Consider the following 55,418-nt stretch of genomic DNA (forward strand, 5'->3'; position numbering starts at 1 on the left):
CCGCGCCGTCGCAAGGGCCGACTGCCGGCACCAGCCGACGGTCGTGGCCGGGCGCAAACCCCAGGATCTTCCCGAATTCCAATGGATCAACACCGTGCTCGGCAACCTCAAGACCAGCCTCAGCGGGAGCTACCATGCATTTGCGTTCGCCAAGTACGCGGCCCGTTACCTCGCGGCATTCGCCTACCGCTTCAACCGACGCTTTGATCTGGCGACGTTGCCGGCGCGACTGCTGGTCGCCGCCGTGCACTGCCGGCCCGTGCCCGAGCGGGTTCTGCGACTGGCTGACTCTCGTTGCTAATCAGGAAATGTCATGCGGGGCCTTCCGGATCAGCTTTAATTCCTCAAATACACCGGCGAATCGTCTGCCAAGGTGCGGTGCCCTCTGTTCCTTGCGTACGCATCTTCCATGATTTCCGGTTTTCGGGCGCGCTGGTCATGGTTTGCCGTGGCTGTACCACCCCCTCCGAGGTCATTTGGCCTCGTCCTCTAATAACAAGGATGTATCTATGCGCGATTTTCTGTTCTTTGACACGATGCTTACCCCGAAGATCATCACCATCGTCTACTGGCTATTGCTGCTTGTGGTGGTGGTGAGTGGTCTGGGCGCGATGTTCTCCGGGAGCGGGCTTATGGGCCTCCTCATTGGGCTCGCGATTCTCGTGTTCGGAGCGATTGGTGCCCGGGTCTGGTCCGAGCTTCTGATCGTGATTTTCAAGATCAACGAGAACACAAAGAAGATGGCTGACAAGGCCTGATCAGGCTTCTTGCGACGGTAGTCCCGGACCCCTCGACCCGCATCGAAATCGTTGCGCTGGCCGAGGGATCCGGGAACCTTTGACCGGCGTCATCTGCTTAAAGCCGCTGGGCAGACTTGCCTATCCCGATCCTCGGTCACGCAGCTCTAACCTCTATGGACCGTCCGCGGTACATGCCCTCTCGCTAGAGATCCGTGCGTGTCTGGCGTCATCTACTCTGTCGGGTTGGCACTCGCATGGCCGGTCGGTGAGTGGTGACCTGCTTTGCGATCGGTTTCTCTACCGCATTCATCGGCCTATCGAGTGAAATTGGTGCGCGCCAGTACGCGGATGTGCGCAAGGCTTCCCAAGCCCAGCTCCAGCCCCAGACCAGGCGCAGTACGATCGAGACCGGACGAAATAGGGGTGTCTTCTCGTGCGGAATGGAATGATTCGTTACCCAACACCTGGGCATGCCAGTAGGAACGCCCCGATTGATTTCAAAAACGTGTATGTAATAAGCCGGTACCTGGCAGTTAGCATGGGAAAATGGAGTTTAAGGATGGAAGGATTTCTCTATTTGGGCTTTATGTTGGGATGTGTCGCTCTGGCGGTTTTTATGGCTATAGCTTCACCTGTCCCCGATCTTGCGGTTAAAAGCGGTGGAGAGGCGTTTTTATTTCTAGGTATGATAGGGTTTTTGGTTTCGGTCGGCGCGTATATCCCTGTTTTGATTTACGAGATGCACCACGATGTCGGCCATTGGGCCACGAGTGAAATGGGGTGGCTGGGCCGAATGTCTCAAGTGGTCTCGAGCATTGCGCTCGTGTACGCGTTCTTTCGTGGTTTGCCGCTGATCGGTGTATTCCTGATTTATGGAGTCATCATCGCGATTGTTGTGGCTATTGTGAGATATGTTTTCTCACTTTGATAAATGCAAGCAGAGGGTGTCTTTTGGATAATGGATGACTCTATACCGCATTCATCGGCCCATAGAGTGAAATTGACGCGCACCAGCACCAAGAGTGCGCACGGTTGCCCAGGCCCACCCGGAGGTGGCGCAATATGTTCGGGATCGAACGAACTGGGGCTGCGTATTCATGAAAAAACGGGGGGTGAGTTCAATTGATCGATGCAACAGGATCATGAAAATGGCAGCGGGCCTGGAGATGGACTCAGGGGCTGGGCCCCAATAGAACAAGCCGAAAGAACGGTTTGAAAATGGTGCATAGAGCACCAATTGACAAGGAGAGATGAGATGAACAAGAGCATGCTGAAGGTTGGTGGCGTATCCGCAATCGCGGTCGCCGTGTCGTTGGCGTTGTCCGCATGCGGAGGGGGCGGCGAGCGGTTCAGTAAGGTGGCGCACGACGGTTCGATTCTGAGCGCGGACGCTGAGGAATGGAGCTGCGTTCGGGACAGCGAAACGGGTCTTCTGTGGATGGTTCACAACGAGGAGGAAGGGAGCCTCTACTACAAGGGGAACACCCTGACTTGGTACGATCCGGATGCCGAGGGGTATGCAGGCGTTGAGGACGGAGGCCAGTGCTCGGGCAGCCGATGTGACACGGCTGGCTTCGTGGAAGCCGTTAACGAGGATGGTCTGTGCGGCAAACAGAACTGGCGCCTTCCGCATCGAGATGATCACTTCACGCTCAACGGGGCGATTTTCGGGGAAAGCCTGAGCAGCATGTCTGGAGAGTATCGTGATGCGTTGGAACTGTTCGGCCCCACGGAGTGGGGATGGAGTTCTGCGATGTCTGGGGGTGCGGGTAACTTTATGAGGATCCGCCTGCGACATCGGGTTTCTTCTCAGGCGCGACACGCTACTGATGAGTGGACGGGGGCGAGGCTCGTAGCCGACAATTAACGGACAAAGAGGGGTGGAGCCTACGCGTGGCGCCACCCCTTTTTTCTTCTGGGTCGATAAATACAGACCGTTGACCATTAGTATCCCTCGAGCTCCTCAAAAAGCTCGTCAATTGCGCCAGAGATCGCTGCGCCCATTTCGTTGAGGAACTCGTTTCGGGTTATTCCATCTGTGCCTTACCCCGCATCCAACCCGTCATCGCCCACAGAAACCCGAGAATCTCCACACCTGGACCTTCGGTTAGAGCGGCGGGCCGCTTCCCTGTGCTGAAAAAGAAACTCTCGCATTGTCGCGTTGACCAAGAATAAGCGATCGTTTAGCGTGTCCCTTTCAGAGGAAGCGATCGCTTATTTTTGAGGACCCATGAAACGCGTAACCGGCACCTTTGAGCGCAGCACCGTGGCTGGGGAGTCAGTCGAGGCCTTCATTCCCCATCCGCTGCCGCCCAAGGATCCCCCTCTTGACCTCGGCGGCGAGCTCAGTTCGCTGCTCGGCCTGGCGAACGAGAGTCTGCGGTTGCTCGAATTGGCGGGCGACCTGATCCCGTCGGTCGAGTGGTTCGTATACGCGTTCGTTCGTAAGGAAGCGGTGCTCTCGGCGCAGATCGAAGGGACGCAGGCAACGCTGATGGATCTGCTCGAGATCGAGGCCTCCGGGGAGGCGCCGGCCGACGCAGACGTTGAGGAGGTCTGCGGTTACGTCGATGCGCTCAACTTCACCTGGGACGAGGTCGGGCGAGCAGACGGCCTGCCCCTCTCGATGCGCCTCCTGTCGCAGGCGCACGCACGGCTGCTTAGTGGTGCGCGCGGCGCGCAAAAACAGTCGGGCGAAGTACGGCGCTCGCAGAACTGGATCGGCGGGACACGCCCGGGCAACGCTGCGTTCGTGCCTCCACCCCCGCATCGACTCGGCGCGCTGCTCAGCGAGTTCGAGCGGGCAATCCACGACGAGAGTGAGCTTCCGCCACTCATCCGGGTAGGACTCCTCCATGCGCAGCTCGAGACGCTGCATCCCTATCTCGACGGCAACGGCCGCATCGGACGCCTGCTCATCATGCTACTACTGCGGCACTGGGATCTACTCACCCGGCCTCTTCTCTATCTGAGCCTGTTCCTCAAAAGGCAGCGTCAGGAATATTACCGGCGGCTCAGAGCGATACGTGACGAGGGCGACTGGGAGGGGTGGCTGTCGTTCTTCCTGGAAGGCGTGGCGGAGGTCGCTGACGAGGCCGTCGCCACCGCGCGCCGGCTTCACGTCATCATTGGCGAGAACCGAAATCGCCTCCTCGCCCGCGACGACGCGACTGTGTTGAGCCTCCGTTTGTTCGAACTACTTCCAGACCACCCAATTCTCACGGTGAACCGGGCCATGGAGCTCCTCGACTGCTCGCGGCCTGCGGCGGCCAAGGCCATGCGCGTCCTTGAGGCGGCGGAAATCGTACACGCGCTCGACGAGCGCAAGAAAAATAGGGCCGTCCTGTTCGAGGACTACCTTGCGCACCTGCGGCAAGGAACCGATATCTAGCGACCATTACTCTGGCCGGCTGTGTTGCCTCATTAGGAAACGTTACCGACTTGTCCACTTCCCCCGATTAGGTCCACGCATCACTGGAGGTTTCCGGGTGTAGCGCCCAATCTTGGACCGGCATTCGAATCCTCGCAGTGATCTGTGTGCTTCCCGAATTCGGTGGGCGACTACATTGACCGAATGGACGGGAAAGAAGGCTTGCGTGTGGTCTTCCTGTCCGCAGATACGGCACTGTGTCGGGGTGACGATACGGATGGCTGACGGGTGGCTTCATGGCTCAGGACGATCCCTTCGCAGATACGGCGCGCACTGGTGATCTCTTCAGCGACTTCCCGGATCCGTCGCGAGAGGTGGAGGGCGTTTGGCCAACGCCGGATCGTTTCCCGCTCAATGTCGACGGGCGGACGGTGCGCGAGCGGGTGATTACGGACCTGGTGTCTGCGGACTCGCCGTTGGTGGTGACAGGCTACGGGGCGCTGGAAGAGCTCGTTCGTCTGGAGAGTGATCTGGGGGAGGTTCGTCCGCTTCGCATTCTCTTCGGTAACGAGCCGAGTGCGGGGGAGGGCGGTCACCGCAGTCTGAAAGCGTCGAGTTTTCCCGAAGAGGTCGAGCAGTACTGGCTGGATCGAGGGATCTCCCTGCGCCTGTCGGCCCGGCTGATTCATTTTCGGGAGCGACTCCGGGAGGGCGCCGTCGAGGCGCGGTACTGGCCCGACACGCAGCGGCCACTGCACGCCAAGATCTATCTCGGGGAGGGGGCTGTAACGCTCGGTTCGAGCAATTTCAGCAAGAATGGGCTGGAGCGTCAGCATGAGGCGAATGCGCGGTTCACTGCAACGGGTGAACCGAGGCGTTACCGCGAGGCGGCGGCGCTGGCCGAGCAGTTCTGGTCGCTTGGGCATGACTACACCGATGCGTTGCTCGCGCTGCTCGAGCGTCTGCTGCATGTCGTCGGGTGGCGCGATGCGCTGGCCCGCGCCTGCGGGGAGCTGCTGGAGGGTGACTGGGCGAAGGGTTTTCTGCAGCAGGTCGACCGCGAGGCTTTCCGTGCGCTGTGGCCGGCCCAGCGTCAGGGGATCGCACAGGCGCTGTATCTGCTGGATCGTCAGGGGGCGGTGCTGATTGCAGATGCGACGGGTTCCGGCAAGACGCGCATGGGTGCGCATCTCCTGCGGGCGCAGCAGGCGCGTATCCAGGGGGCAGGCGGGATGCCCCGCTCGGTCATGGTTGCACCCTCGACGGTCGTGGAGGAGTGGGAGCGGGAGGCCTCCCGGGCCGACACCGCGCTGGATGTCTTTTCGGTTGGCCTGCTCAGTCACGGCAGCCGCAAGGCATGGCAGCTGGATGATGCCCTGAGGCGGGCGCGCCTGCTCGCCGTGGACGAGTGCCACAACTTCCACAATCGCCGCTCGCGCCGGACACGCCGACTGTTTACCAACCATCTTGCCGATGACGTGCTGCTGTTTACCGCTACGCCGATCAACCGGAATGTCGATGACCTAGTCCGGATCGCGGATCTCCTCGGCGCCGACAACCTGCAGCCGAGCACGCTGAAGGCCCTGGAGCGGGTCAATCGTCCCGGTCGCTGGCACAACCTCGGCGAGGACGAGGCCGCCCGGCTGCGGGACGAGATCCGCACATTCACCATTCGCCGTACCAAGCGCATGTTCAATGCCCTGATTGATCGCGAGCCCGAAGCCTATCGGGATCACTCGGGACGGCCCTGCCGGTATCCGGAGCACCGCTCGTACAGCTATTCCCTGGGGGAACCGGCTGCCGACCGTGAACGCGCCAGCCGAATCCGGGGGCTCCTGGACGAACTCTACGGTGTGGTCCAGATTCCGGTGGTCCTGGAACTGAGCGCCGTACAAAGGCAGCAGGGGCTCACCGAGGACCAGTATCGCGACAACCTGCTGCTCGGGGCGCACAAGCTGGTCCGCTACCGGGTCATGGCGGCCCTGCGGTCTTCGCGTGCGGCATTGGTTGAGCACCTGTGCGGAACGGCGGTGGCTCGGGCCGTGTTCGGGTTGGAGCATTACGCCAAGTCCGCCGACACAGGAGATGTCTTGGGCAAGCTCAAGCAACCCGGGCGTGTGCCCGAGAACCGGCTGGGCGTGCCCTTGCCTGCGTGGCTTACCGATGCGGACGCCTGGGCATCAGCCCACACGCACGATCACCGGATCCTCTCGCAGGTCCTGGACGAGGTGCGCGCCATGAGTCCGGCGCGGGAGCACGCCAAGGTCGCCCATCTGGCTAGACTGGCGGCGCGCCACGAACGGGTGCTGGCTTTCGACAGCCGTCTGATTACCATCGCGGCCCTGAGCGCGCAGCTCGAAGAGCGGCTGCCGGGCGTCGAGATCTGGCAGGCCACGGGCAGCGACGAGCGAAGCCGCCAGGCGGTACTCCGCGCATTTCGGCCGGGCGACGGCGAGCAGGCCGGCGTGGCGCTGTGTTCGGACAGTCTGTCCGAGGGGGTGAACCTGCAGGCGGCCTCGGCGCTGGTCCATCTCGACATGCCCTCGGTGATACGCGTGGCCGAACAGCGAACCGGACGCGTCGATCGTCTCGACAGCCCCCATGCCGAGGTCGAGGTCTGGTGGCCTCGGGATGCCGAGGAGTTCGCTCTCAGCGCCGATGCTCGCTTCCTGGACCGGGCCGATGCGGTGACGGAGCTTCTCGGGACCAATCTCCCGTTGCCGGAAGACCTGCAGCAGCGGTCACGGGATAGCGTTGACGCTGACACCCTGATCCGCGAATACGAGCGTACCGCTCGCTCCATCGAGGAAGCCGAACCGCATGATGCCTTTGCCGCAGTGCGCGGACTGGTGGAAGGCGCGGGTGCGCTGGTCGAGCCCGACATTTATGAGTATTACCGTCAGCGCTCCGTGCGAGTGCTCTCAAGAGTCAGCGTGGTGGCCAGCGACACCGTCTGGGCCTTCTTCTGCCTGGCCGGCAGTGCGGACCGCGCGCCGCGCTGGTTTTTCTTCTCCGGCCCGGATGCCGAAGTCACGACTTCACTGGACAAGGTGGCCGCCGCCCTTCGCGAGCGACTGGCTTCGGATCCGCCCAACGGTGAAATCGACGAGCCGGCCGCGAGATGGCTGTCGCACTTTTCCGAGCGCCTCCCGGAGGCCGAGCGGGCGCAGTTGCCGCTGCGCAAGCAACGTGCCCTGCAGGAGATGGCCGAGGTCCTCAAGGGTTTTTCCGAGGAGGCGGCTCGCCAGAGGGAGCAGACACGACTCGACGCCTATCTCGATCTGCGCAATCTGCTGGCGCGAAAGTCGGAGGCGTTGACGGCCGGCGAGCCGGATTGGGAGGCAATCGCCAATCGCTGGCTGGAGCTTATCCGTCCCTACTGGTATCGCCGCCTGACCCAGCAGCGCAGGGGTTTTCTGCGCCTGCGGGACCTGCGCAAGGAGCTCATTGAGGCGGAGGCCGAACTGGGACCCGAGGTGCTGGAAGCGTTTGCCACCCTCCCGCTTCACAGCTCGGCGGAGGAGCGAGTAGTCGCGGCCATTCTCGGCATGCCCGTTCGTTGATCCGGCGCCGGCCAGGTCAGCCTGCTTCGTCGGAGAGATGGCTCATCGGCTCCATGCACGATCCACAGATAACCTCGGTTTCCGGTCGGGCCCAGACCCGCGCCTCGCAGGTCGGGCAGTTCATGCGCACACGGGGATCCGGGCGTGGCGCGGGCGGCGCGAACACCGCCGGTTTTTCGGTATCGTCGGGTATCGCGATCGTCTCGGCCGGTGCGGGGGCGCTGGCGACGGCCAGACCCTGTTCGGCCAGGGCCTCCTGCACCTGGGCAACCGATTCGGGATCGGTGGGGGCATGCCGGTCGAACCAGGGCAGTTCGAACCCGGTGGCCAGCAGGTCCGAGCAGGCCCGGGCGAACGGACCGTCGGGCTGGATGTAGTGCGTGACCCGGCGTCCGGTCTGTTTGCCCTCCGGCAGGCCGGTATCGCTCGGCACCAGACCGATTGCTTCCATCTTGCCGACCCACTCCCGGTTATGGTGGTTTGATCGGCTCGGCCGGCCGAAGCACTCCTGCCAGTGATGCACCATCTCGTGTACCAGCGTGGACAGCGCGACCTCCAGCGGATTCAGGGTGAAGTACCCCGGATGAACACCCAGCTCATGGACGATCGTGCCATCCGAGGAGATGAAGCGTTCGGCGTGGTGGTAACCTCGCTGCCGGCGGGAGCTGCGCAGCGTGATCAGACAGGGAGGCAATTCGTTGTCGAACAGCCGTTCGTTGAAATGATCGAAGGCCCGCTGCAGGGCGGAGTACATCGACAGGGTGGGGGAGTCGGTCATGGTGCGTTTCCGGCATCGAGTCTTGAGTCCCGAGATTGTATCGCCCCGTTTTTGTCACAAATCCGGTCACAAACCTGGCGAGCCGAGACCTGTCCCGTCCAGGATCGAGGTCGTCCATAGGATCGTTTCACTAAATGCTTGGAGAGAAATTGAAGGGTTATATATCAAACCCTTAATGAGGTAGTATCTTCTCAATAATCATTTCAATAGGCAGGTTCGGATGAGGAGCAAGCGAGAGGCAGCGCATCAGCGGCTCGGCCAGGCGCTTGCCAGGCTCGCCCCGGCGCGCGCAGCCGATCTTGCCCGCGAACTGGGGCTGTCGGTCCCCACCCTTCACCGACTTCTGCAGGAGACAACCGAGCCTGTCCTTGCGGCCGGGCGGGCTCGGCGCACTCGCTACGCTCTGCGCAGAGCGCTGCGAGGCGACTTCGCGCCCACTCCCATCCGTGTGATTGATGAAGCCGGCCAGCCGCACGAGTTCACGGAGCTCTCGCCCATCCAGCCGCAGGGCTGCCATGCCGACTTCGGTGGCTCGGATTGGCCTTTGGAGGATGACGACGAGAACCCCGAAGGATGGTGGGCCGGTCTGCCATACCCTTTGTACGATATGCGCCCCCAGGGCTACCTCGGGCGCCAGCTGGCGCATCGCTTGCAAGACACGCTCCAGGTGTCACCTAATCCAGAGGCCTGGAGTGACGACGATATTCTGTGGGTTCTGAGTCGTGTGGGCTTCGATCTCCCGGGCAACCTGGTCGTTGGTGATGCCGCATTCAAGGGCTGGCAGAAGGCCCGCCTGGATCCCCCTCCGATTCTCGGGGCGGATGAAATCGAAGGGATGTATGTGAAGGCGGCGGAGGAGGCCATCTCGCTGGGTCTTGCGGGCTCCAGTGCTGCGGGTGAGTTCCCGAAGTTCACCGCCCTTCGGGACCTGCAGGGCAGTCATAGTCCGCACGTCATCGTGAAGTTTTCGGGTGCGGACGAGTCCGCGACCGTGCAGCGCTGGTCCGATCTGCTGGTGGCGGAGCATCTGGCTCTGGAGGCGGTCGCGGCGCTGCCCGGCGTGCAGAGCCCGCCCAGCCGAATCCTCCAGCAACAGGGCCGCACGTTCCTGGAGGTCGAGCGCTTCGATCGCCACGGACTGTTCGGCCGCAGCGCGGTGGTGACGCTGGAGACCGTGAACGCGGCCTTGCTCGGTCATGCCCCTTCGGCATGGGACACCCTCGCCCAAGGACTGGCGGGCAAGCGTCTGCTGGCGCCGGAGGCGGTTGCAGCCATCCGCCACATCACCTGGTTCGGAAGACTGATTGCCAACAGCGACATGCACCCGGGCAACCTCGCCTTTCGACCGGAGGGCGGCCGGCTTGTCCTGTGCCCGGTCTACGACATGCTCCCGATGGCCTACGCGCCGCTCCCGGGTGGCGAGTTGCCGCGCGTGACGTTCGAGCCCGCCCTGCCATTGCCCCGTGAACATGGCGTGTGGGTCACTACTTGTCACACCGCAATTGGGTACTGGCAAACCGTGTCGGATGACACCCGCATCAGTGCCGCGTTTCGCAGGATTGCATCCGAAAACGCCGTCGAGCTTCAAAGGTGCATGGCACTCGTTGCGCCCTGACGGGGCGTTGCGCAGTGCCCATTGGATGCCCGGCGTCTGCCGGGAGGCACGCTGTTTGCGCGCGCAAACAGCGTGCCTCCTTGCGTACACTGTCCTTGAACATGCCGCATGACCTGCGGGCATCGCCGTGGAACATGAAAAGCGCCAAGGTGACGGTTCGCCTGCCCAAAGGGGATGCGAACGCGCATGTCATGACCGTGACCGAGATGCTCGGTCGTCTGTCGATGAGCGGCAGGGTCAGCCCGCGCCGAGACTGGTGCCGAACGCCACCACCGTCCGGGCCATGCGTGTGCTGGAATCCGGCCAGGGCAAGCGGGCCGACACCGTTGCAGGGTTGTTCCGGGCCTTGGGAATCTGATGCGCCTCCCGTTGCCCCGACCTGCAACAGGCAGCGGTTTGTGTGAACGGCGCTGGAGTTCATGGCCATGACCACACGAACCGGAGATACCCGTCAAACGACCGTGCGCCTGCCGAGCGAGACGTATCGACGCCTGATGGTGCCGGCCGACAAGATGGGCCGCACGATGACCGACTGCATCCGCGAGGCTGTTGAAGAACACTTGACCGACCTTGAGGGCATCGACCAGGCCGATCAGACGCTGGCGCGGATCCGGTGCGGCGAGGAGTCGGTGATCGGTTCCGAGGCGTTGTGGCGTGACCTGCACGGTTGAGTTCGCCCGCCCCGCTCAGTCGATATCCCCGCTGCACCAGGCGTGTGACAGGAGATGGCCGAATGCTCGGAGCTATTATTGGTGACATGGTGGGAGCTCCCTGGGAGTTTCGGCGCATCACCACGAAGGACTTCCCGCTGTTCAATGACCGCAACGGGATTACCGACGACAGCATCATGACGGTCGCGGTAGCCGACGCCCTGTTGCACGACAAGGATCCGGCCGAAACGATGCGGGAGTGGGCCCGGAAGGTTCGGCCGGCCCCTCACCTGGGTGGATATGGCAAGAAGTTCTTTAGCTGGCTCGCGGCGCCGACCGTCCAGGCCCCCTACGGAAGTTTCGGCAACGGAGGCGCGATGCGGGTGTCGCCTGTCGCATGGCTGACACATTCGCTTGATGAGTGCCTTGAGTCGGCCCGAAAGGTCACCGAGGTCAGTCACGATCATCCCGAAGGGCTCAAGGGTGCGCTGGCGACGGCGCATGCCGTGTGGCTTGCTCGGCAAGGCGTGGATGCGGCCGAGATTCGGGCGGCACTGGAATCTGCGTACGGCTACGATCTCAGCCCGAGCGTGGATGGGTTCCGTTCGGTTCACGAGCACAACGAGACCGCGCCCGGGACGGTTCCACCGGCCATCGTTTGCGCATTGGAATCCGAGGATTTTGAGGATGCCTTGCGCAATGCCGTGTCCATGGGCGGGGATGCAGACACGCTGGCAGCCATTGCGGGCAGCGTGGCGGAATCCCTGCACGGGATCCCCGATGTGATGATCGAGTCCGCCCTGCCGCACATTCCCGCAGTGATGCGGGAGGTGATCAGTGTTTTCGACTCGGGGCGCTAGGGCGCTAGGGCTAGCGTAAAGGCCCCCCTGCGAGTGGCGCGGAGGGGCCGATAGTGCTATCGAGCAGGGTCCAGGGTTATCCAGCCGGACGGCTCTTCGGGCATGCCGGTCTCGATCCAAAGGCCGTGGGCCGTGGCTTTTTTCTGGATGGCCTCGGATAGGCCTTTCCGGGCTCTATTGTGTCCATGCTGGATAAAGACCTTCTTGCTGGCCATCGTTTGGCGGCTTCCGCTGCCTTGGGGAAACTCGTGTACTACCCAATCGACCAATTCCGCCTGGTCCGCATGGGCAGAATATCCCGATAGAGTCGATATCGATGCCTTGATGTCGCGACGCGGCAGCGAAGGTCCGCCGGGTTGCTTCCAGGACAGATTGTCTCGGAGTTTGCGTCGTTCAGAGTTTGGGACGGGGGCGAGTTCCTGAAGCTTGTTGCCGATGGATCCGGGGGCACAATATCCCGTCAAGGCGACTTCATTGTCGGCCGATTTTAGGAGATCTGGAAGCCAGCGGATTGCCGGGCCAGCGTCGCACATCCCCGAGCTCATCACGGCGACCCGTGGGCCTGCTTGAGCAAGCTCGACGTCGTTTGCGCCTTTCTTGTCTACCCTAAAGAGTGAGCGCCACTGGGCCGAGATCGCATTGCCCGGCGGTTCATTGGGGATTGGCGTCGCAGGTGCAGCACAAAGTGCTTGTTTGCAAAGATTGTGGGCGTGATCAAAATGGTCAGGATCGTCCTTGTCGAGCCCAAGATCTCGGAACACCTGCTTGCCAAGCCAAAGAGGGCGGACCTTGCCCCTATTGCCTTGGGGCCCCACCTTGCTGAGAGCTTTCACAGTGATCTCGTTGATTTTTTCTGCGAGAGGTGAAGCTAGGATGAAGTCCATCCCTGCGTAACGCTCTGGATTGCTGGCGACCACAAAATGGATGTCGAAAAGGACATCTTGCGTGCGTGCGGTACTGAAAGCAGGGATTGCCAGTGTCCCGCCCGTCTTCATCGCTCGGTCCATTGCTTCCGCGAGGCGGCTTCTTCTATTGACGGGGTCCGTTTCCTCGGGAGGCCGGGCCCGGTCTCCGTAGGTAGATTCAACCACCGCAAAATCAGCGGGCGCTGGATGCATCAGGTGCCGTGAGAAGGGCGCAACTTCCTGGTCTTCCCTGCCCGGGCCGATGTCTCCTGAGAAGACGATGCTCGTTTGCTCTGATTTGGGATCACCCCAGAGTATTGTCGCGCTGACAGATCCCAGGATGTGCCCGCTTCGGAAGAATCGGATAAACAGGTCGTCTGCAACCGGGTGGTAATCGCCAAACTTGGTCGTGCCGCCGGGGGTGTGGAAGTGGATTCGTTCCACGTCTTTCAGCTCGAACGACGTGTCTTGTTGTTTCGCTGCGTCGCCCAATAGAAGTTCCGCAAGCTCCTTGGTTTCCTCCGTGCAGTAGACGGTTCCTTCGAAACCACGTTTGTAGAGCTCAGGGATCAATCCGCAATGGTCCACATGGGCATGGGTCAGTATTACGAATCGGATGGTTTTGGGGTCAAAGGGCCACTCGTCACCGGCATTCCACTGATCAGCGGTGGGTTCGCCCTGCTGCATGCCGCAGTCCACGAGGAAACTCCATCCGCGGGTTTCGTCCCGCATCCAGGTGCATGATCCGGTGACTTTTCCCAGAGGGCCGACGAATCGAATTTGCATGGTCATTGCGATCTCCTTGGTTTTTTCGTTTATCGCCCATGCAGATTGAAGTGTGGCTCGCCCGCGCAGCAATCAAAGTGCACCGGTATGCACCGATGCACTTTGGCGAGATCAACGTGGGCGCTTTATGCTGGCCCATTCCAAACGGCGAGTAGCGATCCATGACGAGCCTTGATGAGATGCGGCGGAAGGCCAACTACAGGTCAATGAAGCGCTTGGCCGAAGCGCTCTGCGAGGCTGTGCCCGAGGAGCCCAGGCAGTCCCGATCGGTCGGCGCAAAGCTGAGTGACCTGAACCACGGAAAGACGGGATGGTGGGAGCGGAACAGCCGGTTTGCAGAAAGGCTTGCGGCTCTGCTCGGGTGTAGCAAGAGCGATCTCGGGATCCATGCTGCAGCCGACCCACTGGCCACTTATCGCTTCGAAGGATTTCCGGAGATACGACCTCTGGATCTGCGTCGTGAGGAGGCCTGCCGTGTGGGGTATTTCAGCCACAAAGATCGTGACTGCAGCAGTGAGCTGGATCCCTGGTTGGGCGTGCGGCCGGGTGTCGCCGCCGGTCATGGTCTGCTCCGCGGCGTGTACTGGGTTTTTTTCCCACCGGGTACCGGTCTCGACCTTTTCTGGAAGCAACTTAACGTTTCAGGGCCGTTCGAATGCATCGCTGCGACATCCGTCCACGACGTGAACGAACGTCTCCTGGATCCGGCGCCGCTCTGTCTGAGGGTTTCAGACTCCAAAGGGTGGAAGGATAAGAAGGCATTGGAGCGGCGTGCTCCGCTTGGGTCCGTCCTGATTGCGGCTCCATTTCCCCTGCCAGAGGAATTTGTCAGTAGGTCGAGTTTGGGGCGGCTTCTGGAAGACCTCAGCGATAGCGGTTTGAAGGGGTACGAATTTATATTGATGCGCGACTGGCATCAACGGTTGATCGATTGGCTGGCTTCCCGGCTTCGCGCTCAAGGCGGACGGAAATGGGACAGTGATCGATTGCGGCAATGGGTAAGTGATCTGCCCGAGTCTGGGTTGGTACCAACTCCGCGAGCCCTGGTCGAGGTCGCTGGCCTGTCGTATCGCATCGGTTCGGGAAGACTGCCCAGCCCAGTTGGGGACGATGCCGCCGAGCAATGGCTTTCATTGGTGATTAGTGGGGATCCAAAGACTCAGCGGCTGTTCCGAGATTGCGTGAGGGCCTGGCTCTTTTCGGCTGACGTGCTATGGGGATCATGGATCGGGGCAGAAGATTGGAAGCGAGTGGTTGAGACTGCCGTTGAAGCCATTCAGCCGCACGATAGTCGGGAAGTGGCTCTCTCGTTGCTGCCTGAGCCGATTCCCCAAGACCCATCTTCTGCATCGATGCTCGATGAGGCAGTAGGAGCTGCAGATCGTCTCACCGAGGCGGGCTTGCTGGAAGAAGATGCGATGGGTGCGAGGAGAATGACCCCCCACGTGGCCGTCCACGCGATCGCCGTGGGAGATCTGCAGCAGGTTATCGCGAATGGGGACCTTGGTGATTGGGGTGCTTTGTCCTTTGATCCGGAGCGGTCTGCCCTCGTGGAGGATGCGCTGGCGGATCTTGGCGTAGATCAGATTCAGGTGTGCGCTGAGCGCAGCGTTCGCAATGCGGTGTTCGATGCAGCGAACATCGGCGCAGCCGAGGCGGTATTCCTGGCCGGTGGGCAAACCCTGAAGGAATCAGGGGGTGCCCCGCAGTCCATGATCCATCTTAGGGACCTTGTCCTGGATCGGCTGTTCCGGAATGAAGTTGCGGCCGGGCAATCCTTGTCGGCCACATCTACCAGGGCTTATGGGTGGCTAGCAGCGTGCTGGTCCTGGAGTCTTTACACGGAACGTCCGACATTCCAGCTCCCGGTCGGATGGCAACAATTATTCCCAGGGTGGGTGGATACGCCCAGTCTGGAGTTGCATGGGGATATCCAAATCCCTGATGCGAGCGTTGGCCTTTCAGGGCTTCCCCCGGCGCAGCAACGACTGATCGATCTTGCGGGCGAGATTGCGGACCGGATTCCGACGCCCCTAATTGATGCCCAGGCAGTCTTTCACCCTAGTTTGTTGTCGCGGGCCGTGCGGGATGGCTCCTTGGTGCTCTGGGCATGGTGGGAAACCGTTATGTCCGTGGAGTGGTCTCGGGATGTCTTGTCTAGGAAGTTGCATGGGTCGAAGGATTACACGCAGGCTTTGATCCGCGTTTTTCGGGCCCTTCCGCGAGGTGGCGCTGAACTTAAGCAGCTCCAGCTTTGGCTCTTGGGCGCTTCGGGCGTTAAAAAAGATCTGCTTGAGAAGGCCGAAGCTGGTGCATTCGTGGCCGGCCTGGATGGTGAACAGTTGGCAATCGTGGCTTCGGTGTTCCCCTTGATGCCCGTTACCATTCAAAGAGGCATTTTGGACCATTGTCGGGACCGGACGGATGCCTGGGATTGGTGGCAGCGTATTGAAGACGGGCTCACCCCCGAATTGAAGAACGAGGTGGTCGGTTGGGTAGAGAACTCCGGGCCGGAAAGTCGTGCAGCTGCGACATGGCTCTGGAGGGAACAACCCCAAGAAGCAATCAGGATGCTGGAGAAGCATTTGGGCAGGGAGACTGGTGGCAAGCTATTGGAGAGCTATGCCGGGCACCAAAAATCATTGGAGAGGGTTGTCTCGCTTTTGGAGTGCCGTAGCGGACCTTGTCCACGTGAGATTCGCTCCTTCGCAATGGCGCAGCTCGCGGAGTCAGGGCATCTCGCTCCGCGGCTGCTGGCATTGATGGCGTGATCTTCGGCCCTTTCTCTGTGTTAGAAAGGCGCTTGGGTTCTGTCTTCTACGGCTTCATGCGGCCATACCGCGTGCTCCAGCCGACAGGGCCAGGTGAGACAGTTGGGTGGCAAGGGCATGTGCGGAACGGTTGATTCGCTCTGCCGATAACACCTTGGGCTCTACGCACGGGTCGTTGTTGTGTCGCCCACCAACACCAGACAATCAGAAGCACTGATCACCCGTCGCACTCCGTCTACGCTTGGAAATGCGGAGAATGATCCGCATAATCTCCGCATAATATGCGGAGATTGGTGTGCGATATATCTGGGAACTGACCGGTTGGCCCCACTGGCAGTGGGACGCGGAACATATCGCGCCGATGCTGGCCGCGGCCGCGCGCGAGCAGGGCCGGCTGCTCGGGCGGATGCAGGGGTTGGGTTTCGCGCTACGTGAGGAAGCGTCGCTGCGGGTGCTGTCGGAGGATATCGTGGACTCCGGCGCCATCGAGGGCGAACGGCTACCCCTGGATCAGGTGCGCTCTTCCCTGGCACGTCGCCTCGGCCTGGAGGCCGGGGGACTGGTCGCTTCAGGGCGGGATGTCGACGGCATGGTCGACCTGATGCTGGATGCCACGAAGGCCTTTGACCGTGAGCTGACGGTGGATCGGCTGTTCGACTGGCATGCGGCCCTGTTTCTGACGGGGCGTAGCGGAATAACGCGGATTCCGGTCGCGCGCTGGCGGGATGACGAAGAAGGGCCGATGGAGGTGGTGTCGGGGCCCGTGGGCCGGAAGACGGTGCACTTCTCCGCGCCACCGGCCGAACGAATCCCGGGGGAGGTCGACGCTTTCTTCGCCTGGTTTAAGACACCCGGACCGCTGGATCCGCTATTGGTGGCGGGGCTGGCTCATCTCTGGTTCGTGACGATTCACCCGTTCGCGGATGGAAACGGGCGTATCGCGCGGGCGATCGCCGATATGGCGCTGGCACGAGCGGATGGGTCGGCGGAACGTTTCTACAGCATGTCCGGGCAGATCCTTCGGGAACGCAGTGACTATTACGCGATCCTGGAGCGGACCCAGAAACAGGAGGACCTGGACATCACCCTGTGGCTGGAATGGTTCCTCGGCTGCCTGCGGCGTTCGCTGGACAGCGCCCAAGATGCGCTCGAGCACGTGCTGTACAAGGCGCGATTCTGGGAGCGGTTCGCCACGGAGCCGCTCAATGCCCGACAGATCAAGGTGCTCAATCGTCTGCTGGATGGGTTCGAAGGCGGGATGACCTCTTCGCGCTGGGCCCGGATGGCCAAGTGTTCGCAGGACACGGCACAGCGTGACATTGCGGACCTGGTGGGCCGGGACGCGTTGAAGAAGAACCCGGGCGGTGGACGCAGCACGAGTTATTCCTTGCCGGACACGTTCCGATGACCCGGCGCTTGGCACCGGGTCGACAAGGAATGCTGCAGGGATCCAGCACTGTTCATGCGGGGTGCGCCCAGGAATCTGCGGGAACCTGGCTGTTACCTTCAGCGCATCTGAACCGCTTGGACCTGTACTGATGCAGCATCATTGCGCAGATGAGGTCGAAGTCTTCCCAGGTTGTATGACCAGTTCCCACTCACCCGGTCGCAACCCCGCTTGCAGCAGATTTCGTACATCGTCCGCATGCGCCTGGAAGTTCTCGATCAACGCGGACACATCAAGGGTCTCGCCCGTAGTGGAGACGAGCCAAAGTCGCCAGGGATACTTCTGATCCCGGTAGGCAAGGGCGCGGCGGCGCTCGCTTTCGGAAAGGAAGAAAGCCACGTCCGCATTGAGCGTTGGCACTCGCTTTGCCTCGACTAGCAAAGCGGTCTTGGCGTCCTCATCGGGTACCAGTACGTCAAAGCCGACATCGCCGAGGTACTCGCTTACGTGCAGAAAGGCGCGAAGACCCCCTTCCTCGTCGAGCCGCGCATACCGTTCGGCTCCGGGCTCACCCAGTAATGGAAGAGAGGCTTCGATCGCCTGGTGGAAGCCCCCCGGATCTCGCTCCTTCCACTCGTTGGCTTGTCGTATCGCGAGGTTGAGGATCGCATCTTCGGCCCGGCGCCCACCCGACATCTGGCGGTGGGCCTTTTCCATCCAGGCTTGATCTGAGATCGCGGCGCGAGGGGCGCCCATTCCGGGGGTTCCCCCGAATGGACGCAGCAGCGGCGGTGCGCCATCGGCCTTGGGCAACGAGGTGATCGGGATCTGTCCATGGGCAAAGTCCATGGCCGCTCGGGAGGGAGCGAGATCACCCTCAAGCGGCAGCCCGAACCGTAGGCGGAGTGCCTGATCGGCATCGAAACCCAGGCGCTGGAAGGCCGGTTCTTCCAGATCCGTGATGCCTTGTCCGAGGTGGTTCAACTCCTCCAGTAGTGCTTCCGTCCACGAGTTCCGGCCCCGCCGCTCGGCGGCTGCGGCGATGTACGGCGTGCGGTTAGTCGTCAGAAAGCGATCGCGATGGGTCGTATGGAAATCGACCAGTGGCACTAGGCGTTGAAACTCGGAGTCATCGTTGAGTGCATTTTCAAGGCGGCGCCGCAGCGTGTCCTCGTCGACATCACGGACACCCGGCTGGCCATCTGGTGAAGATCTCTCCCACAGGGCGGGCGTTACGGTCATGCCCGGTTGAACGACACCGTTCTTCACTTCTCCGTAGTCCCGGAGAACACCCAGAACTCGTTCCTCCCACAACGCCCTGCGTGGGCCGTCGAGGCGCGCCTCCTGCAACCGTCCTCGCCATTGCTGGATTTCCGCTTCACTGAGGTTGTAGTCGCGGCGAAAGCGTGCGAGCGAACTGCCGGGGTGCTGCTTCAGGCGGGTCTGGCTCCAGGCGTACAGGCCGTCCCGAAAGAAGGTGACGAAGGCCCGGCTCCCACACAGCAGCTCGCTGAGCGGGCCGGCGCATTCCATCAAGGGTGGTTCGTGACCGTCGAAGCAGATCGCCCTGCGTCCGTCGGGCAGGGGGAGGAGAAACACGTCGCCAAGATCATCCCGGCCCCGCTCGGCCGACTTTCCTGCAAACGTCCAGCGGACCCAAACACGTTCGTAGTGCTGGACTTCAAGGGCGGACTGGTTGCGGATCGCATCTTGTTCATCGAATTCTTCGCGGGCCGTCGATGCGGCGGCGAGTGCATCGGGAAGCGCTTCCCAGATGTGTTCCCGAAGGCGGGCTGCCAGCGTGCTGTTGGTCTCCCCTTCCCATTTGACCTCCGGGGGTCCCGGAGCGAAGTGCACCAGGCCCAGGGCCTCGGCCTTTGCCTTGGTGGCGCCGCGGAACGTCCAGATCCTTACATCGCGAAACGCCGACAACGCGGAGGAATCAGCGCCACCGGGGTCGTGCCAGATATTGTCTCCGGGTTGGCCCCATTCCAGGCTGCGGGTGGCTCCATCGCGGTCGACATAGCGGTACAGCAAGGGAATCTCTGGCGACGGCTCGACCCGGAAGGCGCCCTCCACAAGCCGTCGGTACAGGTCGCCTAGGCCGCGTTCGTCTTCCTTTGCACGTGAGGATGCCCGCAGGCGTCCCAGCGCACGGAGGATCCGTTCCTCGGATTGGGTTTGCGTCGGGTTTTCGATCCCCAGGTCGTTCAGCCAGTCCGGTATTCCATGGTCGCGCGCGACGGTCAGACGCGGGAGGAGCTGAGTGCGAAAGCCAGACTGTGTCTGCACCCAGAGATCGAGTGGTGCATACGGCGCACCTTCACCGACTCCGGCCTCCAGCTGGATCCGCGACCCCTCTGTCGTGCCGTCGTGGATCCAGCGTGTACCCCGGAGCTGCTCGCGTGCCGTGGACCCAAGGCTGGCCGCGAACACCGGATGCAGGTCTCGTGACCAATGCTGAATGATGGAACGCCCGAGCATTTCGGATGGCGCATCGGGCCAGTTCGGTATCCCTCCATTTCCGTCAATGGGCAGCACGCCGACACCGAATAATCGACAGGCGCGGTCCACGTCGAGCGAGGGTGGATTTTCGACGTGCGTGTCACTGGTGAGGTCGACAATGACCGACGCCAGTTCGGCTTCGTCGAGGCGAGGCCAGGGGCCTCCATCACTGCGGGTTACATGCGCAGCCGGTTCCCATCCGCCTCGCGTCGGGAGACACAGTGATCGAAGGTTCTGTGCGGCGCGGCGCAGCGTGGTTCCCGGCTCGAGCGAGAGCCGCCAGGCGGGACCGCCGGGTGTTGTAAGCGCCCTGGTGAGTACCGACTCGACACCACCCTGCGAGGGTTCTTCGGATGCCAGCTTCAATGCCGCGCGCAGAAGTTGCCGGTGTTCCCGTGCGTTCTCGCCAGGCTGCAGCTGCGCCAGTAGCTCGGGGCGACTGAATTCCATCAGCCCGAACTTGGTGTCATCACGTTGCATGCCGGGCGGCACGAATACGGTGACGTATGTCCCCTGGTTCTGCACCACGGGCGGCAAGGATTCCAGCGCTTGAGGGTCACCCCGTTCCCGACGCAAATAGATTCGGTCCGCCGTGCCGCGCCTCTGACCCGGCTTGCTGCGCACCATCGGTCGCGCCACCGGCACGGGAGCATCGACCGCCGACTCGCCAGTCTCCTGCACGATGGGCAGCACGGGTGCAGCTGATCGCTCGACGATCTCCAGCAAGGCCTCGTGCCAGCGATAAAGCGCCTGCTGACCTGCGCATGAAGGGTTCCGGTAGGCGTAGGAAGCCCAGCCCTCAAGGGCCGAGAAGAGGTCGGTGTATCGCTGCAGGCTCCAGTACTGATTCTCGGGGAAGCTTCGCCGGATCAAATCCCGAAGCGCTTCGTCGTCATTCAGCAGCAGGCGTCCGACCTCGAACGTCAGGTGCTCGCAGCGACAGCTTTCCGGAGGAAAAAACGCCCAGAAGTCCTCGCGCAGTACAAGCTCCGGGCGTTTCCATAAATCATGGACGATCAAGTTGGCGGCGCGCCGTACCAGATGACGGTTCCAGCCAGCCGGGTCCGATGCGGATTCCTCTTCGTCGGCGGTGAGCGGGCGCAGGGCGAGCGCGCGCCGGGAATTACTCAGGTAAAAGTCCGCCTGGACGTCCACACCGAATCCGGCTTCCTGTTCGGTCGGTAGATAGGACCAGTACAGACCCGAGTGGCGCTGGGCGTATCCATCCGGCCCGGATACGGTGCAGGCCATCACCCGGACACGGGCTTCATCGAGCTCCAGACCGGTGTCGCGCTGAACGGCTTCGCTCACCGCAATCTTCTCCGATTCGGATATCGCGATCTCTCGCTGGCGGTCCGTCAGCCGGTATTCCGTCATCTGGTCGCCCGACTCCAGCCGGATCGACAGGTCAGCCGGATGCGGTGCGCGGGCCTCCAGGAAGCGGAGCGGAACGCGCATTAGTTCGTGAACGGTCTCTTCCAGGACGGAGGCGCGTTCGGGGCGGACATCAACCAGTCGGATGACTGTTTGATAGTCGGAGAAGCGCCCGTTCGTGTCCGTCTCCAGCAGTTCCGGCGTGTAGAAGCTGGCGACCTCGGGGCTCGCCCATGTGACCACGGGTGCGGGTTGCAGCCGGCTGGGATGGCGCATGCGCAGGCCCCACCAACTACCGTCATCTAGCCGACTCCAAACCTCTGCTTCGGGCGCGGCCGCGAACACCGAGCGGAACCCCACCCCCTTATTACCGACGCTTTCCTTGGCGCTCTTGGTCGAGGAGTGCAGGCTCAGCAGTGCGTGAAAGTCGCTACGGCGCGGCGTCTGTCCGGCATGGGCGCTTACCGGATCGCCATCGTTGGCCACCTCCAGGCATCGGGTTTCCGGGTTCCACAGAACAAGGATGCGCTCCCTCGAACGGTCGAGGGCGTTTTGCAGCAATTCGAAGACCACGCGCCCGGAATAGTCCTGGACGAGGGAACGCTCTGCGCCCAGGTCACGCGAGCGCGCTGATTCAGGAAGGCGGCGGTGCTCCTCAAGATGCTGCTGGAGCAGATCGTGGATTGCTGCGCGGCTGGGGTACTTCGAAACCATGGCAGTGGGCAGTCCTTTGCAAGTTGGAAGATCGTCCAGGTTGATCGTTACTGGTGGGCGCGACAGGCAGGTGCCAAGTGTGGCCAGTGGGATTTTTGTGCGAACCCGGTCTTTAGGGTTTTCGGTCAGGTCGTAGTGCGGCTACCACAGAGAACAACAAACGAAATGCCTCCGCAACTGGAGGCCGCACGGGAGACGCATCCGTTCGTGCGGTCTGCTTTGAAAAGTGATTCTCAAAAAGTTGGCTGCTCTTGGATTGAGTGCGGTTTCGCGCCCGCGAAACGACGGCTGGGGCCCGGCTTGGAGAGTTCATCGAGCTCAACGTGGAAGATCATCTGAGGGTCAGGCTGGCACACATTCTGTGCCATCGCGGTACAGTTTCATGCGCGCTTGGAGGGCACAATCGGCGCGAATTGGTTTTTTGGCGGATGCGGTTGAGGCCCTTTGGAATCGCTTCATAGAGCCGTTTAAGGCCGATCCGGGGTGTTGGGAAACCATCTGAGGGTGCGCACTCATAATGATGGGGTCCCCTGTTCGAATCAGGGCGTAGCCACCACCGAATCCCGACAGGGGCTGCCATCGTCATGGCAGCCCCTGTTTCGTTTGGGCTGCCGTCGCTGGCAGCCGTATTGCCGGTGTGCAGGGGCTCGGATAGACTGCGCGCCGGGTCGCGTGCGTGCGCGCGGGCGGCCTCTCAAGGGAGCAACCTCGGACGAATCCATGAAACGCTACGGAATCCGCATCCGCATGCCGGAAGGCAGCACCATGGCCATGCCGCACCTGCTGGGGCCGGACTGGGAATCCTATCGCTGGTACGACAGCGAGCCAGCACGCGAGAAGGCGCTGGCGGACATGCAGCGCGACCTCCCCAACTACCGCAAGGGCGATCACCCCGCCCAGGTCCTCGAGCGCGTCGAACGCGACGCCTGATTCCGCGCCGGGTTCCCTCCCGGGCGCCTCGGGGGTCAGCCGAGGTTCAGTGGTTCCATCAGGTAGCACAGGCAGTCCTGGGCGATGACCCGGGTGTCCAGCGTGAGCATGGAGGGCATGGCCTGGCGTTTCAGTCGGATCTCCTGGCTGGCACGTTCCAGATAGTCTCCGGTGACCTCCGAGCCGTCCTCGGCGATGGCGACCAGCGGGTCATCGGCATCCCTGTGTACGTTCACCAGGCGCGACCCGGCGGGCAATAGCTGGAAGTTCAGGCCGTCGAGGTCGGGCTCCAGGCGGATGTCGTGCTGTGCCTCCAGCCCGACCTGCAGCCCCGGCCGCACCCGGACCTGGGCCACTGTATGGAAGATCTCGATGGCGCCCTCGCGCGGTGGTGCAGATGGAAAGTGGTCCAGGTGCAGCACCGCGTCGATCATTTCGCGGGCGTGGTCGATCCCGGCCGCGTCCCCCGGGTGGCCGCACTCCAGAGTGACGGCGGGTGCGATGTGTGCCAGTGCCATCGAGGCCACCCCGCGCGGCCGCGTGAAGTAGACCACCGTGCGCCCAAAAAGCGCGGCCAGGTTCAGGAACGGCGTGTCCAGGCGGTTGATGCAGGCGTAATGGGGGTTGCGCCCGGTGTTGTTGTGCAGGTCGATCGCCGCGAACAGGCCGCGCCCCTCCAGCCGCCGGCATAACTCGGCAAAGATATCCGCCTCGCGCGAGCCGCCCTGTTCGGTGCCCGGCCAGATGCGGTTGAAGTCCGGCTGGTCGTCGAGGTGACGCTGGTTCAGGGCGGCCGCCTGCGGGTTGCCCACGATCAGGGTCAGCGCGCGCGGCAGCGGGCGCCCGGTGTAGTGACGCAGGAGCTGCTGCACCGCGTGCAGGCCCACCGGCTCGTTGCCGTGCAGTAGCAGAACCACGGCCACCGCAGGTTCGCGCTGGCCCTCGAGATGGATCAGCGCCGGGCCGGGCACGTACTGGTGCAGGGTCTCCGGCGTGGCTTCGAGGAAGCCGTCGGGTAGTTCGAAGTACTCGTGGATCATCTGAGTCACGGGTGAGCGTCTCCTTAGAGGCCCCAGGTGTGGACCGGCGCGCCGGTGTTCTGCCAGCCGCGGTAGGCCCGGACCAGCCCGGGCCAGTCGCGGCCGTGTTGCGCGCCCCAGTCGCGCTGCCAGCGCGTGCCGGTCTGGCGGCTGGCCACGCGTGCGGCGACGATCCCCAGCAGGGCATCACGTTCGGCGGGCTCGATGCCCAGGCGCTCCAGGCCCTCGGCCGCTCGGGGCAGCAGTTCGCGCGTGAGCAGGCGTGGCGCCGGGACGGGGTCGCGGTGGCCCCAGCGCAGGCGGGCGTCCAGACCGTGCCGAGCCGCATTGTAGAAGTTGTCGCGCGCCTCGGAAAACGGGGTGTCCAGCGTGCCATCCGGTGATTCGCTCACCAGGTGCTCGATCAGGCCCAGCGCGAAGGCGGTATTCGCCAGCATATCGATCAGCGACGGGCCCGCCGGCAGGCAGCGAAACTCGAGGCGCAGGCTGCGCCGGCCATCGGCGTCGCAGCCGACGATCGGGCGATTCCAGCGCCAGATGGTGCCGTTGTGGAAGGCGAGATGCGCCAGCTGGTCGGGCGGTTCGTCGAGCGCGACTGGCAACAGGACCGGGAAGTGCTCGAGGTTTTCGGTGAACAATTCGCCGATCGAGGCGTGCAGGTAGCCGGTGCCGAAGGTCACGCGCCGGATCGGTCCGCGCGCCGAGTCGGCGAACCCGCCGACCTCCACCGATTGCTCGAACAGCGGGATGCGGCTCTCGGCCCACAGGTCGTGACCGAAGATGTAGGGCGTATTACCGGCGGCGGCGAGGACCGGGGCGGCGGCCACCAGCGAGGCATTGTAGGCCCGGTGGGCGACGTCGGGCCGGGTCTCGATATGCACCTGGAAGGAGGTCGCTGCCGCCTCCAGCATCACGTCCGAATGGCGGTGCTGCAGGTGCTCGTGGCCGACAATGTCCACCTCCAGCGGGCGCTGGGCGCGCTGTTCCAGGATGGCGCTGTTCAGCGCCCGGTAGCGTGCCTGATGGGACATGTGGTGGAGCCCGAGATCGGCCGGATCCAGGGTCGGGAGGCTGCCGGCCATCAGCAGTTCGGCGCCGGAATGGCGGGCGGCCCGGCGTGCCTGGCGCAGGGTCTCGCGCAGCTCCTCGAGGATCGCGCCGAAGCAGCCGGGCCCGGTGCGAAAGACGCTGCTGTTCAGCTCGACATTGAATTGCGCCAGCTCGGGGGTGGCCAGCGGGCTGTCCATCGCCACGAGGAAGGCATCGTTGACCGGCAGCGGGCGCCCCTGGGCATCGCACAGCCAGGCCTCGATCTCGAAGCCGAGGCGCGGGGGCGGCGCGGGGTCCTCCACCGGCTGCGTGCGCAGCCACTCCAGCAGGCGGGCCGTTTCGTCCGCGAGGGCCTCGTGGAAGCGCGAGAAATCCGCCGCGCCGAAGTGCTCCTCACGGATCTCGCGGCCCACTAGTCCTCGTCCCGGTCGTCGGCGTCCGCTGCTTCGTCGTACAGGCTCTCCAGGAGATCGCCCCAGATTTGCTCGTGGTGCTCGATGAAGGCGAGCAGTACCTTGCGGAAGGCGAGGTAGTCGGCTTCAAAGGCCTCGAAGTCGGCGCCGCCATTCAGCAGCTTCGCGGCGCGGTCGGTTTGCTGCAGGCTGTCGCGCAGGTTGAGGCTGGCGGCCATCGCGCCCTTTACGCGTTCGCGCTCGTGCGGAATCCAGGCGCGATCGGACAGCATGGAGCGCAGGTTCTCGCCCAGCTCCAGCAGGCGCTTGCGCAGGCGCGGGACCGCCCCGATCGTGCCGGTCTTGAGCTCGCCCCAGACGGCATCGGTGATCAGCCGCGACCAGCGCTCGCGCAGATCCCGCACGGTGTCGGGGTCGAACGCGAACGACTGCTCCAGTTGTTGCGGATCAAATGCCATTGGGTATCCTGATCGGCGGAGTCGGGGATGCGCGGCTTGTGCGGTCGAAAGGCCGGAGACCGGAATAGCCCCGCGCCCGGTAGCGTCCTACAGGGTACAAGAACAAGCAAGGCCGCACGTACGGCCTGCGGATGGAGGAAATGCAACATGGCGACCTGGTTCGCGCAGCGCAGGCTGCGCCAGAAGGTATGCGACCTGAGGCCCCAGATGTACCGCATGGCCTTCGCGTGGTGTCACGACGCCGCGCTGGCGGATGATCTGGTCCAGGAGGCAATGATGAAGGCCCTGACGCGGCTGAAGTCGTTGCAGGACGAGAGCGCCCTGAAGGCCTGGGTGTTCCGCATCATGACCAACTGCTACCGCGACTGGGGCCGGCGGCAGAAGGACACGGTGGATGTGGACAGCATGGAGCTGCCCTGCGAGGACTGCCCCGAGCAGCAGACCGAACGCAACCGCATGGTGGCGGACGTTCACCGGGCGATGGCCGAACTGAGCACCGATCACCGGCAGGTGGTCGCGCTGGTGGACCTGGAGGGCTTTGCCTACTCCGAGGTCTCGGAGGTGCTGGACGTACCGATCGGCACCGTGATGAGTCGCCTGAGCCGGGCTCGGGCGCAGCTGAAGAAGGTGCTGCTGGAGCAGCAGGCCGACACGGGGAAAGCGGCCGATACACCCTATCTCAAGGTAGTGAGGAATCGGCATGTCGAATGAACGACTGAGTGCGAAGAACCGGCCCAGCGAGGAGATCCTCAATGCCTTCGTGGATGGCGAATTCTCGCCGGAGGATCGTCTCTACACCCTGAAGACGATTGCCTCCAGCGAGCACCTGAGCCGCGAGGTCTGCGACATGCACCAGCTCAAGGAGCTGGTGAACATGGCGTACGAGGACGTGCCGGCCGGTCGTGCGGGCGCCCCGGGCGGGCGCTGCCGGTTGTCGCGCGGCGGGCGTTCGGCCTGGTTCCCGTCAGTGGCCGCCGGGGTGCTCGCGCTGGTCGTGGGTTCGCTGGGCGGCTACGAGATCACCCGCGACGCCGGTTTCTTCGGCGGCGGCTCGTCGGCCGCGATCGAGCGCGACTCCGGGGCCCTGTCCCGGGTGGCAAGCAGCGATCGGGCTGGCGGTGCGGCGGCCACGCAGCCCGTGTTTTCGGCCACCGAGACCGACCAGATCCTGCTGCACATCAACGAGGCCGATACGCGTGCGATGGCCGAGCTGCTGGACGACATCGAGAGTATGTACCGCGAGGCGGCCAGCGTCGGGCGCGACCTGAATGTGCAGGTGGTGGTGCACAATAACGCGATGGATCTGCTGCGCGCCGACAGCGCCCCGTATCCGGAGCGTGTCGCCAGCATGGCGCAGGACTACCCCACGCTGCGCTTTACCGCCTGTGCGCAGACCCTCAACCGCCTGGCGCGCGAGGAGGGAAAGGCGGTCGATATCCTGCCCCAGGCCGAGCTGATTGATTCCGGCGTCGCCGAGGCGGCTCGCCGTCAGGCCGAGGGCTGGATCTACATCAAGGTCTGATCCGGTGTCTCCGGAGTCTCGATGAACGCCGATCGACGAGCAATACGCCCCGGCTGGTTTCTGGCCGGGGCGTTGTTGTTGATGCTGATGGCGGGCGGTGCGACGGCCCTGTTGTTTGGCACCATCGCCAAGGCACCGGCGGCCGATGAGCCGCTACGGGTCGTCTATCACATCAATACCGATGACCCGGAACTCCACCTGAACGCCCTGCGCAACCTGCAGAATCACATCGATGGCACCCCGGCCGATATGCCGCTGGAGATCAAGGTATTGACGCATGGCAGCGGCATCAGTCTGCTCCAGAATGCGCGCACGGATCCGGACCTGCGCAGCACCGTCAATACCCTCAAGCTGCAGGACGTGCGCTTCCTGGTGTGTGGCAACACGATGGAGACGCGCGGCATCGAGCGCGAGGCGTTGCACGAGGTTGCGGAGAAGGATGTCGTGCCCAGCGGGATCGTTGAACTGACCCGCCTGCAGCGGGCCGGGTATACCTACATCAAGCCTTGACCGGCGTCGCCCCGCTTTCATGCGGGCCGGCGCGAGCGCTCAGCGCTTTTGAAGTTCGGCGTCCAGCGCCGCCAGGCGCTCCGGGGTGCCGATGTCGCGCCACTCGCCGGTGTGGCGCTCGCCGGTGACCCGGCCGGCCGCAATGGCCTCGCGCAGCAGGGGGCCAAGAGCGCGCCGACCCGGCGGCAGGTCCCGGAACAGGGCCGGGTCGTACCAGCCGATGCCGCTGAAGGTCAGCATCTCGCCACCTTCCAGCCCGACCCGGTCGCCGTCCAGGGCAAAATCGCCCTGCGCGTGATGTTCCGGGTTGGGGACCAGCACGAGATGCGCGAGGGGGCGGTCAGCGCCCGCCTTCATCGTCTCCGGCGGCGTCAGCGGATGGTCGCACCAGACATCGCCGTTGACGACCAGAAACGGTTCGTCGCCCAGTCGGTCGAGGGCCTGGCGGATGCCGCCGGCAGTCTCCAGTGCGCCTTCGGGCTCCGGCGAATAATGAATGAGCAGGCCGGCGTGATGGTCGCCCAGGGCCGCGCGAATCTGATCACCCCGATGCGCCAGGTTGATCACAGCCTCTTCGTAGCCCGCGGCCTTCAGGCGGTCCAGTGTGTAGCGGATCAGAGGCTTCCCTCTGGCCGGCAGCAACGGTTTCGGGCAGTGGTCGGTGAGCGGTCGCATGCGTTCGCCGCGTCCGGCGGCCAGGATCATCGCGCGCATCGCCTAGTCCTCCCGCAGTCGCTCGGGCATGTGCTGGTCGAACCATGCGGCGACCGGTGCCAGGTCCGGATGGGTCAGCCCCTGCGCCAGCAGGCGGTGCAGGCGGGGCAGGTGTTCCAGGTAGCGGGGCTTGGCATCGCGCCGGGCCAGGCGCACGAAGATCCCGAGGATCTTGGTGGTGCGCTGGACGCCGAGGACGCGATAGTGGCGCATGAAGGCCTCGCGGTCGCCGGCGGTCCCGGCGAAGTAGCGTTGCAGTCCGCGTTCCACTGTGTCCGGCGATACCTCGCGACGGGCATCCTCCAGCAGCGAGACGACATCGTAGGCCGGGCTGCCGATCACCGCGTCCTGGAAGTCCAGCACGGCGCAGCCGCGGTCCTCGCCGGGCGGCAGCATCAGGTTGTCGACGTGGAAGTCGCGCAGAACCAGTGTGTCGTCGAGGGCGGGGAGACCTTCGAGGGTCTCGCGCCAGGCTTCCAGGAACGTGTCGCGCTGCGTCGGTTCCATCGCGGTACCGTGACGTTCCGGCCAGTACCAGTCGGCAAACAGGACAGCCTCGTCGAGCAGGCGCGGCGTGTCGTAGGCGGGGAGGGCCGGGGCGTTCGCGGCCGTGACCGGCCGGGCACGGTGGAGCTGGATCAGGGTGTCGATCGCCCGGTCGTACAGCGGGCCCTCCGCGGCGCCTTCGGTCAGGGCCCGGGTAAAGGTCCGGTCGCCGAGGTCCTCGAGCAGGACAAAGCCGGCCGCCGGGTCGTGCGTCAGCACGTGCGGCGGGCGCAGCCCCAGCGACTCCAGCAGCCCGGCGATCTGCACGAACGGTTCGGTGGCCTCGCGCTCCGGCGGGGCGTCCATCAGTACCACCGACTCGCCGTCGCGCCGCAGGCGGAAATAGCGCCGGAAGCTGGCGTCCGCGCGCAACAGCGCCAGGTCGGTGAACGTCCCCGGCTGATGTTCCAGCCAGTCCTTGAGCAACTGGCTGCGGGCGTCGTCCGGGATCATGCGCCGGCCTCCGCCGGGTGTTGGCCGGGTACGCGCTGGATGCGGGTATCGAGCTGGCCGTCCGGTTGTAATTCCAGCACCCGATAGCCGGGGTGCTCGGTATCCAGCGCAAACCGCTCGGCGCCAGGGGCGAACTGGACGCAGGTGGAGGGGCAGCCGAGCAGCTCGACGCCCCGGCGCTCGCCGCGGAAGTCCTGGTGAATGTGGCCGAACAGGCAGGCGCGCACGCGCGGATGACGATCCAGTACTGCGAACAGGTCGTCCGGGTTGGTCAGGCCGATACGATCCATCCAGACGCTTTCGATCGACACGACGGGATGGTGGACGGCGATCACCGCCCAGTGCGCCGGGTGGGCGGTCAGGACCTGATCCAGACGTTCCAGTTCGGCGGGCACGATGCGTCCCGCTGCCTGGCCGGAGACCGCCGAGTTGATGCCGACCAGGATCCACTCGCCGAGTACGCGGTGCCCGTCCAGGGCGTGCCCGGCAGCCGTAAAGGCGCGATTGAGGGCGGACCAGTCGTCGTGGTTCCCGGCCAGGCCCGCCACCGCCCAGTCGGGCATGTGCCGGTCCAGCAGGCCCAGCAGGCGCGTGTAGGCGTCCGGCGCGGGGTCCTCGGCCAGGTCGCCGGTCAGCCACAGCAGGTCCGGGCGGGGCTCGTCCCGCGCAAGCGCCTCGAGGACCCGCGCGAGCTGATGGTCACTGTCCGGATAGCCGGGCCGGATCGGGCCCGGTTCCCGGCCCAGGTGGGTGTCGCTGATCTGGAGAATGCGTTGCATGCGGGGCGTGTCGATTTCTCTGGGGCCTGGGTTGTGCATAGGAACGCGTTTTCGTATTTGCCGCCCGGCGGGGTTATTGCCCTATACTCGGTCGGGTGTACCGCGTATCGCGCCGGGGCCTTTCCGCATGGGGCGGGAAAGGGGCCTGGCGAGGGGCCCGAGATGAGCCAGGAAACCAAGACCCGCCCGGATGCCGGGTACCGTCCGTCCGAGGACGAACCCTACATGAATCCGCGTCAGCTGGACTACTTTCGCGCCAAGCTCGAGGCCTGGCGTGCGGAGCTGATCAATGAATCGGAGCAGACCCTGGAACACCTGCGCAGCGAGAGCTGGCAGGAGCCCGATCCCAATGACCGCGCCAGCCACGAGACGGACGCCGGCCTGGAGCTGCGCACGCGGGATCGCTACCGCAAGCTGCTGAACAAGATCGACGAGGCGCTGGCGCGCATTGATCGCGGCGAATACGGCTACTGCGAGGAGACCGGCGAGCCGATCGGCATTGCCCGGCTGGAGGCACGGCCTATCGCCACGCTGAGCGTGGCCGCCCAGGAGGCCCATGAACGTGACGAGGCCCGCTACGCGCAGTAGGGTCCGCCGCGCGCGTTGCGCGGCTACGCGGGGTCCAGTGTGCGGGTGAACACGCGCGAGTTGCGCGCCTGGTTGTAGCGGGTCTGACGGCTCGCGGGCAGGTCCTCCACCTGGCCCGGCGTGTAGCCGCGCTCCTGGAACCACTGGGCGGTGCGGGTGGTGAGCACGAACACGCGCCGGATGCCCTGTTCCCGCGCCAGCTGTTCCATGGCGTGCAGCAGGCGGTCGCCGCGGCCGCTCCCGCGGTAGTCCGTGTGCAGGGCCAGACAGGCGATCTCGGCCGCATCCGCCTCGAAGGGGTAGAGCGCGGCGGTGCCAATGATCAGGCCGTCGGCCTCCAGCACCTGGAAACGGTCGATCTCCAGTTCCAGGTGCTCCCGCGCGCGGTGCACCAGGATGCCTTCGGCCTCCAGTGGTTCCAGCAGGGCATGGATGCCACCGACGTCGTCCAGCGTGGCCGGGCGCAGGCGTTCCAGTGGCTCGCGCGAGACCAGTGTCCCGATCCCCTGGCGGGTGAACAGCTCGGTCAGCAGCCCGCCGTCGTCGTGCCGGTCCACCAGGTGCACGCGCATCTCGCGCCGGTGGCAGGCGTCGATCGCGCTCCTCAGGTGGTTGGCCAGTTCCTCCGGCATGCCGCCGGCGGTCTCCAGCAGTTCCCGTGCGGCCGGCACCGTGAGCTGGTCGAGCACGCCGTGCTCGGGGTCGCGCAGCACCCCGGCCTCGGTCAGAAAGATCAGCTTGTTGGCGTTCAGCGCGATCGCCACCTGGGTCGCGACATCCTCGCCGGACAGATTGAACACCTCGCCGGTGGGCGAGTAGCCAAGTGGCGAGACCAGGGCGACCTGCTCGCGGTCCAGCAAGGCCGTCAGTGCGTCGGTGTCCACTCCGCGCACTTCGCCGGTGTAGTGGAAGTCCACGCCGTCGCGCACGCCCAGCGGGCGGGCGGTGACGAAGTTGCCGCTGGCCACGCGCAGCCGGGCGTTGCCGGTACCCGGCTGCCCCAGACTGCGCGACAGCAGGCCCTCGATCTGCAGGCGTAGCCGGCCGACCGCATCCAGCACTGCTTCCAGTGCCGGGGCATCGGTCACGCGCAGGCCGTTCGCGTAGGCCGGGGTCAGTCCACGTTCGGCCATCCGCGCCTCGATCTGCGGGCGGGCGCCGTAGACCAGCACGACCTGGATGCCGAGGGCATTGAGCTTGGCGATGTCGCGCATCAGCGCCGGGAATTCCGGCGCCTGGGCGGCCTCGCCCGCCAGCGCGATCACCATGGTGCGCCCGCGATGGGCCGCGATGTACGGCACGGCATCGCGGAACCACGCTAGCTCCCCGGGCTGCGGGGTCCGGCGCAAGGGTGTTGCCGCGCGAGCGGATGGGCTGGGTGTGGCGGTCACGTGGCTGTCCGTTTCCTGTGGATGTCCCCTGACCCGACAGTCTAGGGAAACACGGATCAATTTGCGCGTGCGGAGCCCAGGGCCGCGTTGCCCCGAAAAGGCGTCAGTCGTTCCCGCCGACAAGCCGCCCGAGGTCCGGTACGCGATCGCCCGCCTCGACGCCGTGCATTGCAAACCACCCGGCGTTGACCTCCAGGGCGTAGGGCACGGGACGTTTCGCCTCGTGGATGCGGGTGGAGTGGGGCGTCATGGATGCGATGTTGGTGATCGTGAAATCCGCATCGATGAAGGCCACATCCAGCGGGATGCGGGTGTTCTGCATCCACATGCCGTACTGCGCCGCGCGAGGCCAGATGAACAGCATTCCGTGATCCTCGGGCAGGTGGTCGCGGTGCATCAGGCCGATGCGGCGACTGCGCTCGGTGGCGGCGATTTCGATGCTGAGCGTCTGCTCACCGACGTTGACCTCGGAGGTCGGTAGTCCTTGCTCCCCGTGCGCGAGGCTCGCGCCGAGGACAAGAAGCAGCAGCCCGGCAAGGCCGGGGAGTGCCCGGCCCCAGGCCCAGGGCGAGGCCGTCACAGGTTATTCGCCGCTCATGCGCCCCACGGCGCAGCTGGCGAAGGACTTGGCCTTGGCGCTGGCGGAACCCCAGCCGGAGACCGAGCCGACCTCGGGGTAGCCCATGCTGGCCAGCTTGGCCGCCACCGCCTCGCGGGCGTTGTCCGGGGCCTCGACCTCGACTGCACCGCCTTCCACGTCCACCTCGGCGCCGGTGACGCCCTCGACCTGCAGCAGGCCCTTGCGGATGGAGCTGGCGCAGCCGCCGCATTTGATGTTTTCGACTTCGATTTTCATTGCTGACACCTCGGAATACTGGGGTTTGTATCGCTCATTATGTACGATTCCGCCTCTGCATAAACGTTCACGAGATCATCCATGCCTGCCTATCGCTCTCGCACCACCACCCATGGCCGTAATATGGCCGGCGCCCGCGCCCTGTGGCGTGCCACCGGCATGAAGGACGGCGACTTCGGCAAGCCGATTATCGCCATTGCCAACTCCTTCACCCAGTTCGTGCCCGGGCATGTGCACCTGAAGGACCTGGGTCAGCTGGTGGCCGGCGAGGTGGAAAAGGCCGGTGGCGTGGCCAAGGAATTCAACACCATCGCGGTGGACGACGGCATCGCGATGGGCCACAGCGGGATGCTCTACTCCTTGCCCTCGCGCGAGATTATCGCGGATTCCGTGGAGTACATGGTCAACGCGCACTGCGCCGATGCCCTGGTCTGCATCTCCAACTGCGACAAGATCACCCCCGGCATGCTGATGGCCGCGATGCGCCTGAACATCCCGGTGGTGTTCGTCTCCGGCGGGCCGATGGAGGCCGGCAAGGTGCAGGCCCCGGGCAGCGACAAGGTTATCCACCTGGACCTGGTGGACGCGATGGTCAAGGCCGCGGACTCGAATGCCTCGGACGAGGAGGTGGAGTCCATCGAGCGCTCCGCCTGCCCGACCTGCGGCTCCTGCTCCGGCATGTTTACCGCCAACTCGATGAACTGCCTGACCGAGGCCCTGGGCCTGTCGCTGCCGGGCAACGGCTCGCTGCTGGCCACTCATGCCGGGCGCAAGTCGCTGTTCGAGCAGGCCGGCAAGCGCGTGGTCGAGCTGGCCAAGCGTTACTACGAGCAGGATGATGCCTCGGTGCTGCCGCGTTCCATCGCGACCTTCGAGGCCTTCGAGAACGCGATGAGTCTGGATATCGCGATGGGCGGCTCCACCAACACCGTGCTGCACCTGCTGGCCGCGGCGCGCGAGGGCGAGGTGGATTTCACCATGGCCGACATCGACCGCCTGTCGCGCAAGGTGCCGAACCTGTGCAAGGTCGCCCCGGCCACCCAGCTCTACCACATGGAGGACGTGCACCGCGCCGGGGGCGTGGTCGGCATCCTGGCCGAGCTGGATCGCGGTGGCCTGATCCATCGCGATATCCCCACCGTGCATGCCGACACCATGGGCCAGGCGCTGGAGCAGTGGGACGTGATGCGCCACGCCGCCGCCTCCGAGACGCTGTACAAGGCCGCGCCGGGTGGCGTGCCCACCCAGGTTGCGTTCAGCCAGGACAAGAGCTGGGACAGCCTGGACATCGACCGCGAGAACGGCTGCATCCGCGACATCGAGCACGCCTACTCGCAGGACGGTGGTCTGGCCGTGCTGTACGGCAACATGGCCCCGGACGGCTGCATCGTGAAGACCGCCGGCGTGGACGAGAGCATCCTGAAGTTCTCCGGTCCCGCGCGGGTATTCGAGAGCCAGGACGCGGCCGTCGAGGCCATCCTCGGTGACCAGGTGCAGGCCGGCGACGTGGTGATCATCCGCTACGAGGGCCCGAAGGGCGGCCCGGGGATGCAGGAGATGCTTTACCCGACCTCGTATCTGAAGTCGAAGGGTCTGGGCAAGGAATGCGCGCTGATTACCGACGGGCGCTTCTCCGGCGGCACCTCCGGGCTGTCCATCGGCCACGTCTCGCCGGAGGCGGCACAGGGCGGCGCGATCGGCCTGATCGAGGAGGGTGACACCATCGTGATCGACATCCCCGGGCGCGAGATCCGCATCGACGTCGATGACGCCACGCTGGCGGCCCGGCGCGAGGCCATGGAGGCCCGCGGCCCGAAGGCCTGGAAGCCGGAGTCGCGGAACCGCCAGGTGTCCCAGGCCCTGCGCGCCTACGCCCTGATGACGACCTCGGCTGCGTTCGGCGCGGTGCGCGACATCTCCCGCTTCGACGAAGCGTAGCCGTTCGACGCGTGGGGCGATCCCGGCCACCGCTTAAAGGTGCTCCGGGGTTGCCCCCTCGGTGCAACCCTCCTTTTGGTGAACCGCGTGCCAGGGGCGACCATGCCGATCTGCTAGCCCCGTTGTGAGACGGTGAACGAGCTGGTCTGGACCTGAAGCTCCGTGGCCAGGCGCGCCAGTTCGTCGCTGGCCGAGGTGGTCTGTTCGGAACCGCTGGCCGTCTGCTCTGCGATCTCGCGGATGCTGACGATGCTGCGGTTCATTTCCTCGGTGGTGGCGCTTTGCTGTTCGGCAGCCGAAGCGATCTGGGTGTTCATCTCGCTGATGTTGCTCACCGCTTGCGTGATCGCTTGCAGTGCCTTTGCGGCCTGGTCGGCCTGTTCGACGCCGGTCTGGGCCTGCTCGCGGCTGTGATCCATCACCTTGACCGCCTCGCGGGCACCGCTTTGCAGGCGTTCGATCATCTCCTCGATCTCCTGGGTGGAGTCCTGGGTGCGCGAGGCGAGGGTGCGAACCTCGTCCGCCACCACCGCGAAGCCGCGCCCGCTCTCTCCGGCTCGAGCGGCTTCAATCGCGGCATTGAGTGCCAGCAGGTTGGTCTGTTCCGCGATGCCCTTGATCACGTCGAGCACAGTGCCGATCGTCTCGCTGTCCGATGACACCCTCTTGATGACCCCGGCCGCGTTTTCGATCTCGCTGGCCAGTTGGCCGATGGACTTGGAGTTTGAAGTCACCACATCCAGTCCGCTGTTCGCCTCGCGGTCGGTATTGCGGGTGGTGTCAGCAGCACTGGCGGCATTGCCGGCGACATCCTGCACGGTAGCCGTCATCTCGTTCATCGCGGTGGCAACCTGATCGGTCTCCTGGCGTTGACGCTCGACGTTGGAGGCGCTTTCGCGCGAGACGGTGGCCAGTTCTTCGGAGGCTGAGGCGAGCTGTTCGGTGGCTCCGATGATTTGCTGGATCAGGGCTTCGAACTGTGTGGCCATGCTGTTGAAACGTTCCCCGACCTCGTGCATCTCGTCCTGGGTGGGGATGGCGACCCGGGTCGTGAGGTCGCCGCTCGCCATGCGCTCGGTTGCCTCATTGAACTGTTCGACGCTGTCCTTGATCGAGCGATACAGCCCGACGAACAGATAGGCGAGCAGCAGAAGAACGCCCACGACCACGGCGATTGCCAGGTTGCGAACGAGCGTGTCGCTGCGGATCCGGTCTGCGAAAAGCGTGTCCAGCTCGGGTGCGGTTGCGTCGTACAGCGTAAAAGTGGCATCGATTGAGCGGGTGGCGGCGTCGAACACCTCGCGGGCGTTGATGTCGATCATGTCGGCGTCCAGCAGCTCTCTCTGCAGGATGTTGGCGAATTCGCCTACGGCGGTTTCGTTGCGCTCGACCAGTCCGCCCAGGCGTTCTCTGAGCACAGGATTGGTGGAGAACGCGGCTTCGAGGCCGGCCGCGAGGTCGCCTGCGATCGCTTCCATGTTGGCGGAGAGCACCGCCAGGCGAATGTGGTTATCCCCGGTGAATTCGCCCGCCGCTGCGGTACCGGAGCCCACCGCCCGGGCCTGTCCCATGGTTTCGGTCAGGTTCAGAAGACCATTGGTCAGGGCGTCGCCGAGATAGTAGCTGTCGAGATGGGGGTCAAGGGTGATCTCGGATGCGTCGGCAACATGGCCGATCAGATCGAGCAGGTCGGCTATCAGAGCGGTATGGCGCTGCAGGCTCTCCGCCGGTGCCATCGTGTCCCCGTCCGTGCGGATGCCCTCCCAGGCCTCTCGAATTCGGTCCAGTTGGCGGCTTGTTCCCAGGGCCTCGCCGAGCTCACGGTCCACCGCTGCCAGGGCTCCCAGCGCCCGGTCAACGTCGTGCGCGATTTCGCGCAATCGGTCGCGTGCGCCTTCGTCACCGCCCAGCAGGGCGGCCATCATGCCGCGGTGCTGCTGGATATATTCCACTGGCTCGCGCGCGGCGTCGATATAGGTCAACCCCTGGCGTTCGTTGGCCACGAAGCGGATGCTTTCATTCAGATTGACCAGGGTGATACCGCTGAGCAGCAGCAGTGGCAACAGGACCACGATGAAAATTAGCCCGAATTTCACCGGATACCGGAAGCGATTCATCAGCCAGGTGGCAGGATGGAAGAAGCCGTCCATGGATGTCCCCTTTTCGTGTTTTTTGCGTCTTTCTTGCGGGTGTCTCGAAGTTCAAGCGGCCAAGCAGCTCGGAATATAGCGGCCGGATGGCCCGGTTCTTGAGACCAAGCTCTTCAAAGCGGGCTCGTGGGGCCGGCGTCAGAGCGCTGCTGGACGTTCGACCCCGGATCCCGAGAGCGGTCACGGTGACATCGGTTGGTGTCCGGCCCGGTTGTTTGTCGTTCCCTGTGTCAGACTGGGCGCTCGACCGGTTGATGTTCTGTGGCTTCTCTCGCGGAATGCCGGTGTGGACGATACCGTTTCCCTGCGAGCGTATCGGGGGGCGGCCTTGAAAAGCATGTTGGCCACACGGAGGTGGCAATGGCGATTACCGACTGGCCCGCGGCCGAGCGTCCGCGGGAAAAGCTGATCGAGCGTGGCGCGGCCGCGCTGTCGGATGCGGAGCTTCTGGCGATCTTTCTGCGCACCGGTGTCGCCGGCAAGAGTGCGGTGGATGTGGCGCGGGATCTGCTCAGCCGTTTTGGCGGGTTGCGGCCGCTGTTGCAGGCGGATCAGGCCGGATTTTGCGCCGCCCCGGGGCTGGGGGATGCCAAGTACGCCCAGCTGCAGGCGGTGCTGGAAATGGGGCGTCGGCACCTGGCCGCCGACCTGGCACGGGGCGACGCGCTGACCTCGCCGGGGGCGACCCGGCAGTTCCTCGCCGCGCGCCTGCGCGACTACCCCTTCGAGGTCTTCGGCGTGCTGTTCCTGGACAACCGCCACCGGGTCATCGCCTTCGAGGAGCTCTTTCGCGGCACCATCGACGGGGCGTCCGTGCACCCGCGCGAGGTCGTGCGCCGCGCGCTGCATCACAACGCGGCGGCGGTCATCCTGGCGCACAACCATCCCTCGGGGGTGGCCGAACCATCGCGCTCGGATGTCGCGATTACCCGCCGCCTGGCCGATGCCCTGGGGCTGGTGGATATCCGTGTCCTCGACCATGTGATCGTCGCCGACGAGAGCGTCTCCCTGGCCGAGCGCGGCGAGCTCTAAGGAAACACTGATTGATTCGCACGTCCGCGTTGCAGCATGGTGAGCTGCCGGCCGCGGGTCCGACATCAAGTGGTCATTGCGAGGAGCCGCAGGCGACGAAGCCATCTTCCGGGGCAGGCAATCGGCCGAAAATCTGCCCGGGGCATCCGGATGGCGATTACTTCGTCGCTTTACTCCTCGCAATGACGGTTGGTGGGTGGTCTGCAAATGAGTCTACCGGCGGATTTCCCAGTGCCCCGGTTCCGACGGGCAGGCGGTGCCGGTGTGGCGCTGGCCGTCGATGGTCATCTCGAAGTCGCGGCAGCCACTGTCGCGGTTGCGGCGTGGGGTCAGCTGAACCGGCTGGTTCTGGGCATTGCGCCAGTGCACGGTCTGTCCGGTCCCGGCCAGTTCCAGGGCATGCCCCATGCAGGCCTGGTCGTTGCGGTCCATCTGGCGACCGATCATGCCACCCAGCACCGCGCCACCGGCCGCGCCGATCAGGATGGCGACCGGATCGCCGTCACCAACCCGATGACCAATTACGGCCCCGGCGCCACCCCCGATGGCCGCGCCGATCGCGTCGCGGTTGCAGCGCCCGTCCATCACACCGTAGTCGTGCTCCCAGCGGTCGTGACTGTGGCCGTGGTAGCCGTGATACCCGGGGTCGTTCTGTGCGCGCCAGCCGTGGGCCGGTGCCCAGGGCGGGGGTGAGGCGAGGGTATCCGCCGCAAATCCGAACAGCAGCGCGGCCGCCAGCACCTTCAGGTGCACGGGCAGGCCGCGGCGGGATTGAGTGCGTTTCCGTGCCATGGTCCGTCTCCTTTTGATCGGATGCGGGCCCAGCTTCGCGCCGTTTTGCTGAACGGCTCTTTAACGTGGCGGGGTGTTTTCCGGAAGCGTAAACGGCTTCATGCCGGGAGTGTGCGCGGTTTCACACAGCGGTCGAGTCGAGCGCGCGGTCCAGTGCCCGGAGCAGGGCATCGACCTGGTCCTCGGTGTGGGCGGCGGACAGCGTGATGCGCAGGCGGGCCTCGCCCTCCGGTACGGTCGGCGGGCGGATCGCGGGGACCAGGAAGCCGGCCTTGAGCAGCCGTTCGGCGACGGCGCTGGCGCGCTCCGCGGTCCCCAGGGTCACCGGCTGGATGGGCGTGACCGGTGGCGGGTGCGGCAATCCCAGGCGGTCCAGACCTTCGCCCAGGCGCCCGAGCAGGTGCTGCAGGTGCTCGCGGCGGTCGTGGGCGGCCTCGGCGATGCGGACCGAGGCCAGCGTGGCGGCGGCCAGGGCGGCCGGCATCGCGGTGGTGTAGATGTAGGGGCGGGCGGTCTGGATCAGCGTCTCGATCAGGCGTTCGGAGCCGGCCACGAAGGCCCCGGCGGTGCCGAAGCCCTTGCCCAGGGTGCCCATCAGGATCGGGACGTCGTCGCCGCCCAGACCAAAGTGCTGGCAGCTGCCGCCTCCGGTGTCGCCCAGCACCGACAGGCCGTGGGCGTCATCCACCATCAGCCATGCGTCGAACTCGCGGGCGAGGGCGGCGAGTTCCGGCAGCGGGGCGATGTCGCCATCCATGGAGAACACCCCGTCGGTGACGATCAGGCGGTGCCCGGTCGCGGGTGCCCTTTCCAGGCGTTCGCGCAGGTGTTCGGGGTCAGCGTGGCGATAGCGCTGGCTGTGTGCGCCGGACAGGCGCACGGCGTCGATCAGCGAGGCGTGGTTCCAGCGGTCCTCGAATACGGTGTCGTGTCGACCGACCAGGGTCTGCACCAGGGCGAGGTTGGCCATGTAGCCGGTGGAGAAGACCAGCGCGCGCTCGCGGCCGGTGAAGCGTGCCAGCGCCTGTTCCAGCTCCTCATGCGCGCGGGTATGGCCGTTGATCAGGTGGGCGGCGCCGGCGCCGACGCCGCAGTGGTCCAGCGCCTCGCGGGCGGTGGCCGCCACTGCCGGATCGGCGGCCATGCCCAGGTAGTCGTTGGAGCAGAATGCCACCACGCGCTGCCCGTCGATGACCTGTTCCGGGCGCTGCGGGCCGTCGAGCACGCGGGTGCGGCGCCAGCGCCCGGCCTCGCGCGCGGCGTTCAGGCGCTGTTCCAGGGCGCGCTCCAGCGAGTCGCTCATGGGCGCAGGCCCGCGCGCAGGAAGATCGGCCAGTGCACGCGGGCCGGTGTGGCGCCGTTCGGCCACAGCGCCCGCAGGGCCGGCTCCAGCGCGACCAGCGGGTCCTGCCCGGCGGCTCGGGCGCGGCGGATGGCCGACCAGGTGCCGAGATAGCCGAGCAGGGTGTCGCGGTCCCACTGGCGCTCGATATGAAACGTCCGGGTGTCGATTTCGGGCCAGGGGAATGGCAGGTCGCGGTAGTGGCTGCGGATGTGGCTGCGCTCCTCGGGCCACCAGGGAGCGAGGGTGGTGTCGTGGAAGTCGGTCAGCAAACGGTCCAGCGCCGGGTCCTCGGCGCGCAGCACGCCGTAGCCCCAGATCGCCAGCAACCCACCCGGGCGCAGGATGCGGGCAACCTCGTCATGGAATTCGGTGTGGCGGAACCAGTGTGCGGCCTGGGCCACGCAGGCCAGGTCCACGGAGGCATCCGCCAGCGCACAGGCCTCGGCGGCGCAGGCAACGCGCTCGACCCGGGGCGTTGTCGGCAGCGCGGCCAACAGGGCGGGGGCGGCGTCGGTGGCGATGACCTGCGGGAAGTGCGGCGCCAGGCCGCGCGCGGCCTGGCCGTTGCCGCTGGCGCAGTCCCACGCACGTGTGTGCCGCGGCGTGCGTGCGGCCAGCCAGTCAAACAGCTCGGCGGGATAGTCCGGTCGGTGGCGGGCGTAGTCGGCCGCCACCGCCGAGAAGTGATCGGGAAACGCGCCCGCCACCGGCCGGTCGGCTCAGGCCGACGCGGAGGCCGGCTGACCCGATTGTGCAGGGGCTTCCGGACCGGTCTCCGGATGCAGGCCCAGGCGTTCGAACAGCGCGAGGTCGTGGTTCTCGCCCGGGTTCGGGGTGGTCAGCAGGGTGTCGCCGTAGAACAGCGAGTTGGCCCCGCCCAGGAAGCACAGGGCCTGCATCTCGTCGGACATCTCGGTGCGCCCGGCGGACAGGCGCACGTAGGAGGCCGGCATCAGGATGCGCGCCGTGGCGATGGTGCGCACAAACTCCAGCGGGTCCAGGTGTTCGATGCCGTGCAGCGGGGTGCCCTCGACCTGGATCAGCTGATTGATCGGCACCGATTCCGGGTGCTTCGGCAGGTTGGCCATCTGCTGCAGCAGCCGCGCGCGGTCGCGGCGCGATTCGCCCATGCCGAGGATGCCGCCGCAGCAGACGTTCATCCCGGCGTCGCGCACGTGCTCCAGGGTCTCCAGCCGGTCCTGGTAGGTGCGGGTGGAGATGATATGGCCGTAGAACTCCGGCGAGGTGTCGAGGTTGTGGTTGTAGTAGTCCAGCCCCGCCTCGGACAGGCGCTTCGCCTGCTCGGCCTTCAGCATGCCGAGGGTCATGCAGGTCTCCAGGCCCTCGTCCTTGACCGCGCGGACCATCTCGATCACGCGTTCCAGGTTCTTGTCGGTGGGGTTGCGCCAGGCCGCGCCCATGCAGAAGCGGGTCGCGCCCTGGGCGCGGGCGTTGCGTGCGGCCTCAAGGACCTCCTCCAGGGGAAGCAGACGCTCGCGCTCGATTTCCACCTCGTGGTGGGCGCTTTGCGGGCAGTAGGCGCAATCCTCGGGGCAGGCCCCGGTCTTGATCGACAGCAGCGTGCTGACCTGGACCGCATTCGGGTCGAAGTGCTCGCGGTGGACCGTCTGCGCGCGGAAGATCAGGTCATTCAGCGGCAGGTCGAGCAGGGCCTCGACCTCGTCGGTGTTCCAGTCGTGGCGGGGCGTGCTCATAGGTGGCGTTCCTCGTCGGCTTCGGCGGGGATCTCGACGTCCGCCCAGGGCTCGCGGTAGATCGTGAACAGCGCGTAGACCGTCCACGGCAGCAGGATGGCCGCGGCGATGGCCCAGTAGGCGCGGTAGTAGTCGAGATCCGGCGGGAAAAAGGTGGCAACCACGATCAGCGCACCCATCAGGGCGTAATAGCGGTAGGCGGCCCACTGGGTGTGGTGGCCGACGCGCGGATCGGGGTGGTGCTTGTTCAGGGCGTAGACCAGCATCGAGCCGCCGAACCACAGCACCAGCGGCACGATCCCCATGATGGCGGCGATAATGAAACCGACCCCGACGCCCTCGCTGCTGACCACGAACAGCGGAATGCCGGCAATCGACACGCTGATCAGGTTGCCGATGTCGAACATCGAGGCGGCGCGCCGAGAGCTGCGCCCGGAGACGGTTCTGGTAGCCATGGTCTACCCTGCATGCAAAACGCAGAGCATACCATCATGCCCCTGATCCCTTCATCGCAACCGGGTCCCGCGCGGGTGTGGGCCGCGCGCGTGCAAGCCCGCGCTGCCACCTGCGCCGGGTGGCTGGGGGAGGCCCTGTACCCGTCGCATTGCGGCCTGTGCCTGGAGCCCGGCCCGGCGATCTGCGCCGGCTGCCAGACCGATCTCCCGCCGCTGGAGCGCCCGTGCCCCACCTGCGCGCTGCCCCTGCCAGTGGCCGGGGTCTGCCCGGCCTGTGTCCGCCGGCCACCCGTGCTGGATGCGCTGCATGCTGGCTGGGCCTATGCCTGGCCGCTGGACCAGTTGATCCTGGCCTACAAGCACGGCGCCAGCGTGCGGGCGGAGCGCATCCTCGCGGCGCTGGCGCAGGAGGTCGCCGAACGGCGGCTGCACCAGGGCCCGGACCGGCCCGATCTGGTGATCCCGGTGCCGCTGCACGGCCGACGCCTGCGCGAGCGCGGATTCAATCAGTCGGATGAACTGGCGCGGCGGGTGGCGCGTGTGATGGGCACGTCGCTGGAGGTCCACGGACTGCGGCGTGTCCGCGCCACCGAGTCGCAGCAGGCGCTGGGGCGCAAGGCGCGGCGGCGCAACGTGAGCGGGGCCTTCGCCTGGGACGGCCCCGACCTGGACGGCTGGCATGTGCTGGTGGTGGATGATGTGGCCACCACCGGGGCGACCCTGGAGGCCCTGGCCGGGGTGCTGCGGCGGGCGGGCGCCGCTCGGGTGGAGGGCCTGGTGCTGGCGCGCGCCTGAGGCAACACGGCAATGGCCCGCCGCGCCCGCTCGCTCGTGCTCGCCGGGGTCAGGCGCCCAGGTGGTGGTCGGCGATCATGGCCAGCAGGACCACGGCGCCCAGATAGTGGTTGTTCTTGAAGGCACGCAGGCAGTCGGCGGGCTCGCGCTCGAAGATCAGGAACTGCTGGTAGAACATCAGTAGCGCGACGATCACCAGCCCGGCGGTGTAGTACCCCCCGAACCCGGCGTGCTGGCCGACCAGATAGAGGCCGAACCAGACCAGCACCTGCAGGCCCCCGGTGATCAGGCGGTCCAGTTCGCCGAAGGCGATGGCGGTGGATTTCACGCCGATTTTCAGGTCGTCCTCGCGATCCACCATGCCGTAGAAGGTGTCGTAGACCACCGTCCAGGCCAGGACCGTCACGAACAGCAGCCAGGCCACTTCGGGCGGGTGCTCGCCGGTGACCGCAGTGAACGCCATGGGTACGGCCCAGGCAAAGGCGGCCCCCAGGTGCACCTGCGGAAAGTGGTGGAAGCGCTTGGAGAACGGATAGGTGCCGGCCAGTGCCACGGCCACCAGGGAATACAGGATGGTCAGGACATTGGTGAACAGCACCAGCACGAAGGCGACCACGCTGAGCGCCACGAAGGTGCCCAGCGCCTCGCGCGGGGTGATGGTGCCCAGCGCCAGGGGGCGGTCGCGGGTGCGTGCCACGTGGCCGTCGAAGTCGCGGTCGGCGTAGTCATTGATCGCGCAGCCGGCCGAGCGCATCAGCACGACGCCGGCGGCGAAGATGAAGATCAGGTAGGCCGGCGGCCAGCCGTCGGCCGCCACCCACAGGGCCCAGAAGGTGGGCCACAGCAGCAGGTAGATGCCCACCGGGCGATCCAGCCGGATCAGGCGGGCGAGTTCCCAAAGGCGTTCGCGCTCGGTCATGGCGGCCAAGCTTACCAGCCCGGCCGGGTTCCTTCCCTGCGGGGTTACAGGTGGGCCTTCAGCCAGGCATCCAGGTCTTCCGGTTCGACCTCGCCGCGATGGGTATCGACGATGGTGCCGTCGCGGTCGATCAGGACGGTATAGGGCAGGGCGCCGATGCGGTTGCCGTACTCGCGGCCCACGGCCATGGCTTCGTCCTGGCCGATCAGGACCGGGAATTCGATGCCGAAGTCGTCGACGAAGTGCTGGGTCGCCGTCTGTTCGTCCACGGCGACCGCGACGATGGTGAACCCGTCGTCCCGGTTTGCCTCGTACGTGTCCTGGAACAGCGGCATCTCCTTCTTGCAGGGCGGGCACCAGGTAGCCCAGAAGTTCAGCACGATCAGGTTGCCGTCCCACTCGCTGAGCTGGCGTTCGTCCCCCGCGAGATCGGGCAGCGCGAAGTCGATGCGCCGGTTGCCCGAGGCCGCCTCGGCCACGACCTCGGGGGCCGCGTCGGCGGATCCGCCACCCGCATCCATCTCCGGTTCCGGGTCGCCGCAGGCGGCCAGCAGGAAGGCACCGGTCGTGGCCAGTGCCACGCCCGCGAGAGCTTGTGTAGGGTGCTTCATGGCGTTACCCCGATGGCGCTTTCCACGTGCGCCAGGAAGCGGTCGGCATTCAGGTAGCCGACGTTACGGTAGTTGCGCAGCTCGTTGCCGGCGGCGTCGTAGAAGATCATCGCTGGCGGGCCGAAGAGGTTGAACGCGCGCATCAGGTCGCGGTGCTCGGAGGTGTTGTCGGTGACGTCGGCCTTCAGCAGGTGCACGTCACTCATGGCCCGAATCACGCGCGGGTCCTGGAAGGTGGTGCGGTCGAGACGCACGCAGTCCACGCACCAGTCGGCGAAGAAATCGAGGAACACGGGCTGCCCGTTCTCGCGGGCCCGAGCGACCTCGCGCTCCACGTCCTCGAGGCTGTCCACGTAGGTGAACTGCATCTCCGTCGGCCCGGCCTGTTCGCCGGTGGCCGTCACCGCGGGCTGATTGAGCGTGGCCAGCGGGCGGAAGATGTCCTTGCCACCGGTGGCCGCGCCCAGCATCAGCAGGACACCGTAGATCAGGAGTACGACGCCCAGGCCCTTCCACAGGGTATGCCAGCCGGAGGTACCCTCCGGCAGGGTCTTGAGTGCACCCATGTAGACCGCGGTCACGATCAGCAGGATGGCCCACAGGAACATCGCGATCTCGCCCGGGATGACCCGTTCGAGCAGCCAGATGCCGATGGCCAGCAGGCCGACCCCGAAGGCCGCTTTGATGGTGTCCATCCACGGGCCGGCCTTCGGCAGCAGGCGACCGGCGGAGGTGCCGATGGCCAGCAGCGGGGCGCCCATGCCCATGCTCAGCGCGAACAGGGCGATGCCGCCCAGCACTGCATCGCCGGTGTGGCTGATGTAGAGCAGGGCCCCGATCAGCGGCGCGGTCACGCAGGGGCCGACGATCAGCGCGGACAGGAAGCCCATGATCCCGGCGCCGACGTAGGTTCCGCCTTCCTGCTTGTTGCTGATCTGCGACAGCTTGCTCTGCACGCCGGCCGGCATCTGCAGGTCGTAGAAGCCGAACATCGACATCGCCAGCGCGATGAAGATGATCACGAAGGTGCCGATGATCCAGGGGTTCTGGAAGGCCGCCTGCAGGTTGGCGCCGGCCAGGCCGGCGAACACCCCGGCCACGGTGTAGGTCACCGCCATGGCCAGCACGAACACCAGCGAGATGAAGAATGCCTTGCGTGTGGTCAGGTTCTTCTGCCCGATGATGATGTTCGACAGGATCGGGATCATCGGGAACACGCAGGGGGTAAAGGTCAGCAGCAGTCCGAAGCCGAAGAACGCCAGGGCCACCAGCCAGATCTGGCCGTCCGCCAGCTGGGCCGCGATACGGTCCTGCTGGGTGACGGGCGCCGCTGCGTCGTCATCCTCGCGGGCCTCGTCGCCGGTGTCCGGCAGGGCATCGCGGTCGGCCTCGGCGGCCAGGTCGGAGGCGAAGGTGACCGATACTTCCTGGGTCAGCGGCGGGTAGCACACGCCGGCGTCGGCGCAGCCCTGATAATCGATCGCCAGGGTGATGTCGGCGACGTCGTCCGCGTCGCGCAGCACCGGGACGAGGATCTCCACCTGGTCGCGGAACACCTGGCTCTCGCCGAAGAATTCGTCTTCCTGAATCTGGCCGTCCGGCGGGTTGATCGGGCCCAGTTCGATGCCGTCGCCCTCGGCCAAGCGCACGTCCAGCTTGTCGCGGTACAGGTAGTAGCCCTCGGCGATGTCGAAGCGCAGGATCACCGCGTTCTGGCTGATGGCCTCCAGCGAGGCGGCGAAGGCCTTCTCCGGTTCCAGCAGATCGTCGACGGCGCCCAGGTCGCCGGACAGCTGGCCCAGATCGCCCAGCGCGCTGCGTTCCTCTGCGGGCGCGTCGCGGGGTTCTTCGTCCGCGGCGGCCTCGCCGTTGCCGCCCGGCAGGCCGGGCAACTCGATGGAGACGGTCTGGAAATGCGGCGGGTAGCATACGCCGAGGTCCGCACAGCCCTGCGAGCGCGCGGTCAGTTCGATGCTCGTGCTTTCGGCTGCCACGATCGGCAGCTCGACCTGAACCTGGCCGCGGTAGGTCTCGACACGCCCGAAGAACTCGTCCTCCTTGACCTCGCCATCCGGGATCTCGGCCTCGCCCAGCTCCAGCCCGGCGCTCTCAGGGGTGAAATCGAACTGCTCGCGGTACATGTAGTACGCGTCCGCGATGTCCCAGGTCAGCCGCACGGTGTCGGCGTCGATCGCCTCGGCGCTCAGGGCGAAGGCGTCATCCGGGTCCAGCAGGTCGTCTTCGAAGACGGCCTGGGCCAGGGCGGGCAGCAGCATCAGGGCGAGGAGCAGGGTCGCCAGCCAGGTGCGCGGGTTCAGGAGGTGCATTGCGTTATCCAGTCCAGGTAGTCGGGCAGCCCGTGTTCGATCGGCAGGGCGATGATCTCGGGCGTCTCGTAGGGGTGTTGGTCCGCCAGCCGTGACTGGAGTTCGTCCAGCCGGGCGGGGGAGGTTTTGATCAGTAGAGTGACTTCCGCGTCGCTCTCGATATTCCCTTTCCACATGTACACCGAGCGTCCGGGCGGCAGGATGTGCACACAGGCCGCCAGGCCCTGTTCCACCATGGCGCCGGCCAGGGAGTCGGCCGCCGCCGGGTCATCCAGGGTGGTGATCACCAGCCAGGCGCGCGCGCCGGCCGGGGCTTGGGCAGTGCTCATCGGTCAGGAGTCCCGTTCAATCCGTGCATGTTGGCCCGGCCGCAGCGGCGCACCGTCCGCCGGCGAGAACTCGACCTCGACGCGGTAGCCGCGATCGGGCTCCTCGCCGGTCGGCTCCCAGCCCACGCTCGCGATGGTGCCGGGCAGGCGCTGATCGCCGACTACGACCGTGACGTTCTCTCCGGGTTCCAGCCGGGCGGCTGTCTCCGCCGGCACGGTGGCCACCGCGCGCATCGGGTCGACGGTGCCGAGGATCGCGAGGACCGGCGGCAGCAGGGCCGGGTTCACGTACTGGCCGGGATTGGCCTCGACGCGCACCAGGCGCCCGCTGGCCGGGGCGCGGATGGTGGCGTCCTCGAGATCGGCGCGGATGCGGTCGCGCTGGGCGCGGGCCTCGGCCAGGCGCGCGGCGACCGTCGCGTAGTCGATGCGGGCCAGTTCCAGCTCGCGGGCGGCGATCAGGGTCTGGTCGTAGAGGTCCTGGGCCTTGTCGCGCTCGCGCTCGGCCTCATCCAGTTCCATCTGCAGGCGCTCCAGCGTGGCGCGGGCGGCCCGCAGGTCGGCATCGGTGCGCCGCGTGTCCAGGCGGAACAGGACGGCATCGGCCTCGACCCGCTCGCCGGCGCGCGCCTCGATCGCATCGATGCGCCCGGCGATCGGGGCGGTGATGCGGTAGCGCTCGCCCCAGTCCAGCTGGGCCGCAAAGCCGTCCTCGGCCAGCGCGGGCGCCGGGGTGACGGCGAACAGGACCAGCAGGCTGGCCGTGGTCAGCAGGGATGGGTTCGTCAATACGCGGGGCATGGGCAGTTCTCCCGTCCGGTCGCCGGTGGTCCGGCGGCTCAAGGGGTTTCCTGGGTGGCGCGGAACGGGCTCAGCTCGTCACGCCCGCTCAGCAGGGCCAGGCGCTCGTAGGCCAGGGCCAGTCGGAATTCGGTGCTGGCATTGAAATGCGCCGCGGCGCTTTGCTGGACCATCGAGTCACCCAGGTCGGCCTGGTCCTCGATGTCGTACAGGTAGCGCGCGCGGTCGATGTAGAGTTCCCGGTAGTCCATGCGCCAGGCGGCCTCGTCGCGCTGGGTCTGCAGCGCGCGGATCTCGTCGTGCAGCTCGCGCAGGCGGTTGCGCGCCTCGATGCGCGCCTGGCCCAGTTCGGCCTCGGCGCGGTGGCGGGCGGCAACGGCCTGGCCGACCCGGCTGTCGTGGCGACGGCCTTCGTACAGCGGAATCTCCAGCACCAGGCCGGCAGCGAACGGATTGCGGTCACCGCCGCCGAGGTCGCGGTGCCACCAGCCGGATTCGGCCTCCGCGTACAGGCGCGGCCGGCGCTGGGCGCGCGAGGCGGCGACCTCGCGGCTCGCGGCCTCGACCTGGCGGCGCTCGGCCAGCAGGCGCGGGCTGGTGTTGTCCAGCTCGGCCAGCAGGCTGTCCAGGTCCGGCAGTTCCGGCAGATCCAGTGGCAGCATGGGGGCCAGCACGGTTCGTACACGCCGGTCCGGGCGGTTCAGGGCCTCGGCCAGGGCGGCCCGGGTCCGGGCCTGGTTCTGCAGCGCGCGGGTGCGCTGTACCCGCAGTCCCTGGTATTCGGACTCGAGGCGAAAGACCTCGATGTCCGATACCTGGCCGCGCTGGTTGCGTTCCTCGGCGCGCTCCTTGGAAACATAGGCCGCCGCCATGGCCTCGGTGTCGCGGGCGAAGGCCAGGTCGGCCAGCAGTACGTCGAAATAGCGCTCGAGGACATGGATGCGGTGACGGGCGTGGGCCAGCTCTTCCTGCCGGCGGGCCGCCTCCAGGCGCTGTTCCCCGGCGGCCTCGCGGGCGTGGGACTGACCGAAGTCGCTCAGCAGCTTGCGCGCGACGATGGCGGCGCGGGAGTCGTTGCGGCTGCGATCCTCGATCTGGTCGTTGGGTTCGATCCAGCGGGCCTCGAGGCGGGCGTCCACGGTGACGTCGCGTTCCGCGCGGGTCGCCTCCAGGGCCGCGCGGGCCTGTTCGCGGTCGGCGCGTGCTGCGCGCACCCGCGGATGCAGGGCGTCGACGCGTTCTAGGGCGTCACCGACCCGCATGGGGTTCGGCAAGGGTCCGGCATCGACCGCGCCGTCGCCGTCCTGTGCGATTGCCGGTCCGGCCAGCGGCCACAGAAGCAGACCGGCCAGCAGCAGGCGGGCCAGTCGGCGTCGGCGGTCGGGATTGGACGAGCGGGGGTGCATCGGCGACATCAGGCGTCGATCCTCGCGGGTTGAGCGGATGGGTCAGCGACCGTCTTGCTCGCGCTTGAAGCGCGTGAAGTTCTGGTCCTTGTAGTGCCCCTCGACGACGAATTCGCCCAGTTGCAGGAACTCGCGCGAGTCCCGCGTGGCGCCGATGAAGCGCGCGATGGGTTCGCCCTCCAGGTTAAAGAACTGGAATACGGGCGTGGCGCGTACCCGGTAGTCGCGGGTGGCCCAGTCCATCTGGGTCTTGGTCTCGCCCTCGAAGGTCACGATCTCGATCGCGCCCTCGACATCCACGCTGAACACCAGGAAGTGTTCGCTGAAGTACTCCTGGACCTCGGGCTGGTTCAGCACCTGGTTTTTCATGCGGTGGCAGAACGGGCAGTCGGCCATCTCGAAGAAGATCAGGATGCCTTTCTTGCCGGCGGCGCGCGCCTCTTCCAGTTCCTCGGGGAACTCGCCGAAGGTCGGGTCGAAGAAATGGTGTTCCGGATCGCGCGGGTCCTCCACCGCGGCGGTCGCCATGGCAGGGACGAGGAGGGCCAGCAGGGCCAGCATCAGGATCGGGTTGCGTAGCATGATGGGGTTACTCTCCGGAATATATCGATAGCCGTATGCACCAAAGACGTGCGGAAGACTGGCTTAATTCCCCGTGTAGTGCAAGGAAAAGTGGGGGCGTGATGCCGTCTGTCGTAATGCCCTGATTGTAGGAGTATCCATGCCGTGTCCGGGTTCCAATCGACAGCACCCGGAGGGCATGTTCCAATAAGTTCGCCTGGTCTCCGGAACCCCTAGCCGATGCGCAACCCCTTCTTTCCCCTGTTCGTCTTTCTCGGCCTGATCCTGCTCGAGATTTTCGGCTTCGCCTGGGTGGGTGATGCCGTGGGTGCCCTGATGACGGTAGTGCTGGTGATCGTCACGGCCGCGGCCGGGTTGCTGTTATTCCGGCTGCAGGGGTTTTACCACTGGCGCCGGCTGCAGCAAAGCCTGGCGCGCGGCGAGGTCCCGGCTCGGGGGCTGGTCGAAGGCTGGCTGCTCATGGCGGCCGCTGTGTTGCTGTTGCTGCCGGGGTTCTTTACCGATGCCGCCGGATTCGTGCTGCTGATCCCGCCACTGCGGCGCTGGGCCGCGGACGGCATCCTGCGCCGTGGCATGGTGCGCGCGCGGACGGGAGGCTCTGGCGGGGCCCGGGGCAGCGACACCATCGAGGGTGAGTTCCGCCGCCACGACGATAGTCACGAGTCCCCCGACGACCGGCTGGATCACGACGACCGCCGTTGACGCCTCGCTGATTAGCGACTTGCGCAGATATTTGCAGGGCGCGCCCTTGACTCGCCTTTGTGTGCCCCTATTATTAGCACTCGTCAGGGGCGGGTGCTAACAGGGTGCCCGCCCGACACCCCAACTTTCCTGTTGCAGACACTTTATAAGGAGTTCGCACCATGAACCTGCGGCCTTTGCACGATCGAGTCATCGTGAAGCGTATGGAAGAAGAGCGCACCACCCCCGGCGGCATCGTGATCCCGGATTCCGCGGCCGAGAAGCCGATCCGCGGCGAGGTCCTGGCGGTGGGCAACGGCAAGATCCTGGACAACGGCGAGTCCCGTCCCCTCGACGTGAAGGCCGGTGACAAGGTCCTGTTCGGCAAGTACTCCGGCACCGAGGTCAAGGTCGAAGGCGAAGACGTCCTGGTGATGCGCGAAGACGACATCATGGCCGTCATCGAGGGCTGAGCCCCGCCCCGCGTCCGTCTAACACGAATTTTCAGGAGTAGAACGAATCATGAGCGCTAAAGAAGTACGCTTTGGTACCGACGCCCGTACCCGCATGGCCAAGGGTGTGAACACCCTGGCCAACGCCGTAAAGGTCACCCTCGGTCCGAAAGGCCGCAACGTGGTCCTGGACAAGGCCTTCGGGGCCCCGACCGTGACCAAGGACGGCGTGTCCGTGGCCAAGGAAATCGAACTGGAAGACAAGTTCGAGAACATGGGCGCCCAGCTGGTCAAGGAAGTCTCCTCGCAGACCTCCGACGCCGCCGGTGACGGCACCACCACCGCGACCGTGCTGGCCCAGTCCATCGTCCGCGAGGGCATGAAGGCGGTCACCGCGGGTATGAACCCGATGGACCTCAAGCGCGGCATCGACAAGGCCGTGAAGTCGGCCACCGAAGAGCTGAAGAAGCTGTCCAAGCCGTGCACCGAGCACAAGGCGATCGCCCAGGTGGGCTCGATCTCCGCGAACTCCGACACCGCGATCGGCGAGATCATTGCCGATGCGATGGACAAGGTCGGCAAGGAAGGCGTGATCACCGTCGAGGAAGGTTCCTCGCTGGACAACGAGCTGGATGTCGTCGAAGGCATGGAGTTCGACCGCGGCTACCTGTCGCCGTACTTCATCAACAACCAGCAGAGCATGAGCGCCGAGCTGGATGACGCCTACATCCTGCTGTTCGACAAGAAGATCTCGAACATCCGCGATCTGCTGCCGATCCTGGAAGGCGTGGCCAAGGCCAACAAGCCGCTGCTGATCATCGCCGAGGACATCGAGGGCGAAGCCCTGGCGACCCTGGTGGTGAACTCCATGCGCGGCATCGTCAAGGTCGCCGCCGTGAAGGCCCCGGGCTTCGGCGACCGCCGCAAGGCCATGCTGCAGGACATCGCCGTGCTGACCGGTGGCCAGGTGATCTCGGAAGAGGTTGGCCTGTCGCTTGAGAAGACTACGGTGGAAGACCTGGGACGCGCCAAGAAGGTGCAGGTGACCAAGGAAAACACCACCATCATCGAAGGCATGGGCACCAACAAGGACATCAAGGGCCGTGTCGACCAGATCCGCGCGCAGATCGAGGAAGCAACCTCCGACTACGACAAGGAAAAGCTGCAGGAACGCGTGGCCAAGCTGGCCGGCGGTGTGGCCGTGATCAAGGTCGGTGCCGCGACCGAAGTCGAAATGAAGGAGAAGAAGGCCCGCGTCGAGGACGCCCTGCACGCCACGCGTGCGGCGGTGGAAGAAGGCGTGGTGCCGGGCGGCGGCGTGGCCCTGCTGCGTGCCTGCGCCGCGATCACCAAGCTCAAGGGCGACAACGAGGAGCAGACCGCCGGCATCAATATCTGCCGTCGCGCGATGGAAGAGCCGCTGCGCCAGATCGTCTACAACTCCGGTGACGAGCCGTCCGTGGTCCTGAACCAGGTTCTCGAAGGCACGGGCAACTACGGCTACAACGCTGCGACCGGCGAGTTCGGCGACATGATCGACATGGGCATCCTGGACCCGACCAAGGTGACCCGTTCCGCGCTGCAGAACGCCGCATCGGTCGCTGCCCTGCTGATCACCACCGAGGCCATGATCGCCGACATCCCGAAGAAGGATGACGGTGGCGGCGCCGGTGGCGACGACATGGGCGGCATGGGTGGCATGGGCGGTATGGGAGGCATGGGCGGCATGATGTAAGCCGCTTTTGCACCCGTACATCGCCGATGTACCCCGGGACCCCGCTTCGGCGGGGTCTTTTTGTCTGGCGAGCAGCCCGTCCCTTATACCGTTAGCGCGGATAGTCCCTCGTCGGGGAACCCTCAATGAGACGGTGTGTCCCTTGGGGTAGACGCGATTCGGGCTTTCACTGTTGCAATCCCGGGACAGTGTTATGAAAGTGTCTGGATCTCCGAGACTTTACGGAATGTGACGGCGTTGTGATGCTGACACAAAAATTGCTCCGCGTTGCGTGCAAAACCCGAACTTGTGTGCCACTATCAAGGTACTGTAGAGGGCTTGGCGCAAGGAGCTCGCTGCTTTGGGCTACGGATGCGTGTGCGACATGAAATTCGCACGATCGCAAACGGGGTCTGACGTCGATTTTTTTATCAAGGAGGCTATGCAATGAATCATAAGCTCGTTAAGAATCTTCTGGCCGCGTCTGTGGCTTCGCTGGTGCTGGGTGCTGCCGGGCAGGTCATTGCGCAGGAACCGCCGGCCGCGAACGTGACGGATCGCAGTGGCAAGGTCGTGGTCGATCGCTCTGGCGAGTGCGTGCGCACCCGTTCTTGGGCGCCTGAAAACGTGAAGTTCGAACACTGCGCGGGTTATATCCAGGAAACCGCTGAAGCACCCGCGCCCGCCCCCGCCGCTGCCCCGGAGCCGGAGCCGGAGCCGGAATTCACCACCACCACGCTGAGCGCCCAGGCCCTGTTCGACTTTGACAGCGCCAACCTGCGCGCCGAGGGTCGTTCCGCCCTGCGTGACCTGGCCCGCAGCCTGACCTCGACCGACGTGCAGTACAGCGCCGTGCTGGTCGAAGGTCACACCTGCACCATCGGCCCGGCCGACTACAACCAGGGCCTGTCCGAGCGTCGCGCTCAGTCCGTGGCCGAGTTCCTCGCCACCGAAGGCGTGCGTCCGGATGCGATCCGTACCGTTGGCTATGGCGAAGACCGCCCGACCGCCGACAACTCCACCCAGGCTGGTCGTGAGGCCAACCGCCGCGTGGAAGTGACCTCCGACGTGCGCCAGCGCGCCAACTAAGGTCGCTCGCAACACCCCGGCCGCCGGTTCACCGGCGAGCCGGTAGCAGGCCCCGCTTCGGCGGGGCTTTTTTGTGGGTGTGTTCCTGCCAGGTAACGGTACCGGCTCCCGTTGGCAGTCGGCTTGGGCGACAGGCCCTTCAGCCTGCATTAATCTTGCGGCCCTAGACTGATCCCAGATATTCGGAAAGGCAGAGCACCATGACGATCCATCGATTCCCGACGCGCAACCCGTTCGTGGCCCTCCTGGGATCCGTTTCCCTCCTGGCAGGACTGCTGTTGACGACCAGCGCGGCCGCCGGCGGCGTGGAACGCGCGACGGACCTGCAGGCCCTGGCCGGCAACGGTAATGGCCAGCCGACCCTGATCATGTTCGCCTCCAGCAGCTGCCCCTACTGCGACCGGGCGGAACAGCGTCATCTGGGGCCGATGGCCAAAGACCCGGCGTTCGCGGGGGTACACATCCGCAAGGTGATGCTGGACCGCGAGGCCGTCCGAGATTTCGATGGCGAGACCCTGGCCGGCAATGCCCTGGGCCGGAATTACGGGGTGCGGGTGGTGCCGACCATCATGGCCTTCGACGCCGAGGGCCGACGGGCCGGCACGCCGCTGGTGGGCATCCCCAACGAGCAGCTCTACCGCAGCCAGATCCGTGTCCGTATCGAGGCGGCGCGGCAGACTGTCCGCGACCCCTCCAGCTAAACAGGCACGGCTCCGCGACGCCCTTCGGTCGAACCACAGCACCTTGAGGTTGCGCTCGGCTTGGCAGCGCCTTGAAGTGGTCCAATGACAGCGGACACCCCAGTTAAGCCACACTAGATGGGTAACTGGAGGTGAATGTGAGCAAGCAGAGACGAGCGCGATACAGCCGGGAGTTCAAGGCCAACGCGATTGCGATGGTCGAGAGCCAGGGCTATGGCTGCACGGAGGCGGCCCGGCGGCTCGGGATCAACCGGAGCATGCTGTCCCGCTGGCAGCGTGAGGCGCGGCGCAAGGCGGCCGGCGAAGCCGTTACTGA

The 55,418-nt window shown here is 65.4% G+C and carries 50 protein-coding genes; 25 read left to right on the top strand and 25 right to left on the bottom strand.

The window, feature by feature from the left end; genetic code table 11:
• From F572_RS14665 to F572_RS0101545, 6 genes are all read left to right on the top strand, one after another.
• Positions 1 to 301 (top strand): transposase (locus tag F572_RS14665; protein WP_038033915.1); only part of this gene is annotated, 301 nt, incomplete at its 5' end.
• A 208-nt stretch (positions 302 to 509) separates the two neighbouring features.
• Positions 510 to 758 carry a DUF4282 domain-containing protein gene (locus tag F572_RS0101525; RefSeq protein ID WP_018158318.1) on the top strand — a complete coding sequence of 83 codons (249 nt, stop codon included), beginning with the start codon at positions 510 to 512 and terminating at the stop codon, positions 756 to 758.
• 541 nt (positions 759 to 1,299) lie between these two features.
• A complete protein-coding gene (locus F572_RS0101530; RefSeq protein WP_018158319.1) occupies positions 1,300 to 1,668 on the top strand; it encodes a hypothetical protein in 369 nt (122 codons plus the stop codon).
• Between the two features lie 327 nt (positions 1,669 to 1,995).
• A complete protein-coding gene (locus F572_RS0101535; protein WP_018158320.1) occupies positions 1,996 to 2,607 on the top strand; it encodes a DUF1566 domain-containing protein in 612 nt (203 codons plus the stop codon).
• A gap of 363 nt (positions 2,608 to 2,970) precedes the next feature.
• Positions 2,971 to 4,131, top strand: a complete 1,161-nt coding sequence (locus F572_RS0101540; RefSeq protein WP_018158321.1) for a Fic family protein — start codon at positions 2,971 to 2,973, stop codon at positions 4,129 to 4,131.
• A gap of 275 nt (positions 4,132 to 4,406) precedes the next feature.
• Positions 4,407 to 7,673, top strand: coding sequence for an SNF2-related protein (locus F572_RS0101545; protein ID WP_018158322.1), 3,267 nt, complete (start codon positions 4,407 to 4,409; stop codon positions 7,671 to 7,673).
• Between the two features lie 16 nt (positions 7,674 to 7,689).
• Here F572_RS0101545 and F572_RS0101550 read toward each other — a convergent pair whose 3' ends face one another.
• Positions 7,690 to 8,451: a SprT-like domain-containing protein gene (locus F572_RS0101550; RefSeq protein ID WP_018158323.1), complete on the bottom strand. Its 762-nt coding sequence runs from the start codon at positions 8,449 to 8,451 to the stop codon at positions 7,690 to 7,692.
• Between the two features lie 220 nt (positions 8,452 to 8,671).
• On the opposite strand from F572_RS0101550, the gene yjjJ reads away from it, so the two are divergent.
• The 3 genes from yjjJ to F572_RS0101565 all read left to right on the top strand — a co-directional run bounded on the left by yjjJ (position 8,672) and on the right by F572_RS0101565 (position 11,576).
• A complete protein-coding gene (gene yjjJ / locus F572_RS14675) occupies positions 8,672 to 10,066 on the top strand; it encodes a type II toxin-antitoxin system HipA family toxin YjjJ (protein WP_018158324.1) in 1,395 nt (464 codons plus the stop codon).
• Positions 10,067 to 10,491: 425 nt separating this feature from the next.
• Positions 10,492 to 10,737 carry a ribbon-helix-helix protein, CopG family gene (locus F572_RS0101560; RefSeq protein WP_018158325.1) on the top strand — a complete coding sequence of 82 codons (246 nt, stop codon included), beginning with the start codon at positions 10,492 to 10,494 and terminating at the stop codon, positions 10,735 to 10,737.
• A 62-nt stretch (positions 10,738 to 10,799) separates the two neighbouring features.
• Positions 10,800 to 11,576 carry an ADP-ribosylglycohydrolase family protein gene (locus tag F572_RS0101565; RefSeq protein ID WP_026181385.1) on the top strand — a complete coding sequence of 259 codons (777 nt, stop codon included), beginning with the start codon at positions 10,800 to 10,802 and terminating at the stop codon, positions 11,574 to 11,576.
• 56 nt (positions 11,577 to 11,632) lie between these two features.
• Here the strand turns inward: F572_RS0101565 and F572_RS0101570 are convergent, their stop codons facing one another.
• Positions 11,633 to 13,273 carry an MBL fold metallo-hydrolase gene (locus tag F572_RS0101570; protein ID WP_018158327.1) on the bottom strand — a complete coding sequence of 547 codons (1,641 nt, stop codon included), beginning with the start codon at positions 13,271 to 13,273 and terminating at the stop codon, positions 11,633 to 11,635.
• A gap of 155 nt (positions 13,274 to 13,428) precedes the next feature.
• On the opposite strand from F572_RS0101570, the gene F572_RS15595 reads away from it, so the two are divergent.
• Positions 13,429 to 16,038: a hypothetical protein gene (locus F572_RS15595; RefSeq protein ID WP_155984564.1), complete on the top strand. Its 2,610-nt coding sequence runs from the start codon at positions 13,429 to 13,431 to the stop codon at positions 16,036 to 16,038.
• 295 nt (positions 16,039 to 16,333) lie between these two features.
• Complete coding sequence (locus tag F572_RS0101585; protein ID WP_018158330.1) at positions 16,334 to 17,446, top strand: Fic family protein; 1,113 nt, start codon at positions 16,334 to 16,336, stop codon at positions 17,444 to 17,446.
• 138 nt (positions 17,447 to 17,584) lie between these two features.
• Here the strand turns inward: F572_RS0101585 and F572_RS0101590 are convergent, their stop codons facing one another.
• Positions 17,585 to 22,018 (bottom strand): sacsin N-terminal ATP-binding-like domain-containing protein, encoded by a 4,434-nt coding sequence (locus tag F572_RS0101590; protein ID WP_018158331.1) that lies wholly within the window; start codon positions 22,016 to 22,018, stop codon positions 17,585 to 17,587.
• A gap of 720 nt (positions 22,019 to 22,738) precedes the next feature.
• Here F572_RS0101590 and F572_RS0101595 point away from each other — a divergent pair.
• Complete coding sequence (locus F572_RS0101595; protein ID WP_017942838.1) at positions 22,739 to 22,948, top strand: hypothetical protein; 210 nt, start codon at positions 22,739 to 22,741, stop codon at positions 22,946 to 22,948.
• 35 nt (positions 22,949 to 22,983) lie between these two features.
• Here F572_RS0101595 and F572_RS0101600 read toward each other — a convergent pair whose 3' ends face one another.
• From F572_RS0101600 to F572_RS0101610, 3 genes are read right to left on the bottom strand one after another with little or no spacing between them, the layout of a single operon-like run.
• Positions 22,984 to 23,997, bottom strand: coding sequence for a M14 family metallopeptidase (locus tag F572_RS0101600; protein ID WP_026143138.1), 1,014 nt, complete (start codon positions 23,995 to 23,997; stop codon positions 22,984 to 22,986).
• 14 nt (positions 23,998 to 24,011) lie between these two features.
• Positions 24,012 to 25,451, bottom strand: coding sequence for a glutamate-cysteine ligase family protein (locus F572_RS0101605; RefSeq protein WP_017942836.1), 1,440 nt, complete (start codon positions 25,449 to 25,451; stop codon positions 24,012 to 24,014).
• Positions 25,451 to 25,909 carry a hypothetical protein gene (locus F572_RS0101610; protein WP_017942835.1) on the bottom strand — a complete coding sequence of 153 codons (459 nt, stop codon included), beginning with the start codon at positions 25,907 to 25,909 and terminating at the stop codon, positions 25,451 to 25,453. Before F572_RS0101610 ends, F572_RS0101605 begins: the two co-directional genes overlap by 1 nt.
• 147 nt (positions 25,910 to 26,056) lie before the next feature.
• Between F572_RS0101610 and F572_RS0101615 the strand changes: the two genes are divergently transcribed.
• From F572_RS0101615 to F572_RS0101625, 3 genes are read left to right on the top strand one after another with little or no spacing between them, the layout of a single operon-like run.
• Entirely contained in the window at positions 26,057 to 26,620 is a 564-nt protein-coding gene (locus F572_RS0101615) for an RNA polymerase sigma factor (protein WP_017942834.1), read from the top strand.
• Positions 26,610 to 27,431 (top strand): hypothetical protein, encoded by an 822-nt coding sequence (locus F572_RS0101620; protein WP_017942833.1) that lies wholly within the window; start codon positions 26,610 to 26,612, stop codon positions 27,429 to 27,431. Before F572_RS0101615 ends, F572_RS0101620 begins: the two co-directional genes overlap by 11 nt.
• Before the next feature lie 21 nt (positions 27,432 to 27,452).
• Positions 27,453 to 27,941, top strand: coding sequence for a DsrE family protein (locus F572_RS0101625; protein WP_026143137.1), 489 nt, complete (start codon positions 27,453 to 27,455; stop codon positions 27,939 to 27,941).
• A 39-nt stretch (positions 27,942 to 27,980) separates the two neighbouring features.
• On the opposite strand, the gene murU is transcribed toward F572_RS0101625, so the two are convergent.
• From murU to F572_RS0101640, 3 genes are read right to left on the bottom strand one after another with little or no spacing between them, the layout of a single operon-like run.
• A complete protein-coding gene (murU, locus tag F572_RS0101630; RefSeq protein WP_017942831.1) occupies positions 27,981 to 28,655 on the bottom strand; it encodes an N-acetylmuramate alpha-1-phosphate uridylyltransferase MurU in 675 nt (224 codons plus the stop codon).
• 3 nt (positions 28,656 to 28,658) lie between these two features.
• Positions 28,659 to 29,654, bottom strand: coding sequence for an aminoglycoside phosphotransferase family protein (locus F572_RS0101635; protein WP_017942830.1), 996 nt, complete (start codon positions 29,652 to 29,654; stop codon positions 28,659 to 28,661).
• Positions 29,651 to 30,433, bottom strand: a complete 783-nt coding sequence (locus F572_RS0101640) for a metallophosphoesterase (protein WP_017942829.1) — start codon at positions 30,431 to 30,433, stop codon at positions 29,651 to 29,653. The genes F572_RS0101635 and F572_RS0101640 overlap by 4 nt, the downstream gene beginning before the upstream one ends.
• A gap of 162 nt (positions 30,434 to 30,595) precedes the next feature.
• On the opposite strand from F572_RS0101640, the gene dksA reads away from it, so the two are divergent.
• Complete coding sequence (gene dksA / locus F572_RS0101645) at positions 30,596 to 31,021, top strand: RNA polymerase-binding protein DksA (RefSeq protein ID WP_017942828.1); 426 nt, start codon at positions 30,596 to 30,598, stop codon at positions 31,019 to 31,021.
• Between the two features lie 23 nt (positions 31,022 to 31,044).
• Here dksA and argA read toward each other — a convergent pair whose 3' ends face one another.
• The 3 genes from argA to F572_RS0101660 form a co-directional block, all read right to left on the bottom strand.
• Entirely contained in the window at positions 31,045 to 32,412 is a 1,368-nt protein-coding gene (gene argA, locus F572_RS0101650; protein ID WP_038033923.1) for an amino-acid N-acetyltransferase, read from the bottom strand.
• Positions 32,413 to 32,515: 103 nt separating this feature from the next.
• Positions 32,516 to 32,992 carry a DUF192 domain-containing protein gene (locus F572_RS0101655; protein ID WP_017942826.1) on the bottom strand — a complete coding sequence of 159 codons (477 nt, stop codon included), beginning with the start codon at positions 32,990 to 32,992 and terminating at the stop codon, positions 32,516 to 32,518.
• A 3-nt stretch (positions 32,993 to 32,995) separates the two neighbouring features.
• Positions 32,996 to 33,268 (bottom strand): heavy-metal-associated domain-containing protein, encoded by a 273-nt coding sequence (locus F572_RS0101660; protein ID WP_017942825.1) that lies wholly within the window; start codon positions 33,266 to 33,268, stop codon positions 32,996 to 32,998.
• An 81-nt stretch (positions 33,269 to 33,349) separates the two neighbouring features.
• Between F572_RS0101660 and ilvD the strand changes: the two genes are divergently transcribed.
• Positions 33,350 to 35,206: a dihydroxy-acid dehydratase gene (ilvD, locus tag F572_RS0101665; protein WP_017942824.1), complete on the top strand. Its 1,857-nt coding sequence runs from the start codon at positions 33,350 to 33,352 to the stop codon at positions 35,204 to 35,206.
• Between the two features lie 113 nt (positions 35,207 to 35,319).
• On the opposite strand, the gene F572_RS0101670 is transcribed toward ilvD, so the two are convergent.
• The gene (locus tag F572_RS0101670; RefSeq protein ID WP_017942823.1) at positions 35,320 to 37,356 is read right to left on the bottom strand and encodes a methyl-accepting chemotaxis protein; all 2,037 of its coding nucleotides are present in this window, start codon (positions 37,354 to 37,356) and stop codon (positions 35,320 to 35,322) included.
• 360 nt (positions 37,357 to 37,716) lie between these two features.
• Between F572_RS0101670 and radC the strand changes: the two genes are divergently transcribed.
• Positions 37,717 to 38,388, top strand: coding sequence for a DNA repair protein RadC (gene radC / locus F572_RS0101675; protein ID WP_017942822.1), 672 nt, complete (start codon positions 37,717 to 37,719; stop codon positions 38,386 to 38,388).
• A 213-nt stretch (positions 38,389 to 38,601) separates the two neighbouring features.
• Here the strand turns inward: radC and F572_RS0101680 are convergent, their stop codons facing one another.
• The 5 genes from F572_RS0101680 to F572_RS0101700 all read right to left on the bottom strand — a co-directional run bounded on the left by F572_RS0101680 (position 38,602) and on the right by F572_RS0101700 (position 42,695).
• The gene (locus F572_RS0101680; protein ID WP_017942821.1) at positions 38,602 to 39,180 is read right to left on the bottom strand and encodes a glycine zipper domain-containing protein; all 579 of its coding nucleotides are present in this window, start codon (positions 39,178 to 39,180) and stop codon (positions 38,602 to 38,604) included.
• A 121-nt stretch (positions 39,181 to 39,301) separates the two neighbouring features.
• Positions 39,302 to 40,483 carry an 8-amino-7-oxononanoate synthase gene (gene bioF / locus F572_RS0101685; RefSeq protein WP_026143136.1) on the bottom strand — a complete coding sequence of 394 codons (1,182 nt, stop codon included), beginning with the start codon at positions 40,481 to 40,483 and terminating at the stop codon, positions 39,302 to 39,304.
• Positions 40,480 to 41,232 carry a methyltransferase domain-containing protein gene (locus tag F572_RS0101690; RefSeq protein WP_017942819.1) on the bottom strand — a complete coding sequence of 251 codons (753 nt, stop codon included), beginning with the start codon at positions 41,230 to 41,232 and terminating at the stop codon, positions 40,480 to 40,482. The genes bioF and F572_RS0101690 overlap by 4 nt, the downstream gene beginning before the upstream one ends.
• A 12-nt stretch (positions 41,233 to 41,244) precedes the next feature.
• Complete coding sequence (gene bioB, locus F572_RS0101695; protein ID WP_017942818.1) at positions 41,245 to 42,240, bottom strand: biotin synthase BioB; 996 nt, start codon at positions 42,238 to 42,240, stop codon at positions 41,245 to 41,247.
• The gene (locus F572_RS0101700) at positions 42,237 to 42,695 is read right to left on the bottom strand and encodes a hypothetical protein (RefSeq protein ID WP_026143135.1); all 459 of its coding nucleotides are present in this window, start codon (positions 42,693 to 42,695) and stop codon (positions 42,237 to 42,239) included. Before F572_RS0101700 ends, bioB begins: the two co-directional genes overlap by 4 nt.
• 240 nt (positions 42,696 to 42,935) lie before the next feature.
• Between F572_RS0101700 and F572_RS0101705 the strand changes: the two genes are divergently transcribed.
• A complete protein-coding gene (locus tag F572_RS0101705; RefSeq protein ID WP_038033926.1) occupies positions 42,936 to 43,490 on the top strand; it encodes a ComF family protein in 555 nt (184 codons plus the stop codon).
• 49 nt (positions 43,491 to 43,539) lie between these two features.
• Here F572_RS0101705 and ubiA read toward each other — a convergent pair whose 3' ends face one another.
• From ubiA to F572_RS0101740, 7 genes are read right to left on the bottom strand one after another with little or no spacing between them, the layout of a single operon-like run.
• Complete coding sequence (ubiA, locus tag F572_RS0101710; RefSeq protein WP_017942815.1) at positions 43,540 to 44,409, bottom strand: 4-hydroxybenzoate octaprenyltransferase; 870 nt, start codon at positions 44,407 to 44,409, stop codon at positions 43,540 to 43,542.
• Positions 44,410 to 44,453: 44 nt separating this feature from the next.
• Positions 44,454 to 45,020 carry a TlpA disulfide reductase family protein gene (locus F572_RS0101715; protein WP_026143133.1) on the bottom strand — a complete coding sequence of 189 codons (567 nt, stop codon included), beginning with the start codon at positions 45,018 to 45,020 and terminating at the stop codon, positions 44,454 to 44,456.
• Positions 45,017 to 47,347, bottom strand: a complete 2,331-nt coding sequence (dsbD, locus tag F572_RS0101720) for a protein-disulfide reductase DsbD (protein WP_018158332.1) — start codon at positions 47,345 to 47,347, stop codon at positions 45,017 to 45,019. The genes F572_RS0101715 and dsbD overlap by 4 nt, the downstream gene beginning before the upstream one ends.
• Positions 47,335 to 47,676, bottom strand: coding sequence for a divalent-cation tolerance protein CutA (gene cutA, locus F572_RS0101725; protein WP_017942812.1), 342 nt, complete (start codon positions 47,674 to 47,676; stop codon positions 47,335 to 47,337). Before cutA ends, dsbD begins: the two co-directional genes overlap by 13 nt.
• 3 nt (positions 47,677 to 47,679) lie before the next feature.
• On the bottom strand, positions 47,680 to 48,477 hold the full coding sequence (locus F572_RS0101730; protein ID WP_017942811.1) for an efflux RND transporter periplasmic adaptor subunit: 798 nt from the start codon (positions 48,475 to 48,477) through the stop codon (positions 47,680 to 47,682).
• 38 nt (positions 48,478 to 48,515) lie between these two features.
• Complete coding sequence (locus F572_RS0101735; protein ID WP_017942810.1) at positions 48,516 to 49,892, bottom strand: TolC family protein; 1,377 nt, start codon at positions 49,890 to 49,892, stop codon at positions 48,516 to 48,518.
• Positions 49,893 to 49,925: 33 nt separating this feature from the next.
• Positions 49,926 to 50,465 (bottom strand): thioredoxin family protein, encoded by a 540-nt coding sequence (locus F572_RS0101740; RefSeq protein ID WP_017942809.1) that lies wholly within the window; start codon positions 50,463 to 50,465, stop codon positions 49,926 to 49,928.
• Positions 50,466 to 50,684: 219 nt separating this feature from the next.
• On the opposite strand from F572_RS0101740, the gene F572_RS0101745 reads away from it, so the two are divergent.
• From F572_RS0101745 to F572_RS0101770, 6 genes are all read left to right on the top strand, one after another.
• Complete coding sequence (locus F572_RS0101745) at positions 50,685 to 51,167, top strand: FxsA family protein (protein ID WP_017942808.1); 483 nt, start codon at positions 50,685 to 50,687, stop codon at positions 51,165 to 51,167.
• Between the two features lie 161 nt (positions 51,168 to 51,328).
• Positions 51,329 to 51,619, top strand: a complete 291-nt coding sequence (gene groES / locus F572_RS0101750) for a co-chaperone GroES (protein ID WP_017942807.1) — start codon at positions 51,329 to 51,331, stop codon at positions 51,617 to 51,619.
• Positions 51,620 to 51,668: 49 nt separating this feature from the next.
• Positions 51,669 to 53,333, top strand: a complete 1,665-nt coding sequence (groL, locus tag F572_RS0101755) for a chaperonin GroEL (protein WP_017942806.1) — start codon at positions 51,669 to 51,671, stop codon at positions 53,331 to 53,333.
• Positions 53,334 to 53,759: 426 nt separating this feature from the next.
• Positions 53,760 to 54,401, top strand: a complete 642-nt coding sequence (locus F572_RS0101760) for an OmpA family protein (RefSeq protein WP_017942805.1) — start codon at positions 53,760 to 53,762, stop codon at positions 54,399 to 54,401.
• 200 nt (positions 54,402 to 54,601) lie between these two features.
• Positions 54,602 to 55,102, top strand: a complete 501-nt coding sequence (locus F572_RS0101765; RefSeq protein WP_017942804.1) for a thioredoxin fold domain-containing protein — start codon at positions 54,602 to 54,604, stop codon at positions 55,100 to 55,102.
• A 137-nt stretch (positions 55,103 to 55,239) separates the two neighbouring features.
• On the top strand, positions 55,240 to 55,418 hold a 179-nt coding region (locus F572_RS0101770; protein ID WP_018158333.1), incomplete at its 3' end, for a transposase.

The organism is Thioalkalivibrio sp. ALE14, assembly GCF_000376845.1.
GTDB lineage: Bacteria > Pseudomonadota > Gammaproteobacteria > Ectothiorhodospirales > Ectothiorhodospiraceae > Thioalkalivibrio.

Excerpts from the sequence above, each read along its gene's own strand:
- F572_RS0101525 (WP_018158318.1), top strand. The coding sequence starts at position 510 with ATGCGCGATTTTCTGTTCTTTGACACGATGCTTACCCCGAAGATCATC.
- F572_RS0101530 (WP_018158319.1), top strand. The coding sequence starts at position 1,300 with ATGGAAGGATTTCTCTATTTGGGCTTTATGTTGGGATGTGTCGCTCTG.
- F572_RS0101535 (WP_018158320.1), top strand. The coding sequence starts at position 1,996 with ATGAACAAGAGCATGCTGAAGGTTGGTGGCGTATCCGCAATCGCGGTC.
- F572_RS0101540 (WP_018158321.1), top strand. The coding sequence starts at position 2,971 with ATGAAACGCGTAACCGGCACCTTTGAGCGCAGCACCGTGGCTGGGGAG.
- F572_RS0101545 (WP_018158322.1), top strand. The coding sequence starts at position 4,407 with ATGGCTCAGGACGATCCCTTCGCAGATACGGCGCGCACTGGTGATCTC.
- F572_RS0101550 (WP_018158323.1), bottom strand. The coding sequence starts at position 8,451 with ATGACCGACTCCCCCACCCTGTCGATGTACTCCGCCCTGCAGCGGGCC.
- yjjJ (WP_018158324.1), top strand. The coding sequence starts at position 8,672 with ATGAGGAGCAAGCGAGAGGCAGCGCATCAGCGGCTCGGCCAGGCGCTT.
- F572_RS0101560 (WP_018158325.1), top strand. The coding sequence starts at position 10,492 with ATGACCACACGAACCGGAGATACCCGTCAAACGACCGTGCGCCTGCCG.
- F572_RS0101565 (WP_026181385.1), top strand. The coding sequence starts at position 10,800 with ATGCTCGGAGCTATTATTGGTGACATGGTGGGAGCTCCCTGGGAGTTT.
- F572_RS0101570 (WP_018158327.1), bottom strand. The coding sequence starts at position 13,273 with ATGACCATGCAAATTCGATTCGTCGGCCCTCTGGGAAAAGTCACCGGA.
- F572_RS15595 (WP_155984564.1), top strand. The coding sequence starts at position 13,429 with ATGACGAGCCTTGATGAGATGCGGCGGAAGGCCAACTACAGGTCAATG.
- F572_RS0101590 (WP_018158331.1), bottom strand. The coding sequence starts at position 22,018 with ATGGTTTCGAAGTACCCCAGCCGCGCAGCAATCCACGATCTGCTCCAG.
- F572_RS0101595 (WP_017942838.1), top strand. The coding sequence starts at position 22,739 with ATGAAACGCTACGGAATCCGCATCCGCATGCCGGAAGGCAGCACCATG.
- F572_RS0101610 (WP_017942835.1), bottom strand. The coding sequence starts at position 25,909 with ATGGCATTTGATCCGCAACAACTGGAGCAGTCGTTCGCGTTCGACCCC.
- F572_RS0101615 (WP_017942834.1), top strand. The coding sequence starts at position 26,057 with ATGGCGACCTGGTTCGCGCAGCGCAGGCTGCGCCAGAAGGTATGCGAC.
- F572_RS0101620 (WP_017942833.1), top strand. The coding sequence starts at position 26,610 with ATGTCGAATGAACGACTGAGTGCGAAGAACCGGCCCAGCGAGGAGATC.
- F572_RS0101625 (WP_026143137.1), top strand. The coding sequence starts at position 27,453 with ATGAACGCCGATCGACGAGCAATACGCCCCGGCTGGTTTCTGGCCGGG.
- murU (WP_017942831.1), bottom strand. The coding sequence starts at position 28,655 with ATGCGCGCGATGATCCTGGCCGCCGGACGCGGCGAACGCATGCGACCG.
- F572_RS0101635 (WP_017942830.1), bottom strand. The coding sequence starts at position 29,654 with ATGATCCCGGACGACGCCCGCAGCCAGTTGCTCAAGGACTGGCTGGAA.
- F572_RS0101640 (WP_017942829.1), bottom strand. The coding sequence starts at position 30,433 with ATGCAACGCATTCTCCAGATCAGCGACACCCACCTGGGCCGGGAACCG.
- dksA (WP_017942828.1), top strand. The coding sequence starts at position 30,596 with ATGAGCCAGGAAACCAAGACCCGCCCGGATGCCGGGTACCGTCCGTCC.
- F572_RS0101660 (WP_017942825.1), bottom strand. The coding sequence starts at position 33,268 with ATGAAAATCGAAGTCGAAAACATCAAATGCGGCGGCTGCGCCAGCTCC.
- ilvD (WP_017942824.1), top strand. The coding sequence starts at position 33,350 with ATGCCTGCCTATCGCTCTCGCACCACCACCCATGGCCGTAATATGGCC.
- F572_RS0101670 (WP_017942823.1), bottom strand. The coding sequence starts at position 37,356 with ATGGACGGCTTCTTCCATCCTGCCACCTGGCTGATGAATCGCTTCCGG.
- radC (WP_017942822.1), top strand. The coding sequence starts at position 37,717 with ATGGCGATTACCGACTGGCCCGCGGCCGAGCGTCCGCGGGAAAAGCTG.
- F572_RS0101680 (WP_017942821.1), bottom strand. The coding sequence starts at position 39,180 with ATGGCACGGAAACGCACTCAATCCCGCCGCGGCCTGCCCGTGCACCTG.
- bioF (WP_026143136.1), bottom strand. The coding sequence starts at position 40,483 with ATGAGCGACTCGCTGGAGCGCGCCCTGGAACAGCGCCTGAACGCCGCG.
- bioB (WP_017942818.1), bottom strand. The coding sequence starts at position 42,240 with ATGAGCACGCCCCGCCACGACTGGAACACCGACGAGGTCGAGGCCCTG.
- F572_RS0101700 (WP_026143135.1), bottom strand. The coding sequence starts at position 42,695 with ATGGCTACCAGAACCGTCTCCGGGCGCAGCTCTCGGCGCGCCGCCTCG.
- ubiA (WP_017942815.1), bottom strand. The coding sequence starts at position 44,409 with ATGACCGAGCGCGAACGCCTTTGGGAACTCGCCCGCCTGATCCGGCTG.
- F572_RS0101715 (WP_026143133.1), bottom strand. The coding sequence starts at position 45,020 with ATGAAGCACCCTACACAAGCTCTCGCGGGCGTGGCACTGGCCACGACC.
- dsbD (WP_018158332.1), bottom strand. The coding sequence starts at position 47,347 with ATGCACCTCCTGAACCCGCGCACCTGGCTGGCGACCCTGCTCCTCGCC.
- cutA (WP_017942812.1), bottom strand. The coding sequence starts at position 47,676 with ATGAGCACTGCCCAAGCCCCGGCCGGCGCGCGCGCCTGGCTGGTGATC.
- F572_RS0101730 (WP_017942811.1), bottom strand. The coding sequence starts at position 48,477 with ATGCCCCGCGTATTGACGAACCCATCCCTGCTGACCACGGCCAGCCTG.
- F572_RS0101735 (WP_017942810.1), bottom strand. The coding sequence starts at position 49,892 with ATGTCGCCGATGCACCCCCGCTCGTCCAATCCCGACCGCCGACGCCGA.
- F572_RS0101740 (WP_017942809.1), bottom strand. The coding sequence starts at position 50,465 with ATGCTACGCAACCCGATCCTGATGCTGGCCCTGCTGGCCCTCCTCGTC.
- F572_RS0101745 (WP_017942808.1), top strand. The coding sequence starts at position 50,685 with ATGCGCAACCCCTTCTTTCCCCTGTTCGTCTTTCTCGGCCTGATCCTG.
- groES (WP_017942807.1), top strand. The coding sequence starts at position 51,329 with ATGAACCTGCGGCCTTTGCACGATCGAGTCATCGTGAAGCGTATGGAA.
- groL (WP_017942806.1), top strand. The coding sequence starts at position 51,669 with ATGAGCGCTAAAGAAGTACGCTTTGGTACCGACGCCCGTACCCGCATG.
- F572_RS0101760 (WP_017942805.1), top strand. The coding sequence starts at position 53,760 with ATGAATCATAAGCTCGTTAAGAATCTTCTGGCCGCGTCTGTGGCTTCG.
- F572_RS0101765 (WP_017942804.1), top strand. The coding sequence starts at position 54,602 with ATGACGATCCATCGATTCCCGACGCGCAACCCGTTCGTGGCCCTCCTG.